Below are 50,610 nucleotides of genomic sequence, written 5' to 3'. Positions count from 1 at the left end.
GGTTGTGATGGGCGTGGTTGTGGTGATCAACCCATCTACCAGGAGCTCTGCTGCGTCATGGGGCTAACCTCGGACTTGCGATCATGCTGTGACCAGGGCACTCGATGCGGAGCCTGAAATAGGTTCATTGCCGCCGCACTGCCGGGCTTACTTTCCTTGACGGCCACCCCTGTATCGGCATTGAAGGAGATGGCCAGCCAGGTTGCCGCCGGCCAGGGGGATCTGGTCCTCCCCAAGCAGCAGTTGGGTTCTTCGGGGGTCGTGCCCAGCCTCGTGACCACCACATCGGTCGCGGGCGGGCAGACGCTTGAAGGGGACTCCCGAGTGCCGGGGGCCCTTCCTTTGGACAGGCGTGGCGAGGCGCTGGAGGTGGAGAAGTCCGAGCTGCCGCCCGGTGTCGAGCGCGCGGAGCAGAGGGATCGGCAGGCTCTGCCGGCCGCGACTCCGGCAATCAACCACGTGTATCCCGAGACGGGGTCGTTGGTCAGCGCGACTCCGCTGCTGACTGTGCGCGCGACCAATTTGGGCGGGGGGACGGAGGCGAACCTGAGCTTCAGGTTCAACATCTGCGAGAAGCCGGAGGAGGACGAGGACGAGTTTCCTGACCCGGGTGAGCCGGTCCCGACGCCGGAGTGCTGGCAGTCCAGCGTTCAGTCGGGTGTGAGTAGTTGGCGGGTGCCTGAGGACACGTTGGAATGGGGGCAGCCGTACGAGTGGTGGGTTCGCGTCGTGGATCCGGAGAGCAGCGATTCCGCCGTCAGCGACAGGCAGCTGGTCGTTACAGGTGCGCGTCAGCCGTTGAACAGTCTCCATCTGGGTGAGCGCGCGAGCGAGGGCCAGGAGTTCTCACCTATCGCCGGGAACTACACCGCGAGCGCTGTGGACGCTCAGGTGGCGACGGCGGGTCCGCCCTTGTCGGTGATGCGGACGTACAACAGCCAGGATGCGCGCACGGACGGCATTTTCGGCGCCGGTTGGTCGACGCCGTGGGACATGAAGGTCGTAGCGGAGCTGTCCGGAACGTCGACGGCGAGCCTGTTGGTGAGCTATCCGAGTGGTCGGCGGGTGCGGTTCGCCGCCAAGGGTGACGGCACGTACCAGCCGCCGCCTGGGATGAAGGACGTGCTGGCGGAGGTGGAGGGCGGTGGCTGGCGCCTGATGGACACCTCTTCCACCTCCTATCACTTCGACGCGTCGGGACGGCTGCTGAAGATTGTGGACAGGCGGGGCCGGGCGCAGACCCTTTCTTACGGAGACGGTGGCACGTTCAGCTCGGTGACGGGGGTCGGGGGCCGGGCGCTGCATTTCACCTGGAACGGGTCCCGCGTGGCCACCGTGTCGACTGACGCGGTGGATGGCAAGGCGCTGACGTGGACCTATAGCTATACGGGCGGCAATCTGACGTCGGTGTGCTCGCCGGCGGTCGCGCCGAACTGCACGACCTATACCTATGGGCAGGGCTCTCGGTACCAGGGCGTCGTTCTCGATGCCGAGCCGGTGGGCTATTGGCGCTTGGGCGACGCGGAGGACGAGCCCGCGGCCAACCTCGGCAGTGAGGGTGGCACGGGCATCTATTCCGGCGTTACCGTGGGCCGGCCGGGAGCGCTGGAGGGCAGCAGCGATACTGCCGCGGGTTTCACGAAGTCCACCATGGAACTTTCCTTCAACATGCTGGATCGTCTGCGGAAAGAAGTCTCGATCGAAGGCTGGATCAAGACCACTCAGAACGGGGTCGTGCTCTCCGCTGATCAGTTCGGCCACCAGTTCGGCGGCACTGAACCCGTCCTGTACGTCGGCACGGACGGGCGGTTGCGGGGTCAGCTGGGCGAGCTGTCGGGCTCTGGGTTCACCCCGATCACGTCGGCTGCTCCGGTCAACGATGGTCAGTGGCATCATGTGGTGCTCACGGTGGCGGGTGAGCAGCAGAAGCTCTATCTCGACGGTGAACTCGCCGGTGAGCTGACCGGAACGATCGTGCCGGACTATCGTGCACGTGCGTTTGTCGGCAGCGGCTACCGTGCCAACTCCTGGTCGAACATTCCGGGAGGCCCGGCGGCTTCCGGCGCTTTCGCGTTCAACGGCACGATCGACGAGTTCGCGGTCTACGGCAAGCCGTTGCCGGAGGCCACGATCCGGGCACACTGGGCAGCCCGTGCGAAGGTCAGCAACAAGCTGACGCAGGTCACGCTGCCTTCTGGCCGGATCTGGGCCGAGAACACCTACGACACCGCGACAGACCGCCTCCTGACACACACCGACAGGCACGCAGGCACCTGGAAGATCGGCAAGCCCGAGGTCGACTGGGTCAAGCAGGTCAACACGGTCGAGGTGACCGATCCGCGCGACGGCAAGCAGACCTACGGCTACGACCAGGGACGTGCTGATCGCCTGGTGTACGAGATCGACCAGCTCGACTTCAAGACGAGCTACGAGTACGACACCGGCGGTTACCCGGCCAAGAGGATCGACCGCAACGGCAACGTTGTCCGCTGGTGGAACGACAAGCACGGCAACCCGATCCGCGGCAAGTCATGTCGTACGGACTCTAGTTGCCAATACGGCTACGCCGACTATCACTTCAACGAAGACGACGAGTTCGACCCGCGCAACGACAAGCGGCTGGTCCATCGGGATGCCCGCTCGTCCGACCTGGAGAGCGACACCTACGCCACCCGGTGGGAGTACAACCAGTACGGCGAGCAGACCAAGCAGACCACCCCCGCCACCGCTGGTTTTCCCGACGGCCGCTCGGTCACGACCGCCTACACCGACGGCACGGAAGCAGCCGTCGGCGGCGGCACCACCCCGGCCGGCCTGGTCGCCTCCCAGACCGACCCCAGAGGCAACACGTGGACCTACCGCTACACCGCGGCCGGTGACCTGGCCGAGCAACGAGACCCCGAAGGATTGAAGGTCGAACTCGACTACGACGCGTTAGGCCGGCTCCGCGAGAGCTCGCACGTGTCCCAAGCCCACCCCGACGGGGTGAAGACCGCCCTCACCTACGACGTGCTCGGCCGCCTGGCGACGCGAACCGAGCCGGGTGTGAAGAACGAAGTGTCCGGCGTCACGCACACCAAGCGCACCACGTACGCCTATGACCCGGACGGCGCCAAGCTGCGCGAGACTGTCAGCGACCTGACCGGCGGTGACACCGAGCGCGCGACCGTCTACACCTACGACGACCACGGCAGGGTCGAGACGATCACCGACCCTGAGGGCGGTGTGGTGCGCCAGAGCTGGAACACCATCGGCAAGCCGGTGACGGTGACGGACGCCAGGGGCGCGGTGGTCGAGCACGCCTACAGCGAGCGCGGCGAACTGCTCACCCAGACGCTGAAGGGCTGGACCGGCAGCCCGGTCGACCCGCAACCCGCCACCGACAAGGTCATGGCGTCGTTCGGCTATGACGCGGCGGGCCGCCTGGTGGCCCAGTCGGACGCGATGGGCCGCAAGAGCTCCTTCGAATACTTCGGCGACAACCTGCTCGCCAAGAAGATCGCCGACAACGTGAAGCTGAACGGCTCCGACACCGCGCGGAACGTCGAGCTGGAGAACCACACCTACGATGCGGCGGGCAACCAGATCAAGCTCGTCACCGGCGGCGAGAAGAAGTCGACGACCGAGAGTGTCTACGACGCGGCCGGTTTCCTGACCTCGCAGACGTTCGACCCCGGCAGGCTGGACCGCAAAACCGCGTTCACCTACGACGCCAACGGCAACATCATCAAGACCACCCGCACCAGCGCCGACAGCGACCGCACCGAGGTCACCGAACAGGCCTACACCACGACGAACCTCCCCACCAGGACGACCGTCGAGAACGGCGAGGAGGACATCGTCACCACCGTCGACTATGACGATCGCGGACTGGCCGTCGCCTCGACCGACCCGCGCGGCAACGTGGCGGGCGCCGACAAGGACGCGTACACAACCGAGATGCGCTATGACGCGCTCGGCCGGCTCGTGGAGACCTCCGGCCCGCAAATCAAGGTGGATAAGGCCGGCGCGGCTGATGACGCGCGCCCTGCGGTGCGGTTCGGTTATGACACGGTGGGTGCGACGACACATGAGACGGACGCCGAGGGCCGTACTGTCGTCTCGGTTTTCGACAAGGCGGGCCGCTTGACCGGTCAGAAGGCGCCTGCTTATACGCCGCCCGGCGGCACCGCGCTCACCCCGGCCACCTCGCTCACCTACGATGCGGCCGGCCAGCTCATCTCGACCACCGATCCGCGCGGCCAGACCACCACTTTCGAGTACGACAGGCTCGGTCGTCAGGTGCGGGTCACCGACCCCGCCCCTGAGGGGCAGCAGGGTGGGACGTGGGTGACGGAGTACGACATGGCCGGGGAGAAGCTCGCCACGGTCGACCCGACCGGGGCGCGTACCGGAGCGACCTACGACGACCTTGGTCGGCAGATCACCGCCACGCAGATCGAGCGCAAGCCGTCCACGGCGTCCTACACCACCACCATGGAGTACGACGACGCGGGCCGGCTGGTCAAGCAGACCGCCCCGGGCGGCAAGGTCACCTCTTACGGGGTGAACGCGGCCGGTGAGGTCACCTCCGTGACCGACCCGAACAACAACACGACCGGCATGGACTACGACCTGGCCGGACGCCTGATCAAGACCACCGACCCCAACGGCAACGCGACCACGGCCGGCTATGACCTGGCCGGCCGGCAGATCACCGCCAAGGACCTCGACCGCACCGGCGACGTGCTGCGCACCTACCGTTTCGGCTACGACGCCGCGGGCAACCGGACCAGCCTCACCTCCCCCGAGGGACACCTCACCCAGCAGAGGTTCGACGCCCTGGGCCGCCCCACCGAGCTCGTCGAGCCGGTCTCGGACGGCGAGTCGATCACCACGAGCCTCGGCTACGACGCGACCGGCGCCCGCACCCGGCTCACCGACGGCCGGGGCAACGCCACCTGGACCACCTACAACAGCCTCGGTCTGGCCGAATCGGTGACCGAACCGGCCACCACGGCCCACCCGGACGCGGCCGACCGCACCTGGACCCACCTCTACGACGCGGCCGGCAACCCGGTCGCCACCCTCCAGCCCGGCGGCGTCCGCATCGACCGCACCTTCGACCACCTCGGCCGCCTCACCAAGGAAACCGGCGCGGGCGGCGACGCGGCCACCGCCGAGCGCACCTTCGGCTACGACCTGGCCAACCGCATGACCACCGCCGGGAACCTGACCGTCGACTACAACGACCGCAACCTGCCCCTGACGGTGACGCGCGGCAGCACCCAGGAGACCGCCTACAGCTACGACGCGCTCGGCAACCCCACCCAGCGCATCGACGCCGCCGGCACCGCCACCTTCACCTGGGACAACGCCAATCGCCTGAAGACCGCCACCGACCCGGTCACGAACCGCACCCTCACCTACGGCTACGACCAGGCCAGCCGCCTGAAGACCGTCACCGCCACCAGCGGCCAGGCCAGCACCCAGAGCTTCGACTACGACCCCATGGACCGCCTCACCGGTCAGACGCTGCAGAACGGCTCCGGCACCCAGCTCGCGAAGATCACCTACGGCTGGGACACCGACGACAACCTCACCACCAAGACCACCGCGGGCACGGCCGGGGCGGGTACCAGCACCTACGCCTACGACCACGCCGGCCGCCTCACCTCCTGGTCCGCCCCTGACGGCGCCACCACCGCTTATGAGTGGGACGCCGCCGGCAACCGCACCAAGGCCGGCGACAAGACCTTCACCTACGACGAACGCAACCGGCTGCTGACCGGCGACGGCAGCACCTACACCTACACCCCGCGCGGCACCCTGGCCACCGAGACCAAGGCCGGCACCACCACCGACTACACCTTCGACGCCTTCGACCGGCTCATCGCCGACGGCGACAGCGTCTACGCCTACGACGCCCTCGACCGCCTCACCAGCCGCATCCGCGGCACCACCAAGCAGACCTTCGCCTACTCCGGGCTCGGCAACGACCTGGCCGCCATCACCGACAGCAGCGGAACAGTCCAGGCACGCTACGCCCGCGACGCCGGCGGCGCCCTGCTCGGCCTCAAGGAAGGCAGCAGCCCGGCGGTGGCCGCGTTCAGCGACCTGCACGGCGACCTCGTGGCCACCTACACCACCACCCTGCAGACCTCCACCGCCTACGACCCGTTCGGCGCCGTCACCGCCCAGACCGGAACCACAACCCAGCTCGGCTACCAGGGCGAATACACCGACCCCGACACCGGCAAGGTCAACATGCACGCCCGCTGGTACCAACCCAGCACCGCCACCTTCACCAGCCGCGACACCATGACCCTGAACCCCAACCCCTCGGTCCAGGCCAACCGCTACACCTACGCCAACGCCTCACCCCTCACCGGCACCGACCCCACCGGCCACAACACCGTCAGCACAGGAAGTGGGCACTACACACCAGGCATCGGCTACCAATCAGCCACCGACATTTATGCCCAGCACGGCATCATTTACGGAGGCGACGAGGGGGGTGAAGGCGGCTATTGCATTGGAAGCTGCGGTATATCAAGAGGCGGCGGCCCCATCGGCTGCGACACCTACGGCGGCTGCGGCGCGGTTGTCACCAATCTGGTCAACGTGATGACCGTCGAAGAAATGAAGCGAATGAACCTTCTCCCGAACGGATGGATGCCACCTAGCGGATTCTGGGAATCGGGAGATAGTGCTATTCATGAGTTTATCGAGCAGGCCTACACGGGCGTTTCTGTTATCACCCTGGCTGCTGCGTGGCATATTCTGTCGAGTGGCATCCAAGCTCACGGCGCCTCCGCTTCATTGGACCCGGACAAGCCGCGCAAATACTTCATTTGGTGGAACAGGGAAAAAATAGCGTTCTCGTCCATCGGTCGAGCCATGGATTACATCCAAGATATGATCGACTCCGGTGCCATCTGTGTGGAGGCGGACTGCATCAACGACCTGTCGGGCGGTGCTAATTGGTTAGCCGTAACCGAGAAGGTGCTTGCCCGCGAATACTGCACGCATAATCGGGGCGCTTGCACGCGAGACGAGGAGCGATGGCGGCAAGAGTTCAACGTCCGGCTGATGATGGTTAAGTGGGGATTTCCTGGCTTCGCCGCACTGCTTTGGAATGGAGATGATGGACTAGGCGACAGAAATCATATAGGAGGGGTATATGTTCTCGTCAGCAAAGATGGATCTCTCCTCAAAGTGGGAAAGACGGACGATCTGCGAGAACGGCAATACGATTACAATAGTTATGAGGCATGCAAAAAGTTGGGGTATTGTAAACTCCAGGTTATTTATAGATCTCATGACGCAAACCTGTTGGCGGGCTTGGAAGATATCATTTATGACGCCGGAGTGGCGCTGAAACGATGGATAGCAAAAAAAGGAGATCCTTTCCTGGCGCAAAGGCCAATGAAGCTACAGAAGCCGCAACGGAACGAGCGCCGCGCAGTCGGTTTCAAACTTCTCAGACAGCTCGGTGTCGGCCTGCGTGAGCCAGCAGGAGCTGGCCCTCGTAACGTACGCCTCGAGTTGCGAATAGGCGGATCAGGGAGCGGCAGGTGGGGGCAGCCTGGCGGCGGAAGAGGGAATTCATGGAGATGGCTTGGTTCTAGCTCGGGAGGGACAGATAAAGGTCTTAAGTAATGTATACAAGCTCGATTATGGGTCCGTAAGGCTAGCCGTACTAGAAGGCTATCGCGTAGTAGCTCACATAGCGATGGGCGCCGATGGAGGGCTGCGAGAGCCGGCCGGCATGACTTCAGATGGCGGCTTGCGGGTTCTATGGTCACTTTTCGTGCACTTGGCCCGAGACTCGAGGTGTAAGCATGTGCGACTTTCAGTATCTGAATAGGGATAATTTTTGGGCGCTAATAGAAGGGGCGAGTAATCAGGAAAGTTCCCAGGCTTCTCGGCTCTACTGGCTGCAGGAACAGCTATCTCGACGGACTGTAGATGAGATAATCGATTTCCATGCACTGCTTATAGACATGAGGAACCAGGCTCACACGTGGGATCTATATGGTGTTTTTTGCAACGTTTTCGACATTGGGTCGCTCGACAGTTTTGAATACTTCAAACTTTGGCTCATCGGCCTTGGTCGTTCAGTGTATGAAGGCGCAGTTCTGAATCCGGACGGCTTGATTGAGCAACGCCAGATGCGACTCGCGCTCGAAGCGGAAGATTCGTCGGTAGCGTCGCGGGACGAGCTGCCGCAATTTGAGCGCCTGGCATATGTGGCATTTAAGCCGTATGTCGATATATCGGGCAAGTCTGTCGAGAGCCTGTATGCGGAGGCTGAAGCGAGGAATGGTTCCTCGATAATATCAACGCTGATAGGTGAGGAATGGGACATCGATGACTGTGTCCAAGTGCAAACTAGACTTCCGCGAAGCTATAGCTTTATGGAACGGTATCGTAGTGGCCTTCGATGAGTTGCTCTCCGAATAATCCACGGCGATTGAGTGAGTGAGGTTTTCCGAGCTGATCGTCTAGGTCAGTCGGGGCGGTGGCGGGACCGGTTGACAGAACAGAGGCTCTCGGTGAGCCCGCAACGACCAAGATCCGATTCCTCTACCGGAGGCTCGTTGCTGACTTACCTTGCCGCGATTCCGCCCGCGCTCCCAGATCTGTGACCCTGCTGGTTAACTCGGCTCAGGCCGCGAGAGCGAGTTCTGCCAGTTCGAGGCGGGCGAGGTGGCTGGTGCGGGTCCGGTCGAGCGGGTTCCCGTTCCACCAGGCGTCCAGGCGGATGAGGTTGAGCGCCACGGCGGAGAAGACGTGTTCGAGGTGGACCTTCGCCAGTCCTCGGTAGCGGGCCCGGCGGACTCCGGTGACCGCGACGGCCTGGCGCATGGTGCCCTCGACTCCGGCGCGGAGCTTGTACTTGTCCTGCCAGTCCCTGCTGGTCTGATCCACGCGGGCCTGGTCAAGGGCTTCTTGAAGTGGACGGGGACGGATGGTGAGCTGGCGTCCGCCCTTCTTGGCCGAGGTGCACAAGGAGCGAACCGGGCACGGCCTGCAGATTTCGCCGCTGAACTTGACCACGATCGCCTCGGTGTCGCGCTGGGTGCATCGGCTCCACGAGGAATTCGCCTGCCCTTGCGGGCACCTGACCTGCTCGGCGTCCCAGTAGATGGTGAACGCAGAACGGTCGTAGCCGGCGGCGGCGCGGGCTTGCGATGAGTGATCCAGCAGAACGGGGGTGATGAGCGCGATCCCGAACCTCTGGCGGGCATCGACGAGGAGTTCCGCGGACGGGTAGCCGGAATCGAGGTAGTGCTCGCTGGGCAGCAGGCCACGTGCCGCGAGCATCTGATGGATCTTCCCGGTCATCTGGCTGTCGGGCACGGTCGCGTCCGTGGTGGCCACGTTCGTGATCAGGTTAGGCGGCACGAAGTTCGTGTCACCGTTCGTGTCACCGTTCGTGTCGGCGGTGGTGTGGCAGGTCTCGCTGACGTGCAGCTTGTAGCCGTTCCAGAACATGTCGTCACCCTTGGCCGCCCACCGGGCGTCGACATCGTAGGGGGAGGTCAGCCGCACTCTGCCCGGCGGCAGTCCCTCTCCGCCGTCTTCGAGGGGCCGCCGCCGCTTGACCACCTCCCGTCCTTTCCGGTCGGTGACGCGCACATAGTTCTGGATCAACATGACCCGCAGCACCTGCACCGCGGGCAGATTCCGCAGCCAGAGGGGGGAGAACGGCGCGTATACCGCTTCCACCAGCGCATAGCCGTCCGCGCCGTAGGCGCACGCAAGCTCGGCGCGTCTGGTCTCCGAGGCCGGCAGCCGCCAGGAGTCGATGCGGGCGCGGTAGCGTTCGGCCCATCCGGGCAGCTCCAGGACCCTGCTCGTCCAGCCGGGGTCGGCGGCCGAGATGGCTTCCAAGGCGGCGCGGACGCATTCCCCGGCCAGCTCCAGCCGGTTCAGGTCACGGACCGCGCTGATCACGTGGGTGGAGTCGGTCCGCTGCTTGCCACCCGCCCCGATCAGGCCTTTGCCGACAAGCTTGGCCAACAGCAGGTCCAGCGCCCTCTCCTCCAGCCCGTGGGCGATGACCCGAGTCCGGAACTCACTCAGCACACTGGCATCGAAACCGGGATCATCCATCGCCAGGCCCAAGGCGTACTTCCAGCTCAAGTCCGCTCGCACGGTCTCGGCGGCCTGCCGGTCGTGAGGTTCTCCACCCGCTGCAACACCGTGATCAACGCCAGCCGGCCCGGTGACCAGCCTGGCTTGCCCTCGGTCCCGAACGCTGCGGCGAACTCCGCGTCGGCGAACAGCTCGCCCAGCTCATCCCGGACCCGGACGGGTAGCGGCGGCTGCCGCTTGCCGCGATACATCGAACGGATCGCCGCCGCGATCACCGGGTCCGGTTCCGGCCAGGACCGGGGTTGCATCGACACCGACCACTCCATCCGCGACCGGGAGCAGGGGGAAACCCGGCCGCGTACCGCATGATCCCGGACGTCAAAGACTCAGGTCACGAACCTACAGCCGCGTGTCGCGAGTTAACCAGCAGGATCATCTGTAGCGACAAAAGCGCACAGATCTGGAGTCTGAGCTGCGGATACGCTTGCATGCACGCTGATGCGGCTTGTGAGGTGCCTAGAAGATTCCGGACAGCCAGCTACATAAGCTGACAGCAGTCTGGAAGAGGTAGGTACGTGAGGCGTCGCAGGCAGTTCTCGCCGGAGTTCAAGGAAGAAGCCGTCCGCATGGTGCTGGAGGGCGATCGGATGGTCGCGTCGGTGGCGCGCGAGTTCGACATCAACGCCAGCACTCTGGGCAGCTGGGTGAACCGGCATCGGGTCGTGAGCGCGCAGGAGGACCGGCAGCCGGTCCCCGGTCCTGAACGGGCGCGGATCAGGGAGCTGGAGCGGGAGAACGCCGAGCTGCGCGAGAAGTTGATCTTCCTGAAAAAAGCGGCCGCCTTCTTCGCGTCCGAGACTCGATGACGCTCGCCAAGTACGAGCTCATCGACGCGGAGAAGGCCTGTCACTCCATCGTGAAGATGTGCGCCTGGCTAGGCGTGTCCCGCTCGGGCTACTACGAGTGGCGGCAGCGGCCGGTCTCGGCCACCGCGCAGCGCCGGGCGCTGCTGGCCGCGTCGGTCGCCGAGATCTTCGTCGGCTCGCACGAGACCTACGGCTACCCGCGCGTGCACGCCGCCCTGGCCCGCCGCGGCGAGCGCTGCTCGGCCGAGCTGGTGCGTGCCCTGATGTGGGAGCAGGGCCTCATTCCGGCTCAGGTGAGGGCGTTCCGGCCGGCCACCACCGTCTCCGGCGACTTCCGCGGCGTCCCCGACTTGGTCGGCCGTGACTGGACCGCCGAGCGGCCGGGCGTCAAGCTGGTCGGCGACATCACCTATATCCGCACCTGGGAGGGCTTCCTCTACCTGGCCACGGTGATCGACTGCCACAGCAAGGCGGTGCTGGGCTGGGCGATGGCCGATCACTATCGCACCGAGCTGCAACGGGCTCGTACTCGACAAAGAGGACGGGGCCGCGAGGGGTGAAGGGGTAGGTGTCGTAGCCGCCGTATTCGTCGGAGCGGTAGGAGCGCCAGTTCTGGGCGACGGTTTCGGTGGGGGAGGTGAGTCGGACGCCTTCGTCGGGCTCACCGGCCACCCATTCGCGCACCATGTCTTCGATGGAGTAGTACAGTTCGCCTTCCCCTTCGGGGCAGGGGATGGTCGCGCTGTAGGCGCCTTGGTTGCCGACCTGGCCGTTGATGGTGATATCCGGTTGGTTGTTCCAGGTCAGCGTGTTGACGGTCCAGGGATCGGTGATGCGGTGGGCGACGATGCCGGGGTTGTCGTCGCTGCAGGTGTGGGAGTTGTAGTTGTGCAGGCGCAGGTCGGCGTTGGTGATTGGCGCCCATGAGTGGTGTGTCATGGATGTTGAAGCGGATGTAGGCGCGGTGGGTGCGGGTTCCGCTGTGTGAGCGGCCGGCGGTCAGGGACTCCAGTAGAGCGTTGTCGTCGCCGTTGGGAAGTACGTTGCTGACGTGGGTGTCGCCGGCGATGCCGGTGCCCTCGCAGATTTCCGAGGCGGCGGTGACCGTGACCGGGTAGGTGACGGCTGGGTCGGTGAGGAAGTCGGCCTTGGCGGTGAGAATCACGCTGTCGCCGTCCACCGTGGCCTTCGCCTGGCCGACGTGCCCTTGGTCAGGGCTGGCCATAGCGGCGGCGTCCAGCATGGGCGCGGCCGACAGGTCGTCGACCTCTTTGCCCTTGGCGTTGAGTACGCCGGGGGTCTTGTCCGGGCCCTTGCCCAATTTGAGGCCGTCGGGCAGGCGCATGGGCACGCGTAGTTTGAGGTCCTTGGCCGACCGCTGGCGGATGACGACGTCGTGGCGGAAGCCGCTCGGGGTAACGGTCACGACCAGGTCGGTGCCGGGGCCATAGGCGTCGGGGTAGGTGGCGGTGTTGTTCTTGACCACCGGGTCGGGCAGCCTGTCGGGTGCGGCGATGGCCGCCTTGCCCTGGGAGCCGGTGTAGGTGGCGGCGTCGGTGTTGCCGCCCGTTGACAGGGTGAGGTCGCCGAGGCTGGATTTAATCTACGGCCGTGTTGGTCCTGTGCTTGGGCATCGTGGTGGGTTGCCGGAGACCTGAATGACCCAGAAACGGGAGTTGACCTGGGAAAACGCCGCCAAGATCATCCCGACCATATCCCCGGATCATGGTCCTACGGCTGCATACGGGCGCTCTCGGCTACCTATCAAGGTCCACAAAGCAAAAGACCTGCGGCTGGAAAGCCGCAGGTCAGGGGCTGAAATGCCTGGTCAGATGCGTGCCCCCGGCAGGATTCGAACCTGCGGCACCCGCTTTAGGAGAGTGGGGGCTGTATAGCTCATCGACATGCTCTGACGTGCGCAGATACCTCGCGCTGTCCGCGCCATCTGAAAGATCATCCCGCGGATGTCCCCACAACCATCAAGCCTTGGACCTCGTGTCACTCACTGGCAAGCGGAGCCAGTTCGTAGGTCCATGAGCAGGCGGACAGGAAGCAACATGGTAGGCCTTGAGGTCATCGAATCCGTTGCTGTACATAGCGCGCTGTCCGATGACCTGCCCATCCTGATCCCGAGGGCGTCTGTGCACGCAGGTAGCGGCGTATGAACGTCTGGTTCCCAGACGGATACGGCAGCCGTAGATCGTTGTGATCATGGTGTTGTCTCGGCGTAGGCGTGCCATCGCTGGTGGCAGAGGCGGGCGCGGTATTGGTGTCGCCGCCGCCAGATGGACCAGGTCAGGCGGTGTTCGGGGTCTCGTCGAGGGTCGGGGATGACGATGCCGCGGAGTTGGCGGAGCAGTTCGGGGATGGCGATGGCGACCAGGCGGAGGTGTTCGACGAGGGGGCCGTCGAGCTGACGCTGGCGGGCGGTGGCCACGGCGATGAAGGCGTAGGCGAGCAGGGCCATGGTGCTCCAGCGGTGCCAGGAACGCCAGCGGATGACCTGTCCGGTGTCCAGGCCGCAGGTCTGCTTGGCAAGCTGGTGATCTTCCTCGATGCGCCATCGGCATGTGGCGACGTGGATCAGGCGGGCCAGCGGCACCAGGTGCGGGCTCCAGCAGCGGTAGAAGGAGGTATGGCCGGTGTAGCGGTGGCGGCGGACCAGCAGGGCGGCGTGTCCGGGATCTTGTCCGTTGGGGGTGTCGTCGGGCTGGATGGCCAGCATCGCCCAGTCGTAGTGGCGGGTGCCCTTGGTGCCGCTGCCGGTGCGTAGCCGCATCCAGGCGCCGGCGGGGATGAGCCCGGCGGTGTCCTTGGCGGTGAGGGTGCGGCCGGCGTGGGTGACAACCGTGGTGCTGGAGCGGACGGCCAGCACATAGCCCAGGTCCAGGGCGCGGATGCGGGTGCGCAGTTCGCGTCCGCCGTAGACCTCGTCCCCGGCGGCGAAGGCGGCGCGCACCCGGCCGCGTGGGCGCGCTGGAGCAAGGCGGCTGCGAGTTGGGGCTTGGTGGCGAACATGGTCTGCTCGGGGATGTGGGCCAGTTCGCGGTGTTCCTCATCGGCCGCGCGGCCTTCGGGCAGGTACAGGGCCCGATCGAGGATGGTGTGCCCGCGCGGGGTGGCGTAGGCGAGATGGACCGCGACCTGGCATAACGCCACGCCGCCGAGGGTGCCGCTGTATTGGCGGGCGGCGCCGGCCGCGTCGGTGGAGGACTTGGCGTCGGCGGTCTCGTCGATGATCAGCACGGTGTGGTCGGTGTCGCCGTCGTCCAAGTGCTCGATCGCCCACCGGGCGAGCTGGGTCATCACCTGTTGCTCGTCCCAGGAGGCCCGGGCCAGGAAGTGCTGCAGCCGGTCAGGAGTGGGATGCCCGACCGCCTCGGCCAGCGTCCAGCAGTTCTTGTCCTCCAGCTCCATCAGCAGCCCGGCCAGCATTTGCCCGCAGGTGGTGCGGCTTTCGCGGCGGGGGAAGCATCCGGCCACCCGGGCCAGGAGTTCCTGTTGTAGAGCGGCATGGTCATCATGCGCTACGGTGACGGCACGAGCCGCCGCGGCCTGATCTTGATTCACACCTCGACATGATCGCGGCGGCTCTTCGCGTCACGGCACACGACCAGCGGCAACGCCTTCGAAATCACGATCTACGGCTGCCGTAACGGAGAGCACCTGCTCCTCCGCTACAACATCGTTCCTCCCCGGGATTGGACCATGCGTCTACCATCACGATATGAACCTCAGCCTTTACGTAGAGGGCGACGCCGAATCTCAGGCTCTTAAAGAGTGGCTGGCCGCAGACGACGACATAAGACGTCACATACGTTGGCAAACACCCTCGCAAGACCCCGACAAGCTTGGTTCGGCAAGCGAGGTACTTCAGCTCGTCCTGGACCGGGCCGATGCTCTGACACCTACCATTCTCGCCGCGCTCATCTGGCTCCGTAGTTTGCGGGGAACCATAACGGTAGAGGTGAAGAACCAGAAGCGATCGATAAAGATTACGAGCCAGCGCGTCCGCGGACTCAGCGCGGATCGCATCAACGAACTGGCCAAGGAGGTAAGCCGCTCCCTTGATGAGGAATAGATGAGGCTGCCCATCCGAGCGAAGTCCCAAGCGGTCCTCATAGGTGTTGGAGAATACACCGACTCGGCAATCCATCCGATCCCCGCCGTCAATCGAAACCTGACTGACCTTAAGGCAGCCCTCACACATCCCGTTAATGGCGGCTTCTCTGGTCAAAGATGCGAAGTCATTCATCCATCTTTCGCGGACAATCTGGTCGCTCGTGTCGCGAAATTTGGGGACGACGTTGAGGACATGTTTCTGGTCTACTATTGCGGGCACGCGGCGCGCGCGCCCGACGGCGATCTAATATTGACCCTCTCCGATACAACCCAGGAGCAGCTCGAATACACTGGACTAAGAATAGGCGACCTGCAAAAGGCGATCATGGCCAGCCGCGCCCAGATCCGGGTCCTCATCCTCGATTGCTGCTTTTCAGGCGCTGCGCTACCTGCTGTTCTTGGCGATGACGATGTCGACGCGATCATCGACGCTGCTCGCGTCGAGGGAGCATTCATTCTCGCGTCGTCAGCTGCCAACAAGACTTCCAATGCTCCCGCCGGAGAGCCCTACACCGCATTCACAGGTGTGATGATCGATGTACTCAAGAACGGTATCTCGGAGGGCCCGGAAACGATCTCGCTGAACGATCTGTACACGGCACTGGATTGGCTATTGCGAGCCGGGAGCCATCCCGCGCCTAAACGCGTTAACAACGGGACTGCCAGCGATGTCGGCCTGGTCCGCAACAGCGCGTTCGATCCACGGGCAAAGGAGCCCAAGAGCGCGGGCCCGAGTTACATGACGCTCTACGGTCAAGTAGGTGATAAAGACGCCGAGCCCCGAGCCAGGATCATCGCGCTCGAAGGGATCATCGACAAGGCGAAGAAGGGAAACAAGGACTTCTTGGCCGCCCTGAACATCATCGCTATCAATCAGGACCTACCTCTGCTCTTCCAGATCAATGCAATATTTTATTTGGGCATACTCGGATATAGCGCTGCGGCGGTTGCTGGACTCAAGACGATCACCGAGAAGGGATCGGAAGAGGCTCTGCAGGAGTCGAGGCGCATCCTGACCCTTCCGCCAAGCACACAGGAATGGCTCGAGCAGCTGCAGGAAGATAACTGGAATGCGCCGATCCGGTCCTATCAGCGTTGGCACATGCACCTTTCGGACGCGGATCTGTGGGGCATTCATATGGCACGCCTGATGAGGGCCATGGAAATTGACATCACCACCTGCGTCGTGGCCGCGGAACAACTGGCGAAGGATCTGGAAGATGGCGAGCTGGCCGTCTCGATGGTCAGAGGGCTGCGTCGAGACAGAAATCTTACGGATGTCGAGCGGGCGTGCCTTGAGACGGCCCTGCAGAGGCTGGCCAAGCCCTAGCTCGACCATTCATCGGTCCGAGCTGGCTTGGTCGAGCTCGGGCAGAAGCCGGAACGTGGAGCGCTTGCTGTGGGCGAAGGTTCGCGTTCGAGCGAGCAGGTCGTCTCTCTCGACTACGGCCACGCCGTCCACCGTGAGCCAGCCGAAGCCGGCAGCGGACACTATGCCGACAACGGCCATCAGTATGAGTAGGACCTCGAGCACAAGATATAGCTGGAACGCTGCCGAGAAGACAATCGATGCCACCCCGACGCAGAGCCCCAATCCACTTTTGATCGCGGACCTTCGTATCACATTCGTCGAGCTGGCGCTCGTCAGCATCCATTGGAGCCTGTCACCGCCTTTGAGCCAACCGATGAACTGCTCACCAAGATCTTCCAGGGTTATGCCCGCACGACGCAGAGTCGGAGCGGCCAGGCCGTAGAGGAGGGGAATGGTGGCTATCACGAACCCCGCGGACGCAAGCAGCGCGAGCACGATCCTTATTGAGAGCCAGATGTCGGCAGTGACGACAAACATCAACGTTGTGGCGGTCATGCCGGCTCCCACGCCGATCGGCACCAGATATGCCTGATGCGCCATGTGTTCGAGGCGGTGTGAAGAGGGATCAGTTGCGTACTTTACCTCACCGTCTTCTTGCAGCCGAAGCATGACCATGCTGGACATGCTCGTAACGCCCACGACAAGGAGAGTCGCGGCTACCAGGCGAAGGAAGGGGAAAGCTGACCATTCCGGCAAAAAGCCCAGAACAGCGAGGAGCACGGTGCCACCAAGCGCGAGGGAAGGTCCGGATCCGAAGTCTTTCGGGCCCTTTAGGATGGCAATGAGCCAAAGCTCGCGCATGCCTGCAAATTCCGGTATGGCCTCACGAAATGATTCGTCGACGACAATCAGCACAGCAGCCCACACCGACAGGAAGAAGAACATGCATGCGGCGGCTGCCAGAAGTGTCAGTAGGCTGCTGCCGATCGACGGAAGGGAGTACGTGGCGATAATTATCAGCGTCAGTACCGTTGTGGCGATACCCGCCCACGCCGCTATGGAAGACCCGACAAGGAGCGACGGCAGGTTGGACTCGTCATTAGGCGAGCTGAACAATGCGTCGACCATTCCGGTGGTCAGCGCGGCGGCAGCGACCACTATCATGCCAATCATGAAAGTGTGAGCCAGTTCGAGATGCAGAGTCGTCGCGTGCACGCGATCCTGCCACGTAGTGAGTGCTACCTTTCCTCCTATACCAATGAGCAAGGGCACGAGGATTAACGCCATGTACCTCTTCTGAGCGAAGCAGCTGACGATGTATGCCGCGAGTCCGAAGGTGGCGAAGACCCAGCCGATGAGGAGGACTTGATGGCGCCACGATGGCACTGACCAGGACCAAGCTAATTCGGATGTCACAAGGATCAGGCCACCGGTCATCAATAAGTGCGCTCTAACCGCGGGGTCGTCACTGCGAACTCTGTTCAGAACCCACACCGTCCCCAGGACGCAGGCAGCCTCCAAGGCGATTTCCCGTGCCCTCGGAATGTACTCCTGATAGCGATTGACGAGTTCACGGATATTCTCGTACTCGAGCCCGTCTTGCTGGCTCCAGATCAGTACACCCCAAATGGCAAGGCTCAGCAGGCCCAGCCTGAAGACCGCCACGTAATTGACGGCAAGCGTGTTCGCGGAGAGCAGGGTGCCGCACAAGATCAGAGTGAGGGCCATCAGCTCGCCATGGACCGCCCAGCCGCTTGTGTCCAGATAAGTGGTACTGGCGAAATACAGCCAGCCGCCGCCGACCGTGAGTGCAGCCCAATAGGCTAGCGCACTTCTTTCGATCAACAGGATTCCCAGTCCTGCCGCGCACACCGGCAGCGTCCAGTATTGGGATGCAACAGACTCTATGTTTAAATATCGCCCCTCAGCCACAATGCCGGCTAGGCCGAGGATACACAGTAACCAGCCCACGGGCGTCTCCTGCAAGGCAATCGTTCGCGAGTACCGTCGTACCACGCAAAGCACTGTCATGCAATAAGGTGCAATCCGGCCAAAGATATTTTATAAGGCCAATATTGTTGAAGGAAGATCGAGATAGAGGGTGTCCGAAATGGGACAGTGAGTCATGCTGACAGGGTGTCGGGGACGTGAGCCTGGAGGTATGTGATGGTTCCTCGGCGTCCGTATCCTCGCGAGTGCGAGCTGCTTGCTCTGCTGATCCTCACGCCCCAAGGCGGCCTGCCGGCCTGCCGTTCATGAGCGTCGTGAGACCGAGAATGCGCTGGCGTGCTGGGTGCGGGCAGACTGTGCCTGGCGGCTGCTGCCCCACGACCTGCCGCCCCCCATGGCAGACGGTCTACCCCTACTGGCCACCTGGCAGATCGAGAGGCTCCGGAACAGATCCTAGCCCGCTGACACCAGCGTGATCGCGTCGGTGGCGGCCAGGACTTCATCGACTGGATCCGAAACTATTCCGGCGTGATCTTGCAGTTCCTCGTCCGTCGTGACGGGCGCTTCCGCGCCACCTGGGGCACATAGCATCTCGTGGCACCGGAGTAGGAGAGCGCGAACCGTACTGCATGCTCACTGTGTTTGACCTGGTGAAACACCTTCTGTTGTACGCGCCCTCCACATGATCATCCCGCGGATGTCCCACACTGTCGCGATACCACGTCGGGACTCAAGCGGGTGCACGCCGTATCGGGCGGATGGAGGATAGATAGATCGGGATCACCGCAGCGGGCTCGCGGGTTACACGTTCGAGTTCGTGTGTGAGCAGGGTAGTGTCCGATGCGCTGATCTCAAGCAGAGGCCGCCGGAGGTGGGCGGACCAGGCCTTCTTGCTGGGGAAGGCATCCAGTTGCGGAACGAGAGGCGCCAGCTCGACTCCCATAAGATATGGCGCGAGTGCTCTCACGGTGATGTCGCAGCCGCGAGTGAAGTCACGTCCTGCGATGGTGACAGGCTTCTCGTAAGGCACGACCTCCGAGGCGACCACGGCTGTGCCGATGACTCGCGTGCGATCGCGGGTGGGGTTGTGCCAGCACATTCGGGTGGTTACGACAAAGAGATCATCTCCGACCTTGAGACGGTTCACCTCGCTGCGAGTGGTCCGGGGGAAGGCCATTCGCGACTCACGCAGCACCCACGCGACGGCCTCGCGCTCGCCGAGGATCAATAGGTAGGCACCCACGATCGGCACGTTATCCCACGCCGCTATTACACCAGGGCATAGGTTGTGGCGCGCCGTGGCCGTGGTAACCCGTCGTCAGCCCTGGCTCGAAGTATCGCCTCGACCTCATGAAGCTTGGTTGGCTATCGCCCCAGGTGGGCTGGGACGGGTTAGCTCTTCATCATGGAGGTGTCTGGCCCCGAAGGCATCTCCACCACACCCGTCAAGATGGTCGGTCCTGCCTCCTCGCCGCGGCGGTTGCTATCCCGCACACTCGTGCGGTGAGGACCACATCTCCGCACCGCTTCGGGTGTACATCGGCACATGGTGCTCGTGGGCGAGGTCCGACAGTCTAAAATCATACCGGCCCGTCCCTCGGGCGGGAGGTCGTCTTGTGACGCCCGTCAGAGCCGCCCGTTCCACGGGTTGGCGCAGTTGTGCCAACATAATGAGGCGCAGGCGGCACAGGAGTAGGAGCGGCATGGCATCCACGCAGCAACTCGACCTTCTTGAGGGCCAGATGACGCTGGGTGAGCTGGAATCCCACCTGCTTGAGGCTGCCAACATCCTACGAGGACCGATCGACCAAGCCGATTTCAAGAGCTACATCTTCCCGCTGCTGTTCTTCAAGCGGATCAGCGACGTCTATCAGGAGGAGTTTCAGCAGGCTCTGGCATACTTCGACGGGGATGAGCAAGCCGCTGCCTTCGCTGAGAATCACCGATTCCAGATCCCTGCTCAGCACTCGTGGGAAGCTGTCCGGTTCTCCACGAAGCCACCCGGTCAAGCTCTGTCGGAGGCATTGCGCGCCATCGAGGCAGCCAACCAAGATGCTCTCTGGGGAATCTTCGGCGATGCGCCTTGGACTAACAAAGAACGCATCTCGGATGAGGTGATCACAAGCCTCATCGAACATTTCTCTGTTCGCTTCCTGGGGAACTCCGCAGTCGAACCGGACATGCTTGGCCAGGCGTACGAGTACCTCATCAAGCGATTCGCAGATCTATCCAACAGAAAGGCCGGCGAGTTCTACACTCCTCGCAACGTTGTCAAACTCCTGGTCGCGATCCTCAACCCACAGCTCGGCGAGACGGTTTACGACCCCGCCTGCGGAACTGGCGGCATGCTGATAGAAGTCGTCCAGCATGCTATGAAGGCTGGCATCAATGCCGCTGAACTGGGCGGCACCCTCTTCGGCCAGGAGAAGAACCTGACCACCGCCGGTATCGCCCGGATGAATCTGATCCTCCATAGCATCGAAGATTTCGAGATCGCACGCGGAGACACGCTGCGCAAGCCTGCCTTCATCGAGGGCAATCGCCTGCGAACCTTCGACTGCGTGATCGCGAATCCTCCATTCTCCCTGCGTGCCTGGGGCCGCGAGGTCTGGGCGAAAGACCCGTATGGCCGGGCGTTCGCCGGTCTGCCTCCGGGAGGCAGTGGCGACTGGGCCTGGGTTCAACACATGATGTCCTCGATGCGACCAGGTTCCGGCAGGGTGGCGGTCGTCCTGCCACAAGGCGCGCTCTTTCGCGGTGGTGAGGAGGGCAAGATTCGAAAGAAGATCGTAGAGAGCCGGAAGGTCGAAGCTGTTATCACCCTCGGCGAGCAGCTCTTCTATGGCACCGGTCTAGCCCCCTGCATCCTTCTAATACGGCATACTTCCCCGAACCCGGAGAAGATCCTTTTCGTGGACGCCTCCGACCAGTTCACCAAGGGCCGAGCGCAGGCCACGATGGATAGCCACCACATCACACAGGTTCTGGCCTGGTATCGGGGCTTCAGAGACGAGCCGGGCAGAGTCAAGGCCGCTGACGTGGCAGATGTAATCAGAAACGACCACAACCTGAATGTCTCCCTGTACCTCGAATCTCGCGCCTCGGCCAATCTGCCCGGTATGCCGGAAGCAGTGGCCGAGCTCCGTGCGGCCTTCGACGCGCTCACGGTTGCAGAAAGCCGCCTGCGGGAGGAATTGGCCTCATGGTGAAACAGGAGTCTCTGCCTTCCGAAGAGCCAGCTCGTTTGGGCCAGGGCGATCTACGGAAATATCTGTGGGGTGCCGCTACACTGTTGCGTGGCCTAATCGATTCGGGAGATTACAAGCAGTACATCTTTCCGCTGCTGTTCTTCAAACGTCTCAGCGACGTCTATGATGAGGAGCGTGCCAAGGCCCTGGCCGATTACGGGCATGACGAGATTGTCAATGCTCCAGAGAACCACCGCTTTCAAATCCCCGACGAAGCTCACTGGGAGGACGTCCGTCGTAAGCCACAGGAGGTGGGTAAGGCTATCAGTGAGGCGATGCACGCCATTGAGAACGCCAACCCCCAGCACCTGGGAGGGATCTTCGGTGACGCCGACTGGACCAATGCCGAGCGCCTCCCTGACGCGACTCTCTCCAGCTTGCTTGAGCATTTCTCCACTCAGACGCTTAACCTGGCCCGGGTCCCCGAAGACGAACTGGGCAACGCCTATGAATATCTCATCGGCAAGTTCGCCGATGACTCCGGGCACACAGCACAGGAGTTCTACACCAACCGCACTCTCGTCGATCTCATGGCGCGCATGCTCAAGCCACTGCCCGGAGAGAGCGTCTACGACCCGACTTGCGGCACTGGCGGCATGCTGATCACCACCGTGGGCGTCGTGCGGAGTCGAGGGCTGGAACATCGCGCGCTGCGCTTGTACGGCCAAGAGCGCAACGTGATGACCTCTTCGATCGCCAGGATGAACCTGTTCCTGCACGGCATTGAAGAGTTCGAAATCGCCCGCGGCGACACCTTGGACGCACCCGCCTTCGTCGCAGACGACGGACTGCGCACTTTCGACGTTGTGCTGGCCAATCCGCCGTACTCGATCAAGCAGTGGAACCGCGCCAAATTCGTCAACGACCCGTGGGGGCGCAACGTTTGGGGAACTCCACCGCAGGGCAGGGCCGACTATGCGTTCTTCCAGCACATCGCTGCCTCGCTCAAGCCCGGCAGCGGTCGGTGCGCGATCCTCTTTCCGCATGGTGTGCTCTTTCGTAAGGAGGAGCGTGACATGAGGGAAGCACTAATCCGCTCCGGCTTGTTGGAGTGCGTGCTGGGTCTCGGGCCTGGCCTGTTCTACAACTCGCCGATGGAGGCCTGTGTAGTGGTGTGCCGTACGGGACGTCCGCCCGGCGAGCGAGACAGGGTGCTGTTCATCAACGCCGTCAACGAGGTTACCCGGCCCCGAAACGGCCAGACTCGCTTGGACGAGGAGCACATCAGCCGCATTCTCGGTGTCTACGAAGCGTTCGCGGACGAGCCCGGCTTCGCCAAGGTGGTGAGCACCGATGAAGTCCTTTCCCGTGACGCCTCGCTCGCCATCCCGCTGTATGTCGCTGCCGATTACGCTGCTGACCGCCCCCAGCTGGAGCTCGTACGTGGATTGTGGGAGGACAGCTCCAAGGCCACTGCTGCAGCGGTCAAGGCGTTGCTCAGGATCGAGGACTCCGAGTGAAGGTGGACCGGTCAACCTGGCAGCGTGTTCGCTTGGGCGAAATCGCCAGAATCGCCAAGGAGGTTCCGACCTCGCCTGGTGAACGTGTGGTGGGGTTGGAGCATCTAGAGTCCGGGGTGCTAACCGTTCGCAAATGGGCAGGAGCCGACCTGGGCCACACCTTCACGCGCCGGTTCGATGCAGGACATGTGCTCTTCGGCAGGCGCCGCGCCTACCAGCGTAAAGCGGCGCGAGCGGAGTTCGCCGGCGTTTGCTCGGGTGACATCCTCGTCTTGGAAGCGCTTCCCGGAGTGGATCCGTTGTTTCTACCGCTCGTCATGCAGAGCGCCGGTCTCATCGAGCACGCCGTTACAAGATCTGCTGGCTCGCTGTCGCCACGAACCAATTGGAGGGCGCTCGCGGAGTACCAACTCAGCCTCCCGGATCTGGAGGAGCAGGAGCGCATCGCTAGGCTGGTGTGGGCGGCGGAGACGGTGACGGTCCGGACTGAGCATGCCGCCGCGGCGGCCTGGGACGTGGAAAAGCGGGTGTTGGAGGACGCCTACAACGACCCTAGTTGGCCAATGGTTCGCACCGATGAGGCGGGTGAGGCACAACTAGGGCGAATGCAGCACCCCAAATACCAGACTGGCCAGCACCTCAAGCCGTACCTTCGTGTCGCGAACGTGGGCGATGATCAGCTTGTCCTTGACGATGTCCTGCATATGGACTTCGATCAGGAGCACTTCAGAAAGTATTCTCTCAAGAGTGGCGACATCTTGCTCAACGAGGGGCAGAGCACGGAGCTGGTCGGTAGATGCACGATGTACCAGGGCGAGATCGAGGGATGTTGCTACCAGAAAAGCCTACTCCGGTTTCGAGTCTCGGAAGGCGTGGAGCCGGAGTTTGCGTATGGCTGGTTTCGAAGGGCCTTCTATCGTGGTGACTTTGCGAGGAACTCCACGAAGACCACCTCGTTGGCTAACCTCACAGCCGTCCGATTTAAGAAGATGCCGTTCCCTTTGCCGCCTCTCGAAGTGCAGCGTAAGATCGTTGAGCGGGTCGCTGAAGCGCGGGAGGTACGGCGGCGGCTGGAGGAGCACGCCGCCAACTCCAGGCGTCTCGTGCACGCGCTGATTGATCGGATTCTCGGCGAGGACGACCCCCCAGATGAGCTTCGATGAGGCGAGCAGTGTCAGAGACCGGATCAGAGATGAGCTGACCCGGATGAGAGGCGGCTGGCGGTTCGTGCCGGCTGCCGAACTCGACCGGAGTGCGTTCGGCTGGCTCGATGAGGAGTTCAGGGACGCCCTTGTTCGCCTCAATCCGGACATAGCTATTGATTCGAGCCATATCGACCGTATCCAGTACGAACTCGGGGCTATCATCCTCTCTAGTGGTCGACAAGGGCTGGTTAAGGCCAACCAGGACCTGCGACCTTGGCTGCTGGGTGAGAAAACGCTGCCCATTGGAGAGAACGGTCGACACGTCGCCATTCGCCTACTAGATTTCGCCACGCCGGAGAACAATCGCTTCGTCCTCTCCACTGAGGTGACATTTCAGCACCGCACCAAGAGGCGCAGGTTTGATGTGGTGGGATGGGTCAACGGGATACCGTTGATTGTTGGCGAGGCGAAGAGCTCGACGCGGCCATCCGTGAGCTGGCTGGACGCGGCCTATCAGGTCAGCTCATACGAAGAAGAGGTCACTCCCTTCTTCGTGCCCAATGTGTTCAGCTTCGTGGTTGACGGGCGCGAGGTACGATACGCGGCAGTTGGCACTGATTTCGCGGACTGGACACCCTGGCCCGCGCCGACTCCCGATGGGGTCGCGATCGAGCGAGCGGCAGCAGCCATACGCCATCTCGTCCACCCCGAGACTGTGCTCGACATGCTCGCCTATTTCACCGTCTATGGTGCGGACGACGACCATCAGATGACCAAGATCGTGCCCCGGCACCAGCAGTTCGACGCGGCCAACCGTATCGTGGGTCGAGTGCTAGCCGGGTCGCCGCGTAAGGGGCTGATCTGGCATTTCCAAGGGTCGGGGAAATCGTTGTTGATGGTCTTTACCGCGGGCAAGCTTCGCCGCCACCCTCGGTTGGGCAACCCGACCGTACTCATCGTAGTGGACCGCATCGAGCTGGACACGCAGATCAGCAGTACCTTCAACGCGGCAGATGTGCCCGGAGTGAGGAGCACCAACAGCGGTCCCGAACTTATCGACTGGCTGAGGTCTGGGCAGCGAATGACCATCATCACCACGATCCAGAAGTTCAAGGACGCCAGGGAGGTGCTGTCGGATCGTGAGGACATCATCTGCTTGGTGGATGAGGCTCATCGCACCCAGGAGGGCGACCTAGGGACTCGGATGCGCGACGCGCTGCCCAACTCCTTCCTCTTCGGCATGACCGGCACACCCATCAACCAGCGGGACCGCAACACCTTCAAAACTTTCGGCGCGGATGAGGATCCGCAGCGCTACCTGTCCCGGTACAGCCAAGCCGATTCGCTCACCGATGGGACCACAGTCGAACTGCGCTTCGAACCGAGGCTCACCTCGTTCCATCTTCCAGGCGACCTGTTGGACAATGAGTTCAGGGCGCTCACTGAGGGGCTAACGGAGAGTCAGCGAAACAAGCTGGTGAAGCGGACGGCTCGGATGGAAGAGGTCATCAAGCAGCCCGATCGGCTCGACCTCATATGTGTGAACATTGCCGAGCACTTCACCGAGCATGTCTCCCCCAAGGGGTTCAAGGCCATGGTCGTGACCTTTGACAAGGAGGCCTGCTGGCTCTATAAGCAACGCCTTGATCTCCTACTCGGCGAAGAAACCAGTGACATCGTCATCTCGGACGGCGATTTCACTCAGCAAGCGCGCGATCTCAACCTCAAGCGCTTCGTCCGGACGCGGACAGAGGAGGAGAAGCTGCTGGAGCGTTTCCGTGATCCCATGGATTCGCTCCAGATCTTGATTGTCACCGCGAAGCTGCTTACCGGCTTCGACGCGCCTATCATGCAGACGATGTATCTCGACAAGGTCATGAAGGATCACACGCTGCTTCAGGCCATCTGTCGGGTTAACCGCCCCTACTCTCGTGGCGACCAGCGCAAGACTCATGGCGTGGTACTTGACTACGTCGGAGTGTTCAGCGATCTTAAGCGTGCGCTGCAGTTCGACGAGCAGTCCATGCAGCGTGTCGTACAACGCCTGTCAGATCTGGCTTCCGAACTGCCCGAGGCGCTCACGGGCTGCCTAGCATTCTTTCCTCGCCTTGACCGTACGGATGGCAGTGGCGAGGCTCTGGAGGCGGCTCAGCGCGCACTCGTGCACCCCGAGACGCGCGACCAGTTCGCCGCCGCCTACCTCAGACTCTCCCGGATCTGGGAGGCGATCTCTCCCGATCCTCAGCTGGCCCCGCACCGAGATGACTACCTATGGCTGAGCCAGGTGTACGAGTCAGTACGGCCCCGCGACGATGAGGGCCGAATCCTCTGGCGTAAGTTCGGTGCACAGACCCGCGCACTCGTTGCCTCTCACCTTAAGTTCGAGGCAGTTCACGCCGACCTGGACACCCTCGTGCTGGATGCTGATATGGCCCGCCAGCTGGAAGACAATCCTGCCCAGAATGCCAGGAAAATCCAAGACGATCTGACACAGCGCCTGTCGGGGCGGCGCGGTGATCCCAGCTACGCGCCGCTCAGCGAGAAGCTCGAGCAGCTCAGGAACGCCTACGAGGCGAACCAGCTCACTAGCATTCTCTATCTGAAGCGCCTGCTCCATATTGCCCGGGAGCTGGTCGCCACGGAAAGGGCGACGACAGGCACCGTCAGCACAGAAACTGTCAGTCTCGAACGTAATACTGAATCTGGGCGGGAGGCACTCACAAGACTGTTCGAGCAAGCGAGCCGAGATGGGGAGACACCTGCTGACGTGCAGCAGGTGGTGGAGGAGATTGACCGGATTGTCATGGGAATGCGCTGGGAAGGCTGGCAACGCACGACGAGGGGCGAGCGAGAGGTGAAGCGAGCTCTACGCAAGATCCTCTATGCCCACCGCATGCATCATGACGAGGAACTGTTCGCCCGGGCCTATGCCTACATCGCCGAGCACTACTGAGTCAGGCACCAACCGAAAGGTCTAACGGTGGCCACTTCCCATACCCAGCGGGAGGCAGTCAAGCCGCGGGTGCACACGGTGGCTCAGCTGCTGCTGCAGCTGAGCGCAGGCGACCTCCGACTAGAGCAGGGCCGCACCGGAAGTCCCGACTGGACTTTGGCGCGCCGCCGTTTGCTGGTCGATTCCGTGCTACGCGGCTGGCCGATCGGCACCGTCTATACGCTTACGGAAGCCGGGCGATCGAGGGTCATCGATGGTGGTCGGAGGCTCGCGGCGTTGCGTGACTTCGTGCAAGGCCAGTTCGCGCTCGACGGCTTCGTCGCGCCGGCCGATCGCATGCTCCGCGAGAACGACGGACGCCGCTTCGGTCAACTACCTGCCGGGCTGCAACAGGCTCTTCATGACTATCAAGTGCCGGTCGTTGAACTACGTGACTTGCCGCCTGAGTCCGTTCGCCCCGCCCTTTTTCGGCTTGCCGACAACGACCGCCTGACCTCAGAACAACGATTGTTGAAAGAATCCGGGCTATTGGGCGAGCAGGCACATGAGTTGGTCGCCGACGCTGCGCTGCAGTGGGGCATGGATGGTCCTAGGCTTGGCTTCTCCAACACGGCATTGGTCTACGACGATGTGGTGACGCGAGCTTTGGTCGCCGCTGAACAGAACCATCTCGCAGCTGTAGACGAAGATTTCGCCTCCAGAGTTCGCGCCGGTCATCCGGTGGCTTCCGGTGCGCTGGAGGAAGTGATGGCTGCTCTTCGAGACTTGTTGACCATGCCCGCAATGGACAACGAGGGGGTGCGCTTTAGCCAGGCAACCCTGCTGTCATGGCTTCTGGTGATCATTCATGTGCGGCGGCGGTTCGGCGAAAGCGCGGTGCATTATCTCGGTGCCGTGATGGAGTGGTTCGAACCCCAACGCCGCCGACTCAAAGCTGGACTCGATCTAACCTCACCGCAGGTCCGGCCTGCCTTCCGCCAGCTGCCCTATCCAAAGCTGCTGGCGGCCTTTAACGAGGCAGCGGCTATAGATGCCAGGCACCTCGAATCCATCATGATCAGGGATATTATCCTCTGGCTGCTGCTCGTGGCACACGGCGGCTCTCCTGCTCGAGAGACGACTCCGACGCCGGAACTGCTGGAGCTCGTGCACCAGATCAGCGAGGGCACGAACACGCGTTCCGTGCTCAATCGCTTCGTGGTGAAGACGGGTTGGGGGCGGTGGGTATGAAGGCAACAGAGCTGGACTTCACCTATCGCGCACTCCATGAGAGCACTGCGGTCTCCGCTCTGCGCCATGTCTATGTAGGGGGCCATCCTCATCTTGGATACCTCGAGACATCGATCGCTCCGGGAGTGACCGTGCTGTGCGGTGCCAGTGGGGTGGGTAAGAGCCAGTTCCTCAAGGCGCTGGCAGCCCATCTCGCCGATGGCGACCATTCAGTGGTCACCACGGATCTCTATGACCTCTACGGTGCGACGCCACCTGTATCGCACGACGTGATGCGGGGACGCGCTAAATGCCAGTATGTGGATCTCGCTCGAGAGTGCTTCGACATCCTTCAGCAGGCGGCCTCTCCTGACTTGTCCGACCGATTGGAAAGCGCGGAGCCTCTGACGTTGGAGGAAGAGATCCTCCGCCTTCGCTATGTTCTCGGCCGCGACTATTCCAAGGCAGAGCTAAGAGAAGTTAGTCGCGACGACGGTCGGTCCGATACCTGGCGCCACTTCACACTCCACTACGGCGGACGTTCTTACGGCCCAGCCGAAATGAGCCTTGGCGAGCTCGCCGCATGCGTCATTCTCACCCTAGTGCAACGTGCCAGCGAGGGTCAGATTCTGCTGCTTGACGAACCCGAAAATTTCCTGTCCCCGCGCGCTCGCGCGCACCTGCTCGATGTCATCGCCACCCGGGCCGTGAAGAGGAAGCTCTCGGTGGTGATTGCCTCTCATTCGGCGGAGTTCGTCGCTCGCCTACCGGCCTCTTCACTACGTGTCATGGAGCGGTCGGTCGCTGAGATTCACGTCGCTGCGGCGGAATACCACTCCGCGGCGGTGCGCGCGCTGGGGCTCGACCCCTTGCCAAGGGTCCTCGCGCTTGTGGAGGACGATCTGGCCGTTCACCTGCTTGAAACGATCATCGCCGTGCACGCGCCGCGTCTGATCGGCCAGGTTCGTGCTGCCAAGGTCGGCGGTGACGGCAAAGTGGATCTGGGAGTCAAAGCGCTGAGTCAGGAACTCAACGTCGCGGTGGACTCCCGAGAGAGCCGGCGCGCGTTCCTGGAGCGTGGGGTGCGTACTCTGGCCAAGCACGAGCTCGGTGTCCGGGTGATTGGCGTGCTCGACGGTGACGCACGGCAGCAATTCAGCGGAGATCACCTGGCGTATTTGCCGGGTGACAATGCACCCGAGGTGCTCCTGCTTCAAGCTCTTCGGGCGCGACCTGGTCTGGCCGCTGAGCGGCTCGGCGTCTCCCGGCACGCTCTTGACTTCGCCATAGCTGGAGCGGAGGGCCTCGATCATCACCACCAACCCGAGTACATAGCTCGTACGATCAACTACGACACCGGCACCTTAACGGCAGTCGCCGTGCGCATCGCGGTTGACATGCCCGAGCACAAAGCCAGCGCGGATGAGCTGGTGGCCAAGCTCACGGCTCTGCTTCCCCCTCACCCCTGAAGTGTCGCGAATATGCGTGCACACCTTAACGCAGCGGGACCTGACGCCTCCAAATTCCCCGCGATCGGCCCACGGTTCCGCTCTATCAGAGGCGGTCATGCCCTGCAGGCCGGTCGCCGCAGGCAGCGGTTCCGGACGGAACGATCTCAAAGATCCTGCACCGAAAGGCATCCCACGCGGCTCCGGCCGATGGGGCGTGACCTGCCCACCGTCATTGGCACCGGAAGTGGCACGGCAGTATGATCTTCCGCTTTTCAGGCGGGCCGATCACGCTGCTCGGCTGATCGAGACCGTGGTGAGGAAGGTGTGGCCGGCGGCTGTGGTGAGCCCGCGTGTGGGGACGTTGCAGTTAGCACCGCTGTCACCAGCTAATAAGGAGCTCCAAGATCACTCAGGTGTGCGAGACCATGTCCTCATGTCAGTGACTCAGTTCGCCGGCGTGACCAAGGACGAGCATCGTGGCGTCACCTCCAAGGCAGGACTGTACGAGTTCTGGACCGAGGACGGTGCCCACGTCTACCTGCACGACACCGACTTCAGACGCCTGACCTACCAGCCCGGCAGGCCGCCGATGCTGGAGTTTGTCTACGGTCCACAGTGGGCTCCATCCGAGCTGTTGAAGACGCCTGTCGTGGTCTTCCGGTTTGAGGATGTCCGCCTCGTCGAGTGGTGCGAGGATCAGGAGGGCCATGACTGCGTGACCGCTCACCCCGATGCTCTTCCTGGTCAGGTCGACCTCTTTGACTGGGACGGCGCCGACCTGTTCTCCCTTTACACCTTCAGGCTGTACCTAACCTTCCACGCATCGCGCGCAGACGTGACCGTACGCGCGGAGTAGAGGAGGGATGCCATTGTAGCCTACCTACTCGAGCCCCCAAGCCACTTCATTACGAGTCAAGCGGAGGGCCGTGGTCGAGAGCCGGCGCCGCTGCTCAACCGTGTGACGCCGTACGGGACGATCAGGCTGCGTGAGGCGGCGTTGCTGTACTTCCCTGCTGTACAGCAGACCACAGCAACCCGCGTATCCGGTGGCAAGCCGACCCGGAGCGCAGGGCCGCCAGGCCCGAGCACCGGAAGCGGCGCGGCAGGACTATTGTGTCAATCTATCCTCAAACCAATAGCAAAGGCTTAGAAGAACATGGTCTAGCAACTGAGTAAGTTGATCGACCATTTTAATGAGGGCGCTGGGGCGCTTACTTCTTCCCACTTCGACTGGGTCCTGCAACCAGTGGGCAACATCGTTTCTCTTTGCTGTTATCTCCTGCACAAGAAGGAGGTCCTGAGGGATATTCCGCCAATCCCCCGGCATATCAAACAGCATCCACAAAGCTTCGAAATTCTTGCTTCCGACCGTGGAGCCATCGGCTAGTTTGAGTAAATCGCTGAAGTTTTCAACTAGCCGACCGTCCGTGGCATGATTCGAAGCGCTTCGCAATAGACTGGCGCGAGCAATGAGCGCTTGTACCGTGTCACCGCTACACCTACGGAAATGAGCGGCGTCGAGCACAGAAAGGAGTCCTATTGGTAGTCTGCTACGCGATATTCTGAGGGCAACCAGATCGGCAGCTATAGCCGACGGTAGGTCCCGCATGAGATTCTCTAGCACACCACCCATAACCACATACGATAGTGCGCGTCCCATCGCAGCGAACCCGTCCTGGTCGTAACTGCCCAGCTCTTGAGCTGATTGCTGCAGAAGCTCAAGGCGCCGGCGTTCGCGCTGCAGGTTTTGGTTGGCTTCCTCGAAGACTCTTTCTATCGAGGCATACATCTCAGGAGAATAGTTCTTGTGCGCGTCGAATTCGATTCAACAACATGGCGCGCGTGTTTGTTGCCCGCGTGCTGAAGTGAACCAGTTCCTCGTCTTTAAGCCAGCCTGCTTGTGGCATGCCAGGACGACCGCCATCGCGAATAATCCTACCAACACCAATCATGACCGCTTCCAACTGGTTCATAGGGGTCACGGCCACAGGGGGGCGCAGGAACGGGCCTCGCGTCACTGATACTATATGATCAACCGTTTCCCTGAAAAGCTTTCTGTCGCCATCCAAATGGCTATCGTTCATACGGTCCTTCATATATGAGTTGAGGAATTCAGATACTCTCCCGTTAAACTCTTCCGCCCGCTCAAGATATGCAAAGAACTTGAGAATTATTTCCTCTTTTGTGCCATTATTCTGGTTCGCCTGCTGAAGCTTCACTAGTGATCGATAGGGCTGATAGTTGGCCAACTCTTCGATGAGGTCGTTGAATGGCCCTCTAAAGATACAGCTTCTAATCTCTTGGGGTGTCAGAGCGACAGCACCAGCATTTAGTCGGCGGAAAAGTTCGTACCGAACTTCTGGATCGGACTTGTCGCTTAGGACCTGAACTCGCAAATAGCGCCGCTCAAGAGTCATGCGTATTGATCGAGGAAGGTCTGCGAAACCGATACCATTGAACGACTCTAGACTTTTCAAATCCTTCAGCACCAACGGCGACTGACTGAAATTGAAATTAATTGACTCTGGCGCATCTACTCCCATAAAGCGAAGCACGGTGCAAATGCGCTGCAGGCCGTCAACGACGTCCCACGTCGCATCACGGTTGGTGGCAACGAAAAGAGCCGGGACGGGAAGGCCAAGAAGAAAGGATTCAATAAGCGCAGATTGTGTCGCCTCATTCCAGCGGAATTGACGCTGATATGCTGGAGCTATACGTACTTCGCTTTCATCGATCATGCGGACAAGTTCACGCAACGACAAATCGAAGTAGTCAGTGTCAACAGCTCGGCGGTGCTCGTCAAGCTCAGCTAGAAGACGCGCTTCGTCAGCGGGCATGTTGGATGTTCTATCAGAAAGCGGCCAGACCCTGTAGCGATTCTGGCTGACGAATCGGCGTCACGCCGCTGGGATTGAGCCAACGGAGCCTATGAGGAGGTCTGCAGCATGGCCGGCTTGAGCGTGGGGGCGAGCGCTGGTCGCGACCGGCCGGAGAGCCGCAGCGCGGCCAGCGACCGCCCGACGCGCGGCAGGCCGCCGCAGGCGGGCCTGCCCTTGAAGACGTAGAGAAAATCCTCATCCGGTCGATCTACCATGCCTCTGAGCTGTGGTTATCGGCTCACTGGTCGTGACGTAGTCCGGTTGATGCTTGACGTCCTGGCTGTGGCGCTCGGCTGGTGCGGGCCTTCGCCGCGGCGGTGGGAGTTTCGATGGTTACGCGGATGGCGGTCTGAGGGATGGACTTGCCACCCCATTGCCGGCTGACTCTGCCTAGTCAGGGCTGGTCGCTGGAGGGCTTGTCACCAGGGACCTTGGGTTCGGTGGGTTGGCCGACGAAGCTGCCCAGATTGGGGATCGTGTATATGAGCTTCTCATCGCGTAGCCGCTGCATGGCCTTGCGGAGGGTGCCCCGGGCGACGCCGAACTCCTGCATGAGCTGCACCTCGGACAGGAGGTGCTTGCGCCGGTAAGTGCCGTCGCTGATGCGCTGGCGGAGGATGTCGGCGATCTGCTCCCACCTGAAGCGATCGGGCTCGAACTCAATCACCCTCCAACCATAGAGATACCTGCACATACAGCTCGTTTCGACCCATGTCTTGGCATGGCATGGACAGGCTTGTACAGGGCTGGTTACAGTGACGCTATGGCGATGCCCAGCTATGACCTCGACGTTCTTCGCGCGGCGTTCCCGGCCTGGTCGCTGTTCTGTAGTGATGCGGGCGTGTTCTACGCGACCCGGCGCGGTGTCCACCTCCGGAATGCCGACATCGACAAGGGCCTGCGGCAGACCGTAAGTGCCAACGATGCCGAGACCTTCGTGTCGTTGCTCCGTGACCAGACTCGGATGGCGGTGAGGTCGTGAGTGGTGGCCCGCCTCCGCACTTCGACTATCACGGTCCTCACGTGGCGCCTGCGCAAGCGGGGTCCGTACGCGTGGAGTGGACCCCGAGTCTGAAGCGGGCGGACCGGCTGCGGATCCGCGATCACACGTGCGGGTGCACGTACCCGATGTTCGAGCTCTGCACGGCAGGCGGGCTGTGGTTCGTCCGGCACCACCAGATCAGGAACCCCGCAACGGTCCTTGAGAGTGCGTGGATGCCCGCTCGCGCCGCTCAAGCGCTGTGGTTGCAGATCCTCAGTGGTCAGGCGCAGTGACGACGTGGTGCCCGCGCTGCGTGTAGAAGGCGTCGGCGGTCTGCTTGGCGATCTCGTGTGGCGTGGCCTCGTCTGTGCGGAAACGGCACCGGAACAGGCCGTCATCGTTCGCGTGCAGGTCGGCCAGTGTCTCGTCCCATGCCTCGAGGCGCTGCTTCGTGTCGCTGTCGCCGCGCTGGCGCGAGCGTTGCTCGCAGACCTGACGCGGGATCCACAGAAGTACGACGTGCCAGGCCGCGTGCTGAACCAGGCGGCGGATGTCGGCGATGTTGCCCAGGTGGACGATCGGCACCTGCCCGGCCGCGGTGAGCTGGTCGATGTGGTGACGGTCGATGGCGTAGGTGTTGCCGTAGCGGTGAGATTCGACCAGCAACCGGCCGGCGGCCCGATACCGCGCGAGTTCTTGGGAGCTGACGAACTCGTACTCGGTGCCGCGCCGGATTCCCGCCTTGAGCTTGCGCACCAGCGTGAATTTCGGGTCGACCTCGCCGAGGGCCACGGTGATGGAGGTCTTACCGCTGGCGGGCGGGCCGTACAGCACGATGCCCATCATGCGAGGATCCGTTTGAGCGTCTCGCGGGTCTGGTCGGCCAGGCTGATAGCGGCGCCGAGCCGGTTGTCCACGGTGATGTGCGCGGTGGACGGGCTGGTCTCGGTGTCGAGGCCGCTGACGTACGTCTGCCAGTTGTCGAGCTTCCAGGCGTCACGGGGAGCTCCCCGGAACTCGATGTACTCGCGCATGGACTCGGGGTCGCACCGCACCCACACCACCGCCACGTCGATGCCCCTGGCCGCACACCGGTTGGTCAGGCGGCAGACCCAATCCGGATCGGCCAGCTCGGCGATGAACGGGGCGGACAAGATCGCCGAGGTGCCGACCTTGAGGTTGTCGAACGCGGTCTCCATCAGGCACCGGTACTCCAGAGGGCGGACCTCGCTCAGATACAGCTCGGTGTGCCGGTCGTGAGGGTCGCCGCCGAGGGAGACGAGCAGGCGTTCGACCATGGCGCGGGTCAGTGAATCCTTGTCCAGGAAGGCCCAGCCGGTGATGTCGGACAGGAAGCGGGAGAACTCGGTCTTGCCCGATCCGGCGTAGCCGCCGACGAGCGTGAGGATCGGCTTGGGGCTGCCCTGCCCGTGGCGGCGTCGCCAGGCGTCCACGACGCGGTTGAGGAGTGCGTTCTGCTCGGCATTGGACGGGGCGCCCGAGACTTTGAGCAGCGTTTGTTCGATCACCTGGGCTGCGGCGTTGTCGGTGGCGGGGTCGGTGGGTTGAGGCAAATCCGAGATGGAATTTTCCACCTCGGTTATTTCACCGGGGAGCGGCAGGCGGAAACCCAGAGTAGGTTCATTTGCCTGATATAGGAGACAGTACGCTCTTCGGTAGTGAGGCCCGGGATATACCGATCCCTGCTCATGTGCCCATAGTGTCTGGAAGTTGGCGGCTGGCGCGGTCAGGCCGTGCCGGCTGGCGACATGGCGGAGCTGGTCACCTGCAGCTTCGAGGGTGAGCCCGTGTGCTTCGCGGTGCTGGCGCAGGACCAGAGGTTGCCATCCGGGGCGGTGAATTGTCTTCATCGCATCCTTTTTGCGCACTTTGAGGAGCGCGCATGTGTAAGCGCATGTGTAACCGCCGTGCAGGCAGCAATGCAGAAGCTTAGCTAACGCTCCGTGATACTCACCAGCGCTGATACGCGATGAACTAACGGCATCCCCGCCGGGATAACGACCGACCAGAAAAGGGGTGCCGGAGTGACCGCAAACCAGCGAATAATCGACGAGCTTCAGGCCATTCGGTCTGAAATGGAGGAGTTGGCCTGCCGGGTTAGCGAGATCGCTTCGGCCCTTGGAACACGGCCTTCTCAAGATCCGCGATCCGGTCGCCGAGAGTCGCCAGAGTGCTCCTCATCTGAGCGAGTTGCTCCATGACCTCGGACGAGGCCGGCTCCTCGGCCGGCGCGGCGGCGTCCTCGCGAACGAACACGCCCTTGCCCTGCTGGCCGACGATCAGGCCCTCAGTGCGAAGCACGCTGATCGCTGCTTTGACCACGCTGGCGGACACGTCGTAGCGCTGGCAGAGCTGGGCGGTCGATGGCAGCGCAGCACCGGGCGCGAGTGAGCCCGTCCTGATCTGCGTGCGAAGGTCGTCGGCTATCTGGAGGTAGCCGGGGCGACCGGTCTTCTCGACCATTCGATGCCTTCCGCGAGGTTGCGTGCCCCCTCCAGTTGAGCACAGCCGACGCGACATGCCAACCAAGTCTTCGTGGAAGCCCTTGACATCTTAGAATTCTAAGCGTTCTATGTATTCCAAGAGTCCGAACGAACGAAGGAACCACACCATGCGAACCGTCCCCATCCCTGTGGACACCAGCAAGCTCACCATCACCTGCGTGAAGGCCCCGCGCCCGCGGGTGCTCAACCGCGACACCGGCGAGATCAAGACCGACAAGAACGGCAACACCGTCTACGAAGTCACCGTCTCCGTCGAGGACGAGTTCGGCCGGATCGAGCTCGTCAAGATCGGCATCAGCGGAGAGCCGCCCATCACCGCAGGAGACGCCGTCAACGCGGTCGGCATGCTCGGCTACGTCTGGGAGATCGCCGGCAAGTGGGGCATCAGCTACCGCGCCACCGCCCTGCTCCCACAGCAGGAGGCCGCGAGTGTCTGACCACTTCCTCACGATGCTCGGAGCCCTGGCCGCTGTCGCGGCCGGGCTCTGGGCCTGGCGCCGCTGGCACTACCGCTCCTTCTGGCTCGCCATCGGCTTCCCGCTGACCGCGATCAGCGTGCGTGCCTCCTGGCGCAAGGTCGCCCTCGGCTGCGGTCTGACCAAGAAGCGGCAGCGCTTCTGGTTCACCACCGTTCCGGGCATGGTGGCCTCTACCGGCGTCGTCCGGGTCAGGCGCCGCTTCCAGCGCATCGCCGTGGACACTGCACCGTTCATGTGGCTGCCCATGCCGACCCGCCACGGCTGGCGCGTCACCCTCCACACGCTGGAAGGGCAGATCCCTGCCGACTACGCCGATGTCGCCGAACGGCTGGCGCACTCCTGGGGCGTGCACGCCGTGCGCGTCTCATCCGACAAGCCGGGACGGGTACGACTGGCCGCCACCATGCGAGACCCGCTCGTCAAGGTCGACGAACTCCCGCCCTCCACCGAACTGCTCAAGGTCACTGTGGGACGCCTGGAGACAGGCGGGCCCTGGGTCGTCGACTTCAGGACCGTCCCGCACTGGATCAACGCGGGGGCCACGCAGTCCGGCAAGTCCAACCTGGCCAACGCGCTCATCGTCGGCCTGGCGCCACAGCCGGTGGCGCTGGTCGGCTTCGACCTCAAGGGCGGGGTGGAGTTCACGCCGTACGCCTCGCGGCTGTCGGCGCTGGCCACGAGCAGGGCCGAGTGTGGCGGTCTGCTTGACGACCTGGTGACGCTGATGACCGATCGCATGGGCGTGTGCCGGATGGCCTCGGCGCGCAACATCTGGCAGCTTCCGCCTGGGGTGCGTCCGGTGCCGGTCGTGGTCCTGGTGGACGAGTTGGCCGAGCTGTACCTGATGGCCGACAAGTCGGAGAAGGAGGAGGTCGCCAAGACCTCGACCGCGCTGCTACGGGTGGCGCAGCTCGGGCGGGCGTTCGGCATCTACCTGTTCTGCTGCGGTCAGCGCATCGGCTCCGACCTCGGGCCCGGCGTGACAGCCCTCCGTTCCCAGTGCTCCGGCCGGATCTGCCATCGGGTCAACGATCCCGAGACCGCCACCATGACGCTCGGCGACCTCGACCCCGCCGCGCTCGATTCCGCTCGCGCCATCGCCGCCGAGACACCCGGCGTCGCCATCGTCGCCTCGCAGGACGGCCAGTGGTACCGGGCCCGCTCCTTCTACGTCAGCGAGCAGGCCGCCGAACACGCCGCCCGCCTCTACGCCGACCTCGCGCCGTCCTGGGACGAGGTCATGGCGGTCCACCCTCACCAGACGCCCGACTCGCAGACCGCCTGACGTACCGAGAGGAGGAACGAGATGCGCCGCTTCGCCGCCTGGCTGCTCGACACCGGGCCCGTGCTCGTCCTGGCCGCCATCGCCGGTGCCGGTTCCTTCACCCACATACGCGACACCGCAACGGAGAACGGCCAGCACGGCTGGATGGCCTGGGCCGTCGCCATCTGTATCGACCTGACCTGCGTCATGGCCGCCCGCGAACGGCAGCGCGACAGGAAGACCGGCAAAGCACGGCGCGGCCCGGTCTCCTGGCCGGTCCTCGTCCTGACCGGCGGCATCGTCCTGTCCCTGGCCGCGAACCTGCAACAGGCCGCCCCGACCGTCTGGGGCTGGATCACCGCAGCCACACCCGCCGGCGCCTTCCTCGTCGCGATTTCCATGCTCGAACGCCGCGCCACCGTAAGCCGTACCGAACCGTCCCCGGACGTCCCGCGGACGTCCTCGACCTGGGCAACGGCGTCCCCGCCCGTCCCGGAGGGAACGCAAGCCGTCCCGCCTGCGGACCGTCCCGCGCTCGTCCCCGCCGACGAGAACAGCCAGAACGACGGACCCGCACCCGACCCGCAACTCGTCGACTACGCCCGCCGCGTCGCCGCCGAACACCACACCAAGCACGGCAAGCCCATCACCCGCGACCTCCTCCGGTCCCGGCTGGGCGTGTCCGACCAACTCGCCTCAGACCTGCTCCGCACCCTGCTGGCCACAGCAGACGCCTCATGAAAGGACCCATCATGAGAGATCACCGCAGAGCTCTCATCAACGGCCTGCTCAACCTGGCCATCTTCCTGGAGACCCACCCGGACGTGCCGACCTCGTCCGGCCTCACCCTTCGTCACATTCCGGAGCGCGCCGAAGACGAGGACCTACGCGCCGAGATCGACCGGATCGCCGTCATCCTCGGCTCCCGCGTCGATGCCGGGAACTCCCCGTACGACCACTACGCCACCTCCATCCACTTCGGACCCGTCGAATACCGCGCCGTGGCGATCCCCGCCGCAGCCCGTGCCCTCTATGACGCCGAGAGCAGCTACCGGGGCTGCATCAAGCCCAATGCCTAAGGAGAACAACAACATGCGTATCCGCCTCGAAGGAAACCGCGCCGAGATCGCGCTCGGCCTGACCCACCTGCGTGAGGTCTTCACCGTCACCGCGATGTCCAGGGCGTTCCCCGACCGGGCCCACCCGCGTAAGTACCGCGTCTACGTCCGCGTCGCTCCGCGCGACAACCGGTGACCGCCATGGACACCACGCTCGCGCACTACCGCTGCTGCACCTGCAACGGCACCGGACTCACAGACGACCAGACCTGCGCCGACTGCCACGGCACCGGCATCGACAACCACGGCGCATAGCCGCAGCGCCCCCCGCCTGGCCACACATCCGCCAAGATCCGCGCCAGGCCGGGGGCCATCCACACCAGCGTCACTGGATAGGACGGAACCCATCTTGCCCAACCTTGCCCACTCTCATGCTGTGGCCGGGATGATCCACCGGCTCAACCAGCCCGACTACGACCGCTGGGCCTGCCAGATCAAGCGCACCGGCGGCTGCCGCCAGCCCATCCACCTCCACGGCAAAGTCGACCACTACGATCGCGCCACCGGCCGACTCCTGCACCGCTACACCACCCGAACCGAACCCAACGGCATCCTTCGCGTGCCGTGCAAGACCCGGCGGGTCTCCCGCTGCCCGGCCTGCGCCGAGGTCTACCGGGCCGACACGTACCAACTCGTCCGGGCTGGGCTGGTCGGCGGCAAGGGCGTGCCGGAGACGGTCAGCGCTCACCCATGCCTGTTCGTGACTCTCACGGCTCCCTCATTTGGAGCGGTCCACGCGCGGCGGGAGAGGAACGGCAAGGTCCTGCCCTGCCACGCTCGCCGCGCCGCCGAGACCTGCCCGCACGGGCGGGTCATGTCCTGCACCGACCGGCACGGCGCCGACGATCAGCGGCTCGGCGAGCCGCTGTGCCCGGACTGCTACGACTACGAGGGGTCGGTGCTGTTCAACGCCATCAGCCCTGAGCTGTGGCGACGCTTCACGCTGGCGCTGCGCCGTCGCTTCGCCCGGCTCAACGGGCTGACGGTCAAGGCGCTGCGCGAGCAGGTGACGATCTCCTTCGCCAAAGTCGCCGAATACCAGCGCCGCGGCGTCGTCCACTTCCACGCCGTCATCCGCCTCGACGGTCCTGAAGGCCCGTCCTCGCCGCCACCTGCCTGGGCGACCGCCGATGCTCTGGCGTTGGCTGCTCGGCATGCGGCGGCGGTCGTCACGGCGGAGGTCAAGCCGCTGAGCCGCAGCTTCCGCTGGGGCACCCAACTCGACGTCCGTCGCATCACCATGGACGGCGATCTCACCGAACAGGCCGTTGCCGCGTACATCGCCAAGTACGCCACCAAGGCCGCCGAATGCGTCGGCACGCTGGATCGGCGTATCCAGCCTCTCGACAACCTCGACGCCTTGCCTGTCCGCGAGCACGCCCGCCGGCTGATCGCCGCCTGCATGAGTCTGGGGGCTCACCCGGAGCTGGCCGACCTGAGGCTCGTCCAGTGGGCTCACATGCTCGGCTTCCGCGGTCACTTCTCCACCAAGAGCCGCCGCTACTCGACCACCCTCGGGGAGCTCCGCGCCGCGCGTGAGGAACACATGCGTGCCGAGGAGATCACCACCGGACGGCTACCGCTCTTCGACGAGGACACCGTGCTCGTCGTCGCCCACTGGGAGTACGCCGGTCAGGGCCTCTCCATCGGCGAACAGGTCCTCGCGGCGGCGCTCACCGGCACCCGCCTTCCGAGCAGTGGCGGTGATCGCCCATGAGCAGGAGTGACGAGCTGCTGACCGTTCCGCAGGTCCTCGCCGAACTGGGCGGGGTCTCCCGCCGCACCTTCTACCGCTGGCGCGAGCTCGGCCGTGCGCCGGTGTGCGTGCAGCTGCCCAACCTCGAACTCCGCGTCTGGCGGAGCGACCTCATCACCTGGCTGGACTCGCGACGGGAGGCGGCATGAACACCACGTACGACGTCAAGCTCGGCGGGGTCCAGCACCGTACGGACCGCGAGACACCCACGTTCATCGCCCGCTGGCGCGTCGCGGGCAAGCCCAGGTCCAGAAGCTTCCGTACGAAGGGCCTGGCCAACGCCTTCCTGTCCGACCTGCGGCAGGCGGCGAAGGCGGGGGAGGAGTTCGACGTAGCCACCGGCCTGCCGGTGTCGACGCTCGCGCGTGCGTCCTCCGGGCCGACGTTCTTCGAGTTCGCTCAGGCGTACGTGCTGCGCCGCTGGAACGCCTCGGCGGCCCGCACCCGGGAGACGGACGCCTACGCGCTCCTGTCGCTGGTCCCGGCTCTGGTGACCGACGCGCCGCGCCGTCCTGCTCCCGGAGAACTGCGAGAGGTCCTGCGCATCTACGCACTCATCCCGGAGAAGAGGCGGCCCAGCCTGACTGCGGCCCAAACCGCGGCTCTCGGCTGGTTGGAGCGGGCATCCGTTCCGCTGTCCGCGCTGAAGGAGCCGCACGTTCTGCGTACGGCACTTGACGCCCTCTCGATCACCTTCGCCGGCGCTCCGGCGGGGGCGAACACGGTACGGCGCAAGCGCGCCGTTCTCCATCACCTCCTGGAGCACGCGGTGGAGCAGAAGGCGTTCGGCAGCAACCCGCTGGACGAGATCAAATGGACGGCGCCGAGGGCCGTTACGGTCATCGATCCGCGCACGGTGGTCAATCCAGCACAGGCGCGGCAACTCCTTGACGCCGTGCCCAAGGTGGGGCGCAACCGGGGTCCCCGGCTCAAGGCGTTGTTCGGCTGCATCTACTACGCGGCGCTGCGGCCGGAGGAGGCGGCGGACCTGCGGCTGAGCAACTGCACGCTGCCTGAGACGGGCTGGGGCCTGATCGTCCTGGAGCGGGCGCGACCTCAGGCAACGAAGCGCTGGACCAACTCCGGGCAGACTCACGAGTCGCGCAGCCTGAAGCACCGCGCGGACAAGGAGACACGAGAGATCCCGATCCCGCCCGTCCTGGTCGCTATGCTCCGCGAGCACATCGCCGAGTTCGGCACAGCCAAGGACGGCAGGATCTTCAGCACGAGAACCGGCGGTACCTACTCCAGTTCGGCGCATTCCTACGTCTGGCAGCAGGCCCGGAAGCTCGCCCTAACCCCGGCACAGGTCGCCTCGTCGCTGGCCGCCCGGCCGTACGACCTGCGCCACGCGGCAGTGTCGCTCTGGTTGAACGCGGGTGTCCCGGCTCCGGAGGTCGCCAAGCGGGCCGGGCACAGCGTTGACGTCCTGCTGCGCGTCTACGCGAAGTGCATGGACGGCCAGCAGGAGCAGATCAACGGAAAGATCAACGACGCCCTGGACATGTAGCCCACATTCATCCATCTCCGGCCCCGGCCGTCCCGGGGCCGCTCGTCTGCACCGCTGCCTTTACCGAGTCGTTCCCGTTAGACGTAGCCCCTCTGCGGGACGCTGACAGTACGGGCAGTGAGTAGGGAGGATCATGCGCGAAGATCAAGACCATCCCGCCCCTTCGACTGAAGAGCCCCGTCCGCCGCGGCGCCCGCCGTACGGTTTGCCACTCCGGCGGCGCCTCCGACCTGTCGCCGTGTCCGACTCCTTGCGCTGGCGCAAGTACTCGAACCCCACCCCACCGCAGCGATCACTTCTCGGAGATCGGGACCGGCTGGTCCGGCCGGCGCTCATCGCCGGTTTCCTCGCCTGCGCAGGCTTCGGCATCTGGTCGATGGCATGGGGCACAGACACCGCCTCCTCACGAACGAGCTCCGCTTCACGACCGACCCCCCAACCGAGCGTCACGGCGCCCTCGGTCCGGCCTACCTCGCCGGCGACACCCCCGCCCCGGGCATTGCCCTCGACAACGCCCAGCACGACGAAGAGGAAGGCGAAACCGGCAAGGCCCTCTCGGCGATCGCCACTCGTGGCAGTGCCACGGCGGATTCATCGGAACGCTTCAGAGGCCAAACCCACGAAGGCCGCGATCCCTGCCGGCCGTGCGAGAGACACCCGAGACACGAAACCACGAGAAACAGGCAGAAATCGATGGGCCCCGGTGATCGCCGCGAAGTGCGACGAGCTGTTCCCGCCTACCCGTCCCGAGTTCCGTATCCGCAATCGGGCCTGTCACTCCCTCTACTGATAGTGCCGCGCTGCTGGCTTGGGTGCGACGTCCGTCCTGAATACGGCGATTGATGCCGTGGTGCGCGTAATTCCGGTTGCTTATAGGGAAGTGTGAAGGCATTTACCGGCATTGGCTGTTGTGTTTGACTCCTCCCTTGTAGGCGCACCCTCTGGGAGGGGTCCATGGGGGAGTTCGTCGGGATCGACCCCCGAGGGGCGGAACAACTGGTCCAGCAGATGTCCACCGGCAAGAACGTCCTGGCCAGCACGCGACATGGTCTTGAGACGGCTATCGCGGAAGCAGGCGAGGCGTGGACCGGCCAGCAGGGAGTGACTCCCATGCACCGGTCATGGGCGTTCTTCGACGAGACGCAGCGTGACCTCAAGTGGCGGATGGACACGCTCAAACAGATGGTCCCCACCTCGGGCAACGGCCTGATGAGCGTGATCTTCACGTTCGGCAGCGAGAACGAGGCCGCGCGGCAGGGGAAAGCAGACGCGGCACCCATCGCAGAGGCGCTCAGGAAGCATGAAATCGAGAGTTCGGTGGAGAGCTGGCGCAAGGTGACAGCGGCCACCGCGGTGATGAAAGGCAAGCTGAACGACCCCGCCTACGCCGCTGCCGTTCTTTCCGCCCTCGGGCCGGAGAAGTTCCGCGCGCTGTTCATGCACTGGATGAAGAACCGCGGCCCGGCCATGGACAAAGGGCTGTCGCCCAACGCGATCAAGGAAGGCCGTGAGACGCTCGGGCCGCTGGCCGAGGCTTACGCCAACGCCGAACGCGCCGGCAGGCTGGGCGAGGAGTGGCAGGGCCCGTTCATGAAGGCCACGCAGCCCGGGGTGCTGACGGCGATCGTCGCGATGTCGAAACCGTCGACCAAGCTGCTGAACCAGGTGGCCCTGAAAGTGCTGGGCCGTCCGCTCACCGCCGATCTCCCGACCAGCGAGAACTGGAACCTGAACGTGCTGGTGGAGGCCTACGACGCCAACCCTCAGGCACTGCAGACGCTACTGGCCCAGAACAAGGAGGCTGCGGGCTGGTTGCTGCACCCGCAGCGCGTACGGATGAGCGGCATCTCCGGGTTCGAGGGGAAAGTGGCTGGGGTGCTGGATAAGGCGTTGAAGCCGGGAGCCGGGGTGGACAGCGTGCGGGAGCAGGCGTGGGTAAACATCATCCGGGGGATGGGGGCGAAGGACAGTCCGTGGATCGGCGGCGGGTGGGGGACGTTCCATGATTCGCCGATCAGCGAGACCCTGGCGAAGTACGTGGGGCCCTACCTCGATCAGCTCGCCCGCGGCCAGTCGAAGCGCGACTCGCCGGACCTGCCCTCCACGTTTCCCACGTCGCCATGGGACAGCGTTCACACGGATGAGGCCTCCCGGTTCATGGGCGGCCTGATGCAGGACAAGGACGCGGCGCAGACGCTGATGAAAGCGTCGCAGGACTACACGCAGAGCTTGGACATCGGCCGGTTCCGGCCGTTCGGTGATGAAGCAGTCCAGGCCGAATACACCAAGCGTGAGGCTCTCGCGGGTGGGGCGGCGAATCTGATGTTGAGCGGCTCGACCCACGCGGAGTGGAGTGACGACGAATACGCGGACTGGCTCGCCACCGTCGCGCTGCTGCCCATCTCCTGGCTGTCCAACAAGTACTGGCCCATCCAGGACGCCACCGTGGCCACTGCCCGAGACGCCGGACTGGACGAAGCCAAGGACGGCTTCAAGGGGCTGATCACAGATTATCTCGACAAGAAGACTCCTGCTACGGCGGCGTCCGTCGCGGACAGCATCGTGCAACAACAGGCCGATTGGGTGAATGATTCGCTGGCCGAACACGGTCAGAAGCCGTTGACAGAGGCTCAACGGAATGTGGTGCGGATGTCGTTCCGTGGACGGCTTTTCGATGCTTTGAAGAAGGCGCTGGAGCAACGAGGAGGGTGAGCTTGACGATCCCTAGCCAAAGCCAGCTTTTCCAGCAGGCGGCCGACAAGGAACTGCTGGCCACCAACCTCATGCGTTACGCCGAAGCGCTGGAAGAGGTGTTCGCAGGCATGCTGGCAAGACCCCAAGCGGTCGACACGTTCTGGAAAGGGCCGGCTGCGGACCGATTCGCCACTCAGGCCGTGCAGTTGCACCGCGAGATCAGCCAACTCCGAGATGCTTGCACGACCACCGCTGATCGCCTTCGTAAGCAGGCGCAACTTGTACGTATGGAGGCGGCACAGATGCCGAGTTGACTCTTTGGTCAACTGTCGCGTTCGTAGCAGCTGGTCTTGCCGACGATCAGGATGTTCGGCTCCTGCCCGTTGCGTACGGTGATCAGGAACGTGATCCCCGTGGTTGGGTGTTGCAACACAGCCGTGCCGAGGTTTTCGTCGCGAAGATCCAGGTCATCCACAATTTTTTCGTAGTTTCGCAGCCGTAGCCAACTCGACATCAGAGCGACCACGCTGCCAGGCGACTTCACCTGAGGCGGACCTTTGAGGTCACCTTGTGCACGGAAGAAGCGCTGAACCTGACCCTTCAGGCAACCTGCTTCGCTGTCTTGATCGGCTTTCTCAGTCGCGGTCGCCGAGCCCGTAGACGATAACGCTTGAGAAGCCAGTAATTTGTCACCGTCCGTGATGAGCTGCTTCGACGCCTCGTCCAAGGTGGGCTTCTCGGCGTTTCCGGTGCAACCAGTGACAACCGCGAGAGAGAGGAGCGCTGCGGCAGCGACAGACAGTCGGCGAGTATCTGGGCGCACGCTCCGGACATTACCTAACCCCTACTCCCGCGTACACCTTGTATGCCCGCTATGCACCAAGTTCCGCAACTCGGTTGCGCACCTTCGACCGATGCGCCTTCAGCTGTACCTGTCATGCATGATGGCGATGGCCTCTGTGATGTCGGTGACGACATGATCGGCTTGATGCTCGGCTTCTGGCGAGGTTCCCCGATCGACCCAGATGGTACGGAGGCCGGCTGACTGTGCTCCTTGGATGTCGGCGATGAGGTTGTCGCCGACCATCCAGCCGCTACGGTCGAGGCAGGTCCCGCATCGCTGGGCGGCGATCTCGAAGAGTCGGGTCTCGGGTTTCCGGATGCCCTCGACCCCTGACACGGCGTAGCCGTCGACCGCGTCTGCCAGGCCGGTTTGCTGGAGCTTGCCGAGTTGGTTGTCGGCCATGCCGTTGGTGACGATGCCCACGCGCCATCCGGCGGCGCGTAGCTCGGCTAATCCAGCCAGGACGCCCGGGTAGCACTGCACGAGGTGGGGCATGCGTCGGCGGTAGCCGGCCCATAGCCCTTCGACGCTCTCCGCCAAGCCGAAGTGTTCGCGCACCCTGCTGAAGAATGCTTCTCGATGTGGGTGCGTGTCGCGATCCTGGCCGACGAGCCAGGTAAGAGCCTCGGGATCCAGGTGCTGTTGACTGACGAACTCCTCAGCCCACCGGGCGAACGCGGCATCGAGGTCGATGAGCGTTCTGTCTAGATCAAAGAGGGCGAGGCGCTGCACGACCCCGATCTTAGAGACGAGCGCCCCCGCGGCGACAGCCCGTCCCCACTACCTGCGGCTGACCTCGGGAAACGTCATCAAGATCATCCCCCATATGTCCCCAGAACTCTGTCCTACGGCTGCATATGGGTGCCTCCGGCGGCTTACCGGAGGCCTGACAAGCAAAAGACCTGCGGCTGGGAAACCGCAGGTCAGAGGCCAAAATACCTGGTGGAGATACGTGCCCCCGGCAGGATTCGAACCTGCGGCACCCGCTTTAGGAGAGCGGTGCTCTATCCCCTGAGCTACGGAGGCGGACCCTCGTAAGCCTAGCGAAAGTCTGGCACTGCGTGGGACGTGGAGCCGGGGTGAGTTTGGCCGGGTTGGTTATGGGCGTTCTGGGCTGCGGTAAAGGCATGGCAAGTGATCGGATTGTGCCTCGGCAAGCGTGGATAGCGTCTGCCTGTGACCAGGAGGCGATGCGCGCGTAACCGTCGGCGGCCCGTTGTGTTGTTCGGGGCGTTGCTGGCGCCGGCGATCCTTGCCGGTGGGTTGTTGGCGGGGGAGATGAAGGGGTTCGAGCGGGACGTACGGGTGACCGGTGCTGGGCACGGTGTCGACTACGGCGTTGGGCGTGGTGGCGGGATGGCGGTGTTGGCACCGGTGCGGTTGCCTGCCCCCGCGCATCCGGATCGGGTGTACGAGGGTGTGGTGCCGGTTGTTGTCCGGGAGGCTGCTGAGCCGGTTCGGCGGGTTCCGGTCGTCCCCGCGCCGGAATCGGAGGAGAAGGCGGAGCCCGAGCGGGTGGCGGTCGAGGAGCGGGTGACGCCTCTGCCTGCGCAAACGGAGGCGTCGTGCCCGGGGGAGTGGGCGGACACGTGGTTGTGGGAGTTGTGCCGGGATCGGCAGCAGGCCGTGGATCCGGGGACGGGTGCTGATAGGGGGCTGCTGCCGGGGATCTGAACCGTGGACCGGTGGGCGGCGTACTGATTGCTAGGTAGGGCGCGTTGTGGGTTGACCGTACAAAGTGGGTTTTTTGTCTCATAACAGCTCTTCGGAGTTCGCTCCGGACACTCTGAGGGCTGTAGTAACGTGCGTGCCTGACCCCGGTAACGAGTTTGCAAACGGAGGAGTCGAACGTGCCAGCCCCTCGGTCAGCGGGTCTGATCGCGGTCGTCATGGCGATGGCTTCCCTCCTTACGCCGCCCGCGCAGGCTCGGGCTGAGGTGCACAAGCCGCGTGATCCCTCCGGCCTGACCGCGTTGCGGCAGGAGGCCGAGAAGTCGGCCAAGGAGCTCGAGGACGCCACCAAGGCCCTCGAGAAGCGGCGGGCGGAGATCGCCGCCTCGGAGAAGCAGCTCGCATCCAAGCTCACCGCCCTGCAGAAGCTGGAGGGTCGGCTCGCGGTGATGCGGCGGCCCGTGGCCGAGATGGTCGAGTTGATGTACGAGCAGCCGGTGGCGGCGGACGGGGTGCTTCCGTTTCTGTCCGGTACGTCGGATCAGAAGACGCTGCGGGCGTTGACGGATGCGACCCACATGGTGAACATGCGGCAACAGGCGGTCGAGCAGACCAGCACGCTCTACAAGGAGGCCGAGCGGCTGGCCGCTGAGGCGCAGGAGTTGCGGGCCGGCAACCTCCTGGCCGAAGCGCAGATTGCGGCCGAGGTGGACACGTTGCGCAAGCGGTCGGACAAGATCGTGAGGTCGGTGACCGCGGCGCTGGTCAAGCTGGGCATCAAGGTCGACAAAGTCGGGCGGGACGCGCTGGGGTGCAACCCGCTGCGGGCGGCGACGGCCGATAACTATCCCAACGGGCTGATCCCCAAGGGCATGCTCTGCCCCCTGCAGCAGAAGGGGCACAGTCTCAGAGCCGACGCCACCATCGCGTTCGTGAGCCTGAACGAGGCGTATCGCAAGCGGTTCGGCAAGTCGATGTGCGTGACCGACGCCTACCGCAGCCTCGCCGAGCAGCAATCGGTCTATTACCGGCGGCCGGGGTTCGCCGCGGTGCCGGGGCGGAGCAACCACGGGCTCGGGCTGGCCGTCGATCTGTGTGGCGGGGTGGAGAGGGCGGGGACGGCGGAGTTTGTCTGGATGGAGAAGAACTCCAAGCGGTATGGATGGTTCCATCCTCCCTGGGCCTACACCGGTCCAATCGAGCCGTGGCACTGGGAATATGACCCCGACATCGACTCGGTGCTCTAGACGGTGGAGACTTCCGCGCTGCAGAACGCGCAGCGGGAGGCGGCCTTGGGGATCTCCGACAGGCATTCGGGACAGTCGCGGGTCGTCGCCTCGACCTTGGCGGTCAGACGATCTTTGACGTGGGCGTAGGGCTTGACGACGAAGAAGTAGACGACGCCGGCGACGATCAGGAACGACACCACCGCGTTGATGAAGTTGCCGTACATGAAGTCGGACCGGCCGACCGTGATCTTGAGCGAGGCGAAGTCGGGCAGCCCGCCGAAGGCCGAGATCAGCGGCGTGAGCAGGTCTTTCACGAACGATTGCACGATCGAGTTGAAGGCGGCCCCGATGACGACGGCCACAGCCAGGTCGATGACGTTCCCCTGCATGAGGAACTTCCTGAATCCACTCATGCAGATGGATGGTAGCGGCGCGCTCACGTGCCGCCACCCGGATTGATGGTGATCGAAAGGCGGCCGCCGGACTGCGCGGCGGCCAGCTCGGCCGCCTGGGTCAGGGTGGTCGCGAGCACGATCAAGGCGCCGTGGTCGTCGCCGGACTCCCTCGTGGGCTCCGGGATGGACAGGACCGTCAGCTCCGACGCGATCTGGCGGGCTGGCAGGCCTTCCTGCCAGGACGCCAGCACGCCGATCGTGGAGCCGGGCGTGATGAGCTCGACCGCCGCGGCGTCGGCTATGCGCACCGGGGCGGCCACCATGCCGGGCGGCAGGCGGAAGGAGTGGAGGAGGCGGACGTCGGTCAGCGGCTCGCCCTTGCGCATCGGGGTGGCGAGGACCTGGCCGGCCCGCGTGGTGCGCACCGCTCCTGACGGCGGGTGGTCGAACGGGACGGGGCTGAAGTCGTCGGGGTCGAGCGGGCCGGGAGACAGGTCGCGCGCCGCCACCAGCACCGTGGGCCCGTCGGCGGGGCGCGTGGCGAGGTAGGCGGACAGGACGGCGACCGCGGCCGTCGCCGCCGCGATGAGACGGCGGCGACGGCCGTAGCGGCTCAGCCAGGTCTGGATCACGGCAGTTCGAACGGGTGGTCGATGCCGTCGAGGGCGGCGGGGCAGGGGCAGCCGCGCTCCTCGGGAAGCGCCTGCACCGTCTCGGTCACGAGAGTGCGCATGCGGGCGACATTCTGCGCGAAGAACTTGAGCACCTCGTCGTGGGTGACGCCCTGGCCGGTCTCCACCCCGGCGTCGTGGTCGGTCACCAGGCACAGCGAGGTGTAGCACAGGGCCAGCTCACGGGCGAGGATCGCCTCGGGGTGGCCGGTCATGCCGACGATCGACCAGCCGTTGCCCGCGAACCACTGCGACTCCGCTCGCGTGGAGAAGCGCGGGCCCTCGATCACCACCAGCGTGCCGCCGTCGACGGTCTCCCAGCCGCCGGCTTCGGCGGCTCGCACGGCCACGGCCCGGCCGGACAGGCAGTAGGGGTCGGCGAACGGGACGTGGACGGCACCATCGGTGTCGTAATAGGTCTGGACGCGGCCTGAGGTGCGGTCGATGAGCTGGTCGGGGACGACCAGGGTGCCAGGGCCGTATTCGGCCTTCAGCGACCCCACGGCGCTGGGCGCGAGCACCTGCCGCACGCCGAGTGAGCGCAGCGCCCAGAGGTTGGCGCGGTAGGGGATGCGGTGGGGAGGGAAACGGTGGTTGCGGCCATGCCGGGGGATGAACGCCACGGAACGTGCGCCGATGCGCCCGACCGTGACGACATCGCTCGGCGGTCCGTAGGGGGTGGAGAGCTCGATCTCTTCCGCGTCGTCCAGCAGGGAGTAGAAGCCCGAGCCGCCGATGACGCCGATGTCTGCGCGAGTGACCATGGCGAGAGAGTAGCCGGGGCGGGGGAGGGG

Annotated in this window: 43 protein-coding genes, 1 tRNA gene and 3 pseudogenes; 26 read left to right on the top strand and 21 right to left on the bottom strand. The window is 63.9% G+C overall.

Annotation, left to right across the window (positions count from 1 at the left end; genetic code table 11):
• Positions 1-189: 189 nt before the first annotated feature.
• A complete protein-coding gene (locus GUY59_RS18735; RefSeq protein ID WP_138201822.1) occupies positions 190-7,641 on the top strand; it encodes an RHS repeat-associated core domain-containing protein in 7,452 nt (2,483 codons plus the stop codon).
• A gap of 182 nt (positions 7,642-7,823) precedes the next feature.
• Entirely contained in the window at positions 7,824-8,429 is a 606-nt protein-coding gene (locus GUY59_RS18730; RefSeq protein WP_161714606.1) for a DUF4240 domain-containing protein, read from the top strand.
• Between the two features lie 220 nt (positions 8,430-8,649).
• Here GUY59_RS18730 and GUY59_RS18725 read toward each other — a convergent pair whose 3' ends face one another.
• The 3 genes and pseudogenes from GUY59_RS18725 to GUY59_RS47525 all read right to left on the bottom strand — a co-directional run bounded on the left by GUY59_RS18725 (position 8,650) and on the right by GUY59_RS47525 (position 10,397).
• Positions 8,650-10,074 carry a transposase gene (locus tag GUY59_RS18725; RefSeq protein ID WP_252374999.1) on the bottom strand — a complete coding sequence of 475 codons (1,425 nt, stop codon included), beginning with the start codon at positions 10,072-10,074 and terminating at the stop codon, positions 8,650-8,652.
• Positions 10,075-10,089: 15 nt separating this feature from the next.
• Positions 10,090-10,143: pseudogene (locus GUY59_RS51380) on the bottom strand (hypothetical protein); the annotation flags it as partial.
• Positions 10,128-10,397: a hypothetical protein gene (locus tag GUY59_RS47525; RefSeq protein WP_201761033.1), complete on the bottom strand. Its 270-nt coding sequence runs from the start codon at positions 10,395-10,397 to the stop codon at positions 10,128-10,130. The pseudogene GUY59_RS51380 and the gene GUY59_RS47525, both read right to left, overlap by 16 nt.
• A 261-nt stretch (positions 10,398-10,658) precedes the next feature.
• Between GUY59_RS47525 and GUY59_RS18720 the strand changes: the two genes are divergently transcribed.
• Complete coding sequence (locus GUY59_RS18720; protein ID WP_138201824.1) at positions 10,659-10,949, top strand: transposase; 291 nt, start codon at positions 10,659-10,661, stop codon at positions 10,947-10,949.
• Positions 10,943-11,449, top strand: a pseudogene (locus tag GUY59_RS18715) (IS3 family transposase); the annotation flags it as partial. The gene GUY59_RS18720 and the pseudogene GUY59_RS18715, both read left to right, overlap by 7 nt.
• On the opposite strand, the gene GUY59_RS51375 reads toward GUY59_RS18715, so the two are convergent.
• From GUY59_RS51375 to GUY59_RS51370, 3 genes and pseudogenes are all read right to left on the bottom strand, one after another.
• Entirely contained in the window at positions 11,355-11,888 is a 534-nt protein-coding gene (locus tag GUY59_RS51375; protein ID WP_138201826.1) for a DNRLRE domain-containing protein, read from the bottom strand. The pseudogene GUY59_RS18715 and the gene GUY59_RS51375 overlap by 95 nt on opposite strands.
• 1,270 nt (positions 11,889-13,158) lie before the next feature.
• Positions 13,159-13,908: a hypothetical protein gene (locus tag GUY59_RS48790; RefSeq protein WP_236667272.1), complete on the bottom strand. Its 750-nt coding sequence runs from the start codon at positions 13,906-13,908 to the stop codon at positions 13,159-13,161.
• Positions 13,909-13,955: 47 nt separating this feature from the next.
• Positions 13,956-14,432: pseudogene (locus GUY59_RS51370) on the bottom strand (IS701 family transposase); the annotation flags it as partial.
• Positions 14,433-14,676: 244 nt separating this feature from the next.
• Here GUY59_RS51370 and GUY59_RS18695 point away from each other — a divergent pair.
• Entirely contained in the window at positions 14,677-15,030 is a 354-nt protein-coding gene (locus GUY59_RS18695) for an effector-associated constant component EACC1 (RefSeq protein WP_138201828.1), read from the top strand.
• The gene (locus GUY59_RS18690; protein ID WP_138201829.1) at positions 15,031-16,401 is read left to right on the top strand and encodes a caspase family protein; all 1,371 of its coding nucleotides are present in this window, start codon (positions 15,031-15,033) and stop codon (positions 16,399-16,401) included. It begins immediately after the preceding gene.
• Between the two features lie 9 nt (positions 16,402-16,410).
• Here GUY59_RS18690 and GUY59_RS18685 read toward each other — a convergent pair whose 3' ends face one another.
• Entirely contained in the window at positions 16,411-18,354 is a 1,944-nt protein-coding gene (locus GUY59_RS18685) for a hypothetical protein (protein ID WP_138201830.1), read from the bottom strand.
• A 709-nt stretch (positions 18,355-19,063) separates the two neighbouring features.
• Positions 19,064-19,576 carry a hypothetical protein gene (locus GUY59_RS18680; protein WP_252375000.1) on the bottom strand — a complete coding sequence of 171 codons (513 nt, stop codon included), beginning with the start codon at positions 19,574-19,576 and terminating at the stop codon, positions 19,064-19,066.
• 460 nt (positions 19,577-20,036) lie between these two features.
• Between GUY59_RS18680 and GUY59_RS18675 the strand changes: the two genes are divergently transcribed.
• The 7 genes from GUY59_RS18675 (at position 20,037) to GUY59_RS18645 (ending at position 30,655) form a co-directional block, all read left to right on the top strand.
• Positions 20,037-21,542 (top strand): type I restriction-modification system subunit M, encoded by a 1,506-nt coding sequence (locus GUY59_RS18675; RefSeq protein WP_138201832.1) that lies wholly within the window; start codon positions 20,037-20,039, stop codon positions 21,540-21,542.
• Positions 21,536-23,041 (top strand): type I restriction-modification system subunit M, encoded by a 1,506-nt coding sequence (locus tag GUY59_RS18670; RefSeq protein ID WP_138201833.1) that lies wholly within the window; start codon positions 21,536-21,538, stop codon positions 23,039-23,041. Before GUY59_RS18675 ends, GUY59_RS18670 begins: the two co-directional genes overlap by 7 nt.
• A gap of 32 nt (positions 23,042-23,073) precedes the next feature.
• A complete protein-coding gene (locus GUY59_RS18665) occupies positions 23,074-24,204 on the top strand; it encodes a restriction endonuclease subunit S (protein ID WP_138201834.1) in 1,131 nt (376 codons plus the stop codon).
• On the top strand, positions 24,191-27,139 hold the full coding sequence (locus GUY59_RS18660; RefSeq protein ID WP_138201835.1) for a type I restriction endonuclease subunit R: 2,949 nt from the start codon (positions 24,191-24,193) through the stop codon (positions 27,137-27,139). Before GUY59_RS18665 ends, GUY59_RS18660 begins: the two co-directional genes overlap by 14 nt.
• 78 nt (positions 27,140-27,217) lie before the next feature.
• Positions 27,218-28,369, top strand: coding sequence for a hypothetical protein (locus GUY59_RS18655; RefSeq protein WP_138201836.1), 1,152 nt, complete (start codon positions 27,218-27,220; stop codon positions 28,367-28,369).
• Positions 28,366-29,817, top strand: coding sequence for an ATP-dependent nuclease (locus GUY59_RS18650; protein ID WP_138201837.1), 1,452 nt, complete (start codon positions 28,366-28,368; stop codon positions 29,815-29,817). Before GUY59_RS18655 ends, GUY59_RS18650 begins: the two co-directional genes overlap by 4 nt.
• Positions 29,818-30,232: 415 nt before the next feature.
• Positions 30,233-30,655: a hypothetical protein gene (locus GUY59_RS18645; RefSeq protein ID WP_138201838.1), complete on the top strand. Its 423-nt coding sequence runs from the start codon at positions 30,233-30,235 to the stop codon at positions 30,653-30,655.
• Positions 30,656-30,907: 252 nt separating this feature from the next.
• On the opposite strand, the gene GUY59_RS18640 is transcribed toward GUY59_RS18645, so the two are convergent.
• The 4 genes from GUY59_RS18640 to GUY59_RS18625 all read right to left on the bottom strand — a co-directional run bounded on the left by GUY59_RS18640 (position 30,908) and on the right by GUY59_RS18625 (position 33,345).
• Entirely contained in the window at positions 30,908-31,588 is a 681-nt protein-coding gene (locus GUY59_RS18640; RefSeq protein WP_138201839.1) for a hypothetical protein, read from the bottom strand.
• A gap of 1 nt (position 31,589) precedes the next feature.
• The gene (locus tag GUY59_RS18635) at positions 31,590-32,636 is read right to left on the bottom strand and encodes a DUF262 domain-containing protein (RefSeq protein WP_138201840.1); all 1,047 of its coding nucleotides are present in this window, start codon (positions 32,634-32,636) and stop codon (positions 31,590-31,592) included.
• An 89-nt stretch (positions 32,637-32,725) separates the two neighbouring features.
• Entirely contained in the window at positions 32,726-32,893 is a 168-nt protein-coding gene (locus GUY59_RS18630; RefSeq protein WP_161714604.1) for a hypothetical protein, read from the bottom strand.
• Positions 32,894-33,072: 179 nt separating this feature from the next.
• A complete protein-coding gene (locus tag GUY59_RS18625; protein ID WP_138201841.1) occupies positions 33,073-33,345 on the bottom strand; it encodes a GntR family transcriptional regulator in 273 nt (90 codons plus the stop codon).
• A gap of 96 nt (positions 33,346-33,441) precedes the next feature.
• Here GUY59_RS18625 and GUY59_RS18620 point away from each other — a divergent pair, with 96 nt between their 5' ends.
• The gene (locus GUY59_RS18620; protein WP_138201842.1) at positions 33,442-33,660 is read left to right on the top strand and encodes a hypothetical protein; all 219 of its coding nucleotides are present in this window, start codon (positions 33,442-33,444) and stop codon (positions 33,658-33,660) included.
• A 273-nt stretch (positions 33,661-33,933) separates the two neighbouring features.
• Here GUY59_RS18620 and GUY59_RS18615 read toward each other — a convergent pair whose 3' ends face one another.
• The 3 genes from GUY59_RS18615 to GUY59_RS18605 form a co-directional block, all read right to left on the bottom strand.
• Positions 33,934-34,506, bottom strand: coding sequence for a guanylate kinase (locus GUY59_RS18615; protein ID WP_138201843.1), 573 nt, complete (start codon positions 34,504-34,506; stop codon positions 33,934-33,936).
• Complete coding sequence (locus GUY59_RS18610) at positions 34,503-35,234, bottom strand: AAA family ATPase (protein WP_236667270.1); 732 nt, start codon at positions 35,232-35,234, stop codon at positions 34,503-34,505. The genes GUY59_RS18615 and GUY59_RS18610 overlap by 4 nt, the downstream gene beginning before the upstream one ends.
• A 544-nt stretch (positions 35,235-35,778) precedes the next feature.
• Positions 35,779-36,144: a winged helix-turn-helix domain-containing protein gene (locus GUY59_RS18605; RefSeq protein ID WP_138201844.1), complete on the bottom strand. Its 366-nt coding sequence runs from the start codon at positions 36,142-36,144 to the stop codon at positions 35,779-35,781.
• A gap of 148 nt (positions 36,145-36,292) precedes the next feature.
• On the opposite strand from GUY59_RS18605, the gene GUY59_RS18600 reads away from it, so the two are divergent.
• From GUY59_RS18600 to GUY59_RS18555, 10 genes are all read left to right on the top strand, one after another.
• Entirely contained in the window at positions 36,293-36,622 is a 330-nt protein-coding gene (locus tag GUY59_RS18600) for an SCO3933 family regulatory protein (protein ID WP_165974521.1), read from the top strand.
• The gene (locus GUY59_RS18595) at positions 36,615-37,949 is read left to right on the top strand and encodes an FtsK/SpoIIIE domain-containing protein (RefSeq protein WP_252375001.1); all 1,335 of its coding nucleotides are present in this window, start codon (positions 36,615-36,617) and stop codon (positions 37,947-37,949) included. Before GUY59_RS18600 ends, GUY59_RS18595 begins: the two co-directional genes overlap by 8 nt.
• A gap of 21 nt (positions 37,950-37,970) precedes the next feature.
• On the top strand, positions 37,971-38,669 hold the full coding sequence (locus tag GUY59_RS18590) for a DUF2637 domain-containing protein (RefSeq protein ID WP_138201845.1): 699 nt from the start codon (positions 37,971-37,973) through the stop codon (positions 38,667-38,669).
• 11 nt (positions 38,670-38,680) lie between these two features.
• Positions 38,681-39,007, top strand: a complete 327-nt coding sequence (locus GUY59_RS18585) for a hypothetical protein (RefSeq protein WP_138201846.1) — start codon at positions 38,681-38,683, stop codon at positions 39,005-39,007.
• A gap of 13 nt (positions 39,008-39,020) precedes the next feature.
• On the top strand, positions 39,021-39,182 hold the full coding sequence (locus tag GUY59_RS18580) for a hypothetical protein (RefSeq protein ID WP_161714603.1): 162 nt from the start codon (positions 39,021-39,023) through the stop codon (positions 39,180-39,182).
• Positions 39,183-39,431: 249 nt separating this feature from the next.
• Complete coding sequence (locus GUY59_RS18575) at positions 39,432-40,763, top strand: replication initiator (protein WP_138201851.1); 1,332 nt, start codon at positions 39,432-39,434, stop codon at positions 40,761-40,763.
• Positions 40,760-40,951 carry a helix-turn-helix transcriptional regulator gene (locus GUY59_RS18570; RefSeq protein WP_132634771.1) on the top strand — a complete coding sequence of 64 codons (192 nt, stop codon included), beginning with the start codon at positions 40,760-40,762 and terminating at the stop codon, positions 40,949-40,951. The genes GUY59_RS18575 and GUY59_RS18570 overlap by 4 nt, the downstream gene beginning before the upstream one ends.
• A complete protein-coding gene (locus GUY59_RS18565; protein ID WP_138201847.1) occupies positions 40,948-42,312 on the top strand; it encodes a tyrosine-type recombinase/integrase in 1,365 nt (454 codons plus the stop codon). Before GUY59_RS18570 ends, GUY59_RS18565 begins: the two co-directional genes overlap by 4 nt.
• Positions 42,313-43,266: 954 nt before the next feature.
• On the top strand, positions 43,267-45,024 hold the full coding sequence (locus GUY59_RS18560; RefSeq protein WP_161714602.1) for a hypothetical protein: 1,758 nt from the start codon (positions 43,267-43,269) through the stop codon (positions 45,022-45,024).
• A gap of 2 nt (positions 45,025-45,026) precedes the next feature.
• Entirely contained in the window at positions 45,027-45,320 is a 294-nt protein-coding gene (locus GUY59_RS18555; protein WP_161714601.1) for a WXG100 family type VII secretion target, read from the top strand.
• 8 nt (positions 45,321-45,328) lie between these two features.
• On the opposite strand, the gene GUY59_RS18550 is transcribed toward GUY59_RS18555, so the two are convergent.
• The 3 genes from GUY59_RS18550 to GUY59_RS18540 form a co-directional block, all read right to left on the bottom strand.
• Complete coding sequence (locus GUY59_RS18550; RefSeq protein ID WP_138208514.1) at positions 45,329-45,733, bottom strand: hypothetical protein; 405 nt, start codon at positions 45,731-45,733, stop codon at positions 45,329-45,331.
• A gap of 195 nt (positions 45,734-45,928) precedes the next feature.
• On the bottom strand, positions 45,929-46,582 hold the full coding sequence (locus GUY59_RS18545) for an HAD family hydrolase (protein ID WP_138208515.1): 654 nt from the start codon (positions 46,580-46,582) through the stop codon (positions 45,929-45,931).
• 221 nt (positions 46,583-46,803) lie between these two features.
• Positions 46,804-46,876 (bottom strand) — tRNA-Arg (locus tag GUY59_RS18540).
• Between the two features lie 150 nt (positions 46,877-47,026).
• Between GUY59_RS18540 and GUY59_RS18535 the strand changes: the two genes are divergently transcribed.
• Positions 47,027-47,524: a hypothetical protein gene (locus tag GUY59_RS18535; protein WP_138208516.1), complete on the top strand. Its 498-nt coding sequence runs from the start codon at positions 47,027-47,029 to the stop codon at positions 47,522-47,524.
• Between the two features lie 155 nt (positions 47,525-47,679).
• Positions 47,680-48,768 (top strand): D-alanyl-D-alanine carboxypeptidase family protein, encoded by a 1,089-nt coding sequence (locus GUY59_RS18530; RefSeq protein WP_236667269.1) that lies wholly within the window; start codon positions 47,680-47,682, stop codon positions 48,766-48,768.
• On the opposite strand, the gene mscL is transcribed toward GUY59_RS18530, so the two are convergent.
• The 3 genes from mscL to GUY59_RS18515 are packed head-to-tail and all read right to left on the bottom strand — an operon-like array spanning position 48,765 to position 50,580.
• Positions 48,765-49,163 carry a large conductance mechanosensitive channel protein MscL gene (gene mscL / locus GUY59_RS18525; RefSeq protein WP_138208517.1) on the bottom strand — a complete coding sequence of 133 codons (399 nt, stop codon included), beginning with the start codon at positions 49,161-49,163 and terminating at the stop codon, positions 48,765-48,767. The two genes, GUY59_RS18530 and mscL, sit on opposite strands and share 4 nt — an antisense overlap.
• 23 nt (positions 49,164-49,186) lie before the next feature.
• Positions 49,187-49,777, bottom strand: a complete 591-nt coding sequence (locus tag GUY59_RS18520; protein ID WP_252375264.1) for a flagellar biosynthesis protein FlgA — start codon at positions 49,775-49,777, stop codon at positions 49,187-49,189.
• A complete protein-coding gene (locus tag GUY59_RS18515) occupies positions 49,774-50,580 on the bottom strand; it encodes an S-methyl-5'-thioadenosine phosphorylase (RefSeq protein ID WP_138208518.1) in 807 nt (268 codons plus the stop codon). Before GUY59_RS18515 ends, GUY59_RS18520 begins: the two co-directional genes overlap by 4 nt.
• Positions 50,581-50,610 lie beyond the last annotated feature (30 nt).

The sequence above is a fragment of the Nonomuraea sp. K271 genome, assembly GCF_009908215.1.
Classification (GTDB): Bacteria; Actinomycetota; Actinomycetes; order Streptosporangiales; family Streptosporangiaceae; genus Nonomuraea; species Nonomuraea longispora.
This window is presented reverse-complemented; position numbering and strand designations above follow the sequence as displayed.

Bases quoted from the DNA above. Each gene is read 5' to 3' on its own strand.
- GUY59_RS18735 (WP_138201822.1), top strand. From the start codon at position 190: ATGGCCAGCCAGGTTGCCGCCGGCCAGGGGGATCTGGTCCTCCCCAAG.
- GUY59_RS18730 (WP_161714606.1), top strand. From the start codon at position 7,824: ATGTGCGACTTTCAGTATCTGAATAGGGATAATTTTTGGGCGCTAATA.
- GUY59_RS51375 (WP_138201826.1), bottom strand. From the start codon at position 11,888: ATGACACACCACTCATGGGCGCCAATCACCAACGCCGACCTGCGCCTG.
- GUY59_RS18695 (WP_138201828.1), top strand. From the start codon at position 14,677: ATGAACCTCAGCCTTTACGTAGAGGGCGACGCCGAATCTCAGGCTCTT.
- GUY59_RS18690 (WP_138201829.1), top strand. From the start codon at position 15,031: ATGAGGCTGCCCATCCGAGCGAAGTCCCAAGCGGTCCTCATAGGTGTT.
- GUY59_RS18675 (WP_138201832.1), top strand. From the start codon at position 20,037: ATGGCATCCACGCAGCAACTCGACCTTCTTGAGGGCCAGATGACGCTG.
- GUY59_RS18670 (WP_138201833.1), top strand. From the start codon at position 21,536: ATGGTGAAACAGGAGTCTCTGCCTTCCGAAGAGCCAGCTCGTTTGGGC.
- GUY59_RS18660 (WP_138201835.1), top strand. From the start codon at position 24,191: ATGAGCTTCGATGAGGCGAGCAGTGTCAGAGACCGGATCAGAGATGAG.
- GUY59_RS18650 (WP_138201837.1), top strand. From the start codon at position 28,366: ATGAAGGCAACAGAGCTGGACTTCACCTATCGCGCACTCCATGAGAGC.
- GUY59_RS18645 (WP_138201838.1), top strand. From the start codon at position 30,233: ATGTCAGTGACTCAGTTCGCCGGCGTGACCAAGGACGAGCATCGTGGC.
- GUY59_RS18640 (WP_138201839.1), bottom strand. From the start codon at position 31,588: ATGTATGCCTCGATAGAAAGAGTCTTCGAGGAAGCCAACCAAAACCTG.
- GUY59_RS18635 (WP_138201840.1), bottom strand. From the start codon at position 32,636: ATGCCCGCTGACGAAGCGCGTCTTCTAGCTGAGCTTGACGAGCACCGC.
- GUY59_RS18630 (WP_161714604.1), bottom strand. From the start codon at position 32,893: ATGGTAGATCGACCGGATGAGGATTTTCTCTACGTCTTCAAGGGCAGG.
- GUY59_RS18620 (WP_138201842.1), top strand. From the start codon at position 33,442: ATGGCGATGCCCAGCTATGACCTCGACGTTCTTCGCGCGGCGTTCCCG.
- GUY59_RS18615 (WP_138201843.1), bottom strand. From the start codon at position 34,506: ATGATGGGCATCGTGCTGTACGGCCCGCCCGCCAGCGGTAAGACCTCC.
- GUY59_RS18605 (WP_138201844.1), bottom strand. From the start codon at position 36,144: ATGGTCGAGAAGACCGGTCGCCCCGGCTACCTCCAGATAGCCGACGAC.
- GUY59_RS18600 (WP_165974521.1), top strand. From the start codon at position 36,293: ATGCGAACCGTCCCCATCCCTGTGGACACCAGCAAGCTCACCATCACC.
- GUY59_RS18590 (WP_138201845.1), top strand. From the start codon at position 37,971: ATGCGCCGCTTCGCCGCCTGGCTGCTCGACACCGGGCCCGTGCTCGTC.
- GUY59_RS18585 (WP_138201846.1), top strand. From the start codon at position 38,681: ATGAGAGATCACCGCAGAGCTCTCATCAACGGCCTGCTCAACCTGGCC.
- GUY59_RS18580 (WP_161714603.1), top strand. From the start codon at position 39,021: ATGCGTATCCGCCTCGAAGGAAACCGCGCCGAGATCGCGCTCGGCCTG.
- GUY59_RS18575 (WP_138201851.1), top strand. From the start codon at position 39,432: ATGATCCACCGGCTCAACCAGCCCGACTACGACCGCTGGGCCTGCCAG.
- GUY59_RS18570 (WP_132634771.1), top strand. From the start codon at position 40,760: ATGAGCAGGAGTGACGAGCTGCTGACCGTTCCGCAGGTCCTCGCCGAA.
- GUY59_RS18565 (WP_138201847.1), top strand. From the start codon at position 40,948: ATGAACACCACGTACGACGTCAAGCTCGGCGGGGTCCAGCACCGTACG.
- GUY59_RS18560 (WP_161714602.1), top strand. From the start codon at position 43,267: ATGGGGGAGTTCGTCGGGATCGACCCCCGAGGGGCGGAACAACTGGTC.
- mscL (WP_138208517.1), bottom strand. From the start codon at position 49,163: ATGAGTGGATTCAGGAAGTTCCTCATGCAGGGGAACGTCATCGACCTG.
- GUY59_RS18515 (WP_138208518.1), bottom strand. From the start codon at position 50,580: ATGGTCACTCGCGCAGACATCGGCGTCATCGGCGGCTCGGGCTTCTAC.